The sequence below is a fragment of the Pseudomonas fluorescens genome, from assembly GCF_902497875.1.
Lineage (GTDB): Bacteria > Pseudomonadota > Gammaproteobacteria > Pseudomonadales > Pseudomonadaceae > Aquipseudomonas > Aquipseudomonas fluorescens_BR.
Genome location: NZ_CABVHY010000004.1, coordinates 173,015 through 229,277, shown reverse-complemented (window position 1 = coordinate 229,277; position 56,263 = coordinate 173,015). Strand labels below are relative to the sequence as shown.

The window sequence follows — 56,263 nt, the reverse complement described above, 5'->3', positions numbered from 1 at the left end:
CTGGTCACCCAGGGTCAGCGATGGCACCGGATTCCACTGCGCCCGGTTCAAACCTTCCAGATCCTCTGACCAGGCCGGCAATGCCGATTGCAGCTCGCCGACCTCGCGGGCCAACGGCTGCAGGAAGCGCACCCGCACCTCGAGACGCGCGTCGGGTTGGCCTTCGAGCAGGCACTGGGTCTGCATCTGCCAGGGTTCGCCACCCTCGGTGGCGTCGAACCAGACCTGCGGATAGATGCCGCCGAAGGTCCAGCGCTGGCGGTTCTTCGCCGTGGTGGAGCGGTAGGGGTAGAGGATATAGCCTTCGTAGAGGACGGCATCGACCACCGGTTGCACCTGTGTCAGGTTCATGAGGCGGCCCTCTTGACGTCGGTCAGCAGGCTGAGCAGGGCTTCATCGAAACCCGGGTGGCCATAGCGGCGCTTGTAGTCGTACAACGCTTCGAACACCTGGCGGTTGATGCACAGCCAGCTCTGGTTGGGGTAGTAAAGGTCCATCATCTGTTTCCAGACCTCGACCGGCAGGGCGTATCGGGCCTCTTCATTCCAGGAGATCAGGTCCATCGCCAGCGCGCCCTCGTCGTCGCGATAGAACACGCTCCCGGAATACAACAGCAGCAGCGGCACCAACCCTTGATCGAGGCCATGGAAGTACTTGGTCGCGGCGAGGTTGAAATCGAAGCTGCAGGGCACCGGCAGGTTGACCTGGCTGCGTTCGCCGGAAAACCCCGGGACTACCACGCTGGCATGGGTCCAGAGCATGTTGTGCAGGGTCTGGCCCCAGCGCGAGGGTTCGCCGAACAGATCGCTCAGGCGTGCCTGCTCCGCCGGATCGTAGTGGCGTTTGCTGGTCTCGATGCGGATCTGGCACTGCAAGGCAATGCTCTGGATCGGCACCGGTCGCCCGCGCTGACGGATAAGCAGTTCGAAGTTCAGGGTCGGGGCGGCCGAGTATTTGTCCGGCGTCGCACCCTGGACGCTGATAGTGAGCTCAGGCATCGTCTTGGCCTCCCGCGCTGGTCTCGGCCCGCAGTTGCTCGAAGTACCGCAGCTGCGCCGCCCGCACATCCTGACCGCCGGACAGGCCATGCCAGTGGCTGCGAATCAGCCCGACCAACTCATAACAACGGTCAATGGGCAGGCGGTAGTACTCGCGGGCGCCGTCCATCCGGTTGGCCAACAGGGCTTCGACATCCGGTTGCAGCGCCTTGAGCAGCGGGTTGGCGGCGGCCAGTTCGTCCCAGGTTTGCAGTGCCAGCGTCGACTCGGTGGCACCGGCCGGGCCGGGGTACAGGGCCAGTACCCGGTCCTGGGTTGAGCTGCGAACGAAAAAAGCCAGGTTGATCGGGATCAGCAAGGCGTCCCATTGCGCATCGCTGAGATTGAAATGCTCTAGCCGAGTCACTTCGCGCGGCACACGGCGGTAGCGTCGGGCTTCGGGGCTGTCGAACAACAGGGCGCAGGCCTGGCAGGCACAAAGCAGGCGTCGGGTGTCGGGTTCGATCAGGTGATCATGCCCGGGCTCGATCTCGGCGTAGCACAGCTCGCAGTGCTCGACCGGTTTGCGCTCGATGCCGAGAAAGCCTTTGAGAGAGGCCACCCAGGCATCCGGTTGCGCTACGGTGGTCTCGGTCATTTGCTCGGTCCTCACTCCAGTCAGTTACCGAACGCGGCCCCCTGTAGGAGCGAGCTTGCTCGCGATGAACGCAAGGGCGGCGCGTTCATTCAGAAAACACGCGTTATCGTTAACGTCTATCGCGAGCAAGCTCGCTCCCACATTAATAGAGCGGGCCGCTCGTTCACTTATCAGCCACAACCGGTTGATTCACCCACACCAGCGGGACAAACCCGGCACGGGCGGCCAGGGTGTCCAACCCCTCGATCAGCAACTCATCGGTATCGGGGATCATTTCCAGTAACACCTGCTCGATCTCCTGGCGCAGCAGTTCGGCCGTTGGCAGCACGCCATTCGGGTCGCTGGCACTGACGCTGAGCCGCACCCGATTGCCTTCCACTGCGACCAGCTCGGCGCGGACATTTTTCACTCCCAGGTGCGGGCGCAGGCGCTCGACCGCCTTGCGCGCGCGGGTCGGCAGGTCTTCCGGGTGCAGATCGTGCAGCAACAACAGGCCGCGCACCCGGGGGTTGGCGGTGAAGCGCGGCAACAAGGTGTCCGCCGGCTGGCTGCCCGCTTCCTGGACTATTTCCAGGAGATCCGCCAGACCCAGGCTGTGCAGCCGGATCACCACCCGCAGGAGTTCCCGGGCCGCGCTTCGGGCGGCGGGGTCCGCCAGCTCGTCCAGCGCGCCCAGCAGTTCTTGCAGACGTTCCACTTGTTCATCCAGTTCCTGCTGACGGTATCCGTTCATGATGTCGAGTCCTCATCATCGCTATCGACCGGCTGGCCAAGCCCGCAGTTGCCGGGCGCATGGATGGTTTTCAGGGTCTTGCCGTTACCCAGGTACATATGCACGCCGCAAGGCAGGCAAGGGTCGAAGCTGCGCACCGCGCGCATGATGTCGATGCCCTTGAAGGTATCCGGTCCGTTCTCCTCGAATATCGGCGTGTTCTGCACCGCGTCTTCGTATGGCCCGGGGGTCCCGTAGATATCCCGAGGGCTGGCATTCCAGGGGGTAGGCGGGTAGGGGTGGTAGTTGGCGATCTTGCCGTTCTTGATCACCAGGTGATGGGACAGCACCCCGCGAACCGCTTCGTGGAAGCCGCAGCCGATAGCCTCATCGGGGACCTTGAACTCGGTCCAGGTTTTGGTATGGCCGGCCTGCAATTCGCCGAGGGCCTTCTCGACAAAATGCAGGGCGCAGCACGCGGCGTAGACCTGGAAGTAGGTCCGGGCGCGATCGCGCTCGATGGCGTTGCTCCATTGGGGGATGTGCCACTCGAACTCCACCTCGGGTTTGAGCGCGGTTTGTGGCAGGTACATCCTGACGCTGTGGCCGGTGGCCTTGATGTAGCCGATGTCGACCAGCCCGGCCAGTGCCGTGGCCCACAGCCGGGCCAGCGCGCCACCGCCGGTATCCAGCGCCAGGTGATCGCCGGTGCGTTTATCCAGCCAGCGGGGTGACATGACCCAGGAATACTTGTCGTCAAAATTGCGTTTCTGCGGACGCGGGACGGTGGTCTGGTTCCAGGGGTGGTTGATGTCCACCACGTTGCCCAAGGGGTCTCGCTCAACCAGTCGCGGACGTTTTTCCCAACTGTCGTAGTAGGAACTGCCGAGCAGGATGCGCATCTGCAGGTTGATCTCCACCAGGTCGGTGGTCACCAGTTCGCCGTCGACCACCACCCCGGGGGTGACGAACATCGATCGTCCCCAACTGGTCATATGCTTGTACTGATAGTCGCAATGGTCGGGGTCGTTGAACGCGCCCCAGCACCCGAGCAGGATGCGCCGCCGGCCGACTTCCTCGTAACCGGGCAGGGCTTCGTAGAAGAAGTCGAAGATGTCGTCATGCAGCGGCAGACAACGCTTCATGAATTCGCAGTACTTCATCAGCCGGGTCAGGTAGTCGGTGAACAGCTGCACCGTTGGCACGGTGCCGACGCCACCGGGGTAAATGGTCGAAGGGTGAACGTGGCGCCCCTCCATCAGGCAGATCATTTCCCGGGTGTAGCGCGAGACCATCAGGGTCTCGCGATAGAACTCGCCTTCGAACGGGTTGAGCGCGGTCATGATGTCGGCGATGGTCTTGTAGCCGTGCTTGTCGGCATTCGGTGCCGGGGTGTGTTGCGCCTGTTCCCAGACGCCCGGGTTGGTCTCCTGGACCATCCTCGCGCAAAAGTCGACCATCAGCAGATTGTCCTGGAAGATGTTGTGGTCGAACATGTATTCGGCCGCTTCACCCAGGTTGATGATCCATTCGGCGATGGCCGGAGGGCGGATGCCATAGGCCATGTTCTGCGCATAGACCGAGCACACGCAGTGGTTGTCGCCACAGATGCCGCAAATACGGCTGGTAATGAAGTGCGCGTCACGCGGGTCCTTGCCCTTCATGAACACCGAATAGCCGCGGAAGATCGAAGAGGTACTGTGGCATTCGGCGACTTCGCGGTTTTCGAAGTCGATCTTGGTGTAGATGCCCAGGCTGCCGACGATCCGGGTGATCGGGTCCCAGTTCATCGCAATCAGTTTTCCGGGCTGCTTCTCGGTCGCGTCCCTGGGCTGGGTGGTGACGTCTTTCTCGGTGATCGCCATGGGGTATTCCTCCTGGCTCGATACGGTTGGCCACTAACGACGAATTTCTGGAGGTGGGTCGGTGGTCAGTTCCGGCCGGTTATGCCGCCATTTAGGTTCTTTGTTGAGGGTGTCGTTGGTGAAGCCGCGCAGCCACCTGACCAACTTGCCGTAAGGCCTGACCAGATTGGAGGAGAACACCGCTCCCGGCGGCTCATCCATGAACGGCATGAACTTGTCGGGGAAACCGGGCATGGTGCAACCGATGCAGATACCACCGACATTCGGGCAACCGCCGATGCCATCCATCCAGCCGCGTTTGGGCACATTGCACTGCACCACCGGCCCCCAGCAGCCGAGCTTGACGATGCACTGCGGCTGGCCATATTCCTTGGCGAAGTTACCCTGCTCGTAGTAACCGGCGCGGTCGCAGCCTTCGTGCACCGTCTTGCCGAACAGCCAGGTCGGACGACCGGCATCGTCCAGCGGGATCATCGGCGCGACGCCGGCAAGCTGGCGCAGCAGGTACAGCAGCGTCTCCATGAAGTTGTCCGGCTGCACCGGGCAGCCCGGCACATTCACCACCGGCAATCCGGCCTTGGACTTCCAGTTCCAGCCCAGGTAGTCGTTGACGCCCATGCACCCAGTGACGTTGCCCTGCATTGCGTGGATGCCGCCGTAGGTCGCGCAGGTGCCGCAGGCCACCACCGCCAGGGCCTTGGGAGACAGGCGGTCAAGCCATTCGGGAATGGTGATCGGTTCGCCGGTCTGCGGGTCGTTACCCATGTAGGCCCAGTAACCTTCACCGCTGAGGTTTTCGTTGGGGATCGAGCCTTCCATCACCAGCACGAAATCGATCTCGCCACGCGCTGCCTGGTGCCAGTACTGCATCAACTCTTCACCGACCTCATAACACAGGTCAGGGTTGTGCAAATGGACCTTGGGCAGGCCCGGAATCGCGCCCAGCACCACGTCTTCGATGCTGGGCAGGGTGGCGGCGGTGATCGAGATCGAATCGCCGTCACAGCTCATGCCATCGTTGATCCAGATGATGTGGACTTCTTTGAGGTCGGGTTTGCGTTGTGTCTTGCGTCCGTAGGGGACGCTGGGCATATCGGCCATGGTCTGCCTCCTGATCGCATGAATTCATGCCTTGCAGGGTTCGGTCGATGCGTAAAGCAGGGCCGTCATCAGACCGGGCTACTCAGCTTGCTTTGTATCCCAAGCCAGGAAGCCTGACCAAGCGTGCGACTACCTAGGTGTGGCTACCTATCAGGCGTTGAGAACGGGGGGCGGTGTTTACAAACGCAGTTGGTGGATACCGCACAGGACCGCCATGGTGATGAGTTCGGCGGTGGAGTGCGCCTGCATCTTGAGCATGAGGTGCTCGCGGTGGTGTTCGACGGTCCGCGGGCTGATCATCAGTTCCCGGGCGATTTTCTTGTTGGGCAGGTCCGACACCACCAGCACGAAGACTTGCTGCTCCCGGGGCGACAGGTTGCTGTAGCGCTGCTGCACCAGCGCCTGTTCGCGGGCCAGCCGGCGGTCGTCGAGGTCTTTGTCCAGGGCTTGATGGACGCTGGCCAGCAAGTCCTTTTCGCTGAAGGGTTTTTCCAGGAAATCCACCGCGCCGGACTTGAGTGCGGCCACCGCGGTACTGGCGTTGGCATGGCCGCTGATGAAAATGATGGGTATTCGGACCTGCAGTTCTTTCAGGCGTTTTTGCAACTCCAGGCCTCCGGTGTCCGGCATGCGCAGATCGGTGATCAGGCATCCGGGCTGCTGGGGGTCGAAGCGCTCGAGAAAGATCTTCGCGCAGGTATAGGTGCGGACCTCCAGGCCGGTGGATCCGAGGGTGCGCTCAAGGGCGGCGAGAAACAGCCGGTCATCATCCACCACGTGTATGACCTGCTCAGTCGTCATGGCCGTTACCTTGAAGTGTCGGCAGGGTGAAATGCACCGTGGCCCCGGCTGTGGATCCGGGATCGGCCCACAGCTCTCCGCCATGGGCCTCGATAATCGTGCGACTGATGGACAACCCCAGGCCCATGCCGTTGCTCTTGGTGGTGTAAAAGGGGCTGAAGATGCGCTCGATCTCCTTGTGGTCCAGGCCCGGACCGGTGTCGGTGACACTGACCTGAATCTTTCCCGAGGCCTGCCCCCGGGCCATGATCGTCAATCGATTGCCGATACCGCCCTGTTCGCGCATGGCTTCGATACTGTTATGGGCCAGGTTCACCAGCACCTGGCCAATCTGCACCACATCGACTCGCACGTAAGGCATGCCTCGCTGGATATCGAGTCGCAGGTCGATATCGCTGTCCCTGGCATCGACCTCGATCAGCATCGTCACCTCCTGGATCAGCGAAGAAAACTCGCAATCGGTAGACATTTCGTCGTTGTTTTGCAAAAAACCGCGCAAGTGGCGAACCACGTCGCTGGCAAACGCCGCAGCCTCTCTGGCCTGAGTCAGCGCTTCGATGAATTCGTCAGTCTGGGCAGAACCCGGGGTCAACAGCCGCAATGCTGCTTCACAGCTGAGCACAACAGTCCCCAGCGGTTGATTCAGTTCGTGCGCCAGACTGGAGGCCAGCTCACCCGCGGTATTCAGGCGAGCCAGCCGGGTGAGCTGCGATTGCAGGCTGCGCAATTTCCGTGCGGACTCCTGTTCGCCCGACACGTCGATCATCGCGGTGCGAAAGTGTTCAGTGTGTGCGCAGGCGTTGGGCTCTCGGTCGCTTTTGAGCCACAGCGTGGCTATCCGTCCCTGGCGGTTCTTGACCCGCAACTTCTGGCTGACGCAGCCGCCAGGACTGCTCAGTTTGCTCAGGTGTGCGTGAAACTGCGCTCGGTCGGCGCTCACCACCCAGCGCGCGAACGACTCACCGGTCAGCCATGCGGCGTCCCAACCCAACAGCGCGGCGCCGGTCTGGTTGATCTTGCAGATACGCCCCGAGGCTTCCAGCAGCACATAGCCGATCGGCGCGCGCTCGAACAGATCGTGGTAGTCAAAAGTCGGTGCTGGCGGCGTGTTCTGCATAGGCTGGGCCGGTCAGTGCTTCAGATGGATGCGGAGTCCGCCGCAGTTCGACTGCTTCCACCAGTGTAGACGCGTGGCCGGCGGCGGCAGTTCCAGTGTGTCGAGGTCGTCGGCGCAAATGCCTTTGGCTCGACTAGCCTTCTAATAGCTGTGTACCGAGCGAGGGTCGCACCATGCGCTGGCCCCGATACTTTTTGGGTCTTCCCCTGCATCCGATGCTGGTGCATTTCCCGCTGGTGTTCTGGCTCTGTGTGCCGTTCCTTGATGGGGTTGCGCTGTGGTCTGCGGCACCCCTGTGGTGGGGCCTTGCGCTGGGCGCCAGCGCCGCCGGGGTGGTGGCTGGCGTATTCGCCCTGATGACCGGCCTGATGGACTATATCCACCTCTCCGAAACCGGCAGCAACGATGTCCGGCTGGCCGCCCGGCACGGGGTGCGCACGACCCTGGTCTGGTGCGCGATGAGTGTAAAACTGCTGATCGCCGGCCTGGCGGATAGCGGTCCGGGTTTGATCCTGATCTGCTTGCTGATCGATGTGGCGGCCTGCGGGTTGTTACTCCAGGGGGCGCTTTTCGGCACCCGAATCACCTATGGTGGTTACAAGCGCTAAAGCGCCTGTAACCATTAGTCTGATTGCATTCGTAACTAGATGCTTTAGGCTGGCTTTTATCTCTAAAACAATAAAAAAGGCTTTCCATGAGCCCGAACCTCAGTCAGCTGCGTAAATTCGTTTCTCCTGAAATCATTTTTGGCGCCGGCTGCCGGCATAACGTCGGCAACTGCGCAAAGACCTTCGGTGCCCGCAAGGTCCTGGTGGTCACCGATCCCGGGGTGATTGCCGCCGGTTGGGTCGCCGATGTCGAAGCCAGCCTGCAGGCCCAGGGCATCGAGTACTGCCTTTATAGCGCCGTCTCGCCCAATCCGCGGGTCGAGGAGGTGATGCTCGGTGCCGAGATGTACCGGGAAAATCACTGCGATGTGATAGTCGCCGTCGGCGGCGGCAGCCCGATGGACTGCGGCAAAGGCATCGGCATCGTGGTCGCCCACGGGCGCAATATCCTCGAGTTCGAAGGCGTGGACACCATTCGGGTGCCGAGCCCGCCGCTGATTCTGATTCCGACCACCGCCGGCACCTCGGCCGACGTCTCGCAATTCGTGATCATTTCCAATCAGCAGGAACGGATGAAGTTCTCCATCGTCAGCAAGGCGGTGGTGCCGGACGTGTCGTTGATCGACCCGGAAACCACCCTGAGCATGGACCCGTTCCTGTCCGCCTGTACCGGTATCGACGCACTGGTGCATGCCATCGAGGCTTTCGTCTCCACCGGCCACGGCCCCTTGACCGACCCCCATGCACTGGAGGCGATGCGCCTGATCAATGGCAACCTGGTGCAGATGATCGCCAACCCCAATGACATCGTCCTGCGGGAAAAAATCATGCTCGGCAGCATGCAGGCCGGGCTGGCGTTCTCCAACGCGATTCTCGGTGCGGTGCACGCCATGTCCCACAGCCTGGGCGGTTTTCTCGATCTGCCCCATGGGTTGTGCAACGCGGTGTTGGTCGAGCACGTGGTGGCGTTCAATTACAACTCGGCGCCCGATCGGTTCAAGGTGATTGCCGAGACGTTCGGCATCGATTGTCGCGGCCTCAATCACCGGCAGATCTGCGGACGGCTGGTGGAGCACCTGATCGCCCTCAAGCATTCCATCGGTTTCCATGAAACCCTTGGCTTGCACGGCGTCAGCATGGCCGATATTCCGTTCCTTTCGCAGCACGCGATGCACGATCCGTGCATCCTCACCAACCCGCGCGAGTCCAGTCAGCGTGACGTCGAGGTCGTCTATGGCGAAGCCCTCTGAAGAGCAACAGCGGGCCCTGGCCGGTCTGCTGGGGCTGGGCAGCCATTCGGCGCGCAAGAGCCACTATCCAGAGCTGGCAGCGCGTCTCGAGGACCTGGAAACCGAGCGCAACCGCTACAAATGGCTGTTCGAGCATGCGGTGCACGGGATTTTCCAGGCCAGCCTGCAAGAGGGCATGCGTGCCGCCAACCCGGCACTGGCGCGGATGCTCGGTTATGAAACACCCCAGGAGGTGCTGTTTTCCCTGACCGGCCTGGCCGGCAACCTGTTCGTCGGTGGCGCTGACGAGTTGCAGGCGATCGGCGAGCAGCTGCAGAGCCAGCGCAGCCTGCTCGGTTATGAAACACGGCTGCGGCGCAAGGACGGCAGTTGTCTCGATGTGTTGATGAACCTGCTGCTCAAGCCTGATCAGGATGGACTGGTGGAAGGCTTCGTCACTGATATCACCGAACGCAAACTGGCCCAGCAACGTTTGCAGCAACTCAATGATGAACTGGAACAACGGGTCGCGGCCCGCACCGACGAGTTGCTGGAAGCCAATCACAACCTGCAGCAGCAAATCGCCCAGCGCCAACAGGTGGAGCAGGACTTGCGCGATGCCCGGGATGCGGCCCAGGCGGCCAATCGCAGCAAGGACAAATACCTGGCCGCCGCCAGTCATGACTTGCTGCAGCCGTTGAACGCCGCACGCCTGCTGATTTCCACCTTGCGCGAGCGGGCCTTGCCCGACGTCGAGCAGGTGTTGGTCGAGCGCACCCATCAGGCCCTGGAAGGCGCCGAAGATTTGCTCACCGACTTGCTGGACATCTCCAAACTCGATCAGGCCGCGGTCAAACCGGACATTGCCTTGTATCGACTGGATGAATTGCTCGCGCCGCTGGTCTCGGAGTTCCAGTCGGTCGCCCAGGCGGCGGGACTGAATCTGCGGGCGCGCATCGGCGATTATGCGGTGCACACCGACTTGCGGCTGATGACCCGGATCCTGCGCAATTTCCTCAGCAATGCCTGTCGCTACACCGTCGAGGGCAGCATTTTGCTGGGCGCCAGACGCCGCGGCGAATTCTTGCGGCTTGAGGTCTGGGACACCGGTCGCGGTATCGCCGCCGACCGGCTGGACTCGATTTTCCTCGAATTCAACCAACTCGATGTCGGCCGCGCCGCCGATCGCAAGGGCGTGGGGCTTGGCCTGGCTATCGTCGAGCGGATCGCGAAAATCCTTGGCTATCGAGTGCAGGTGCTCTCGCGGCCGGGCCGCGGTTCGATGTTCAGTATCGAGGTACCGATTTCCCTTGAAATACCGCTGCCCATCAGTCAGGCGGCGCCGCAACTGGTTACCGGCAACCCCTTGCCGGGCCGCCGCCTGCTGGTGCTGGACAACGAACTGAGCATCCTCGAAAGCATGAGCGCATTGCTCGGGCAATGGGGCTGTGAAGTGGTCACCGCCACCGATGAAGTCGGCGCTCTGCAAGCCTTGCAAGGACGGGCGCCGGAACTGATTCTGGCGGACTTTCACCTGGATCACGGCGTGATCGGTTGCGAGGTGGTCCGGCACCTGCGCGAACATTTCGCGCAACCCATTCCGGCGATCATGATCACCGCTGACCGCAGCGATCAATGTCGACGCTCGTTGCAAAAACTCGGCGCGCCACTGTTGAACAAACCGGTCAAGCCCGGAAAGCTTCGCGCAGCCTTGAGTCAGATGCTCGGTTAGTGTTGTTCAAGCCGAGCCTTCGGGCTCGGTGTTCTTTTTGAACCCGCGCAAGTTCATCGCGCACAAGCAGAACTGCAGCAGGATCAAGGCATAGGCATCGGTGTGATAGCCCCAGATCACCCACAAGATATTGCTCGCGATAAAACAGCTGAAGCCGCTGACCCTACGCTGCGGTTGGCGGGAGCCGATCAGCCATGCGGCGAGTACGGTGACGACCATGGCTGGCCATTGCACCCAATCCAGATAGTCCATTCGCAGGTTTCCTGAGCATTCTTTACTCAAGACCTCCTCGGTGCGTGGCCGTTCCCCCGGCTGTTCCCTCAATAGAGACCTCATTTCCTTAACCGACCGGCATTAGGACATTGTCCGATGACTGGTGGTCTTTTGAACCGAACGGCACTCAGGTTCTACTCTCAAAACAGCATGACCTGACTTCAGGGTCTTAAGCGAGGTGCTCCATGACTAGCCGATCAAAACGTCCTGATACGGACACAACGCCGGAATATCCACTCTCGGCACCGATCGATCCACGAGACCCGGAACGCAAGAAAACCCGGGTCGAACTCGAAGAGGAGGATATGCCGGAGAGTGGCGTGCGAGTCGACGAGGTCGAGGCTGACCCGGATGATCCGGACATTGCCGGCAAGGATGGCTCAGGTCGGCCTAGCTGAGCGCCGTCGCTCGTAGTGGGCCAGCATCGGTTGAGTGCTGATGCCATGCACCAGGATGCTCAGGGCGATGACCGACAAGGTCAGGTCCGTGCAGGCTACTGCCTGGGATTGCCCAATGTCGTGATTCAAGGCGTAAAACAGATAAAAGAGGCTACCAATCCCGCGAATGCCGAACCAGCCAATCAACAGGCGCTGATGGCGGTCCAGCAGCTTGCCCCAGGGCATGGCCAGCACGCACAGCGGACGGATCACGCAAAATAACGCAAAGCCTATGGCCAGTGCCCGCCAGTCCCAGTGGGTCGCCAGCACGACACCGAGCAAGGTCACCAGGAATACTTCCATGGAGCGCTCCACCAGGCTTCCGAACGCGAGCATGTCGCCCATCATGATTGCGGCGGCAACCTGGCTGTCCTCAAGATTCTCGATATCGCCATGAACCGCTTGCTCCGGTTCGACATTCAAATGCCCGACCACTGGTTGCGCCAGATGTTCGGCCGGGGTTTGCGAGCCGCCGCTGGATTTGACTTCAGCCTGGCGCAAGCCCAGCCCGGCGGCGAACACCGATAGAAAGCCGTACCCGTGAATCGATTCGGCCGCGACATAGGCCAGGGCGATCAGAGCCAGGGTCAGGTAGTCATTGGGGGAGAGGGTGCTATCAGCATTCTTGATGCGCATCAGCAGGGTCATGTGGCCAAGGCCTTTGCCCATCCAGTAGCCGATGAGCAGCCCGGCAGGCACCGCCCACAGCAGACTGTACAAAGCCCAGTCGGCAAGCCAGGCGCTGCTGCGGCCTTCCTGTTGCAGGACCAGCAAACCGAGGATCACGAAAGGAAAGGCGATACCGTCATTGAGCCCGGCTTCGCCCGACAGGCCGAAGCGCACCCGGTCGTAATCCTGTGCATCGTTGACTTGAACCAGCCCCGCCAGCACCGGGTCGGTGGGTGCCAGGATGGCACCAATCAACAGCGCCATCCCCCAAGACAGCCCGAACAGCAGATGCAGAACCAGGCATAGCCCGCAGATACTCAAGACCATTACCGGACCGGCCAGACCGAACGCCACGCGCCAGGTTCGATGGGTCAGCGGCAGGCGTAGTTTCAGACCGCTGACGAACAGCGAGAACAGCACCGCGACTTCCGTCAGATGCTCCATCCACACGGAAGCGTCGTCGATATTCAACTGCAGCAGACCCAGCGCCGACGGACCAATGGCCACGCCCAGCGCCAGACACACCGCCGAGGTAGTGACGGGCATCCAGCGCAGGTAGGAGGAGGTCAGCGCCAGTGTCAGCAACACGGCACCTAAAACAGCCACCCATAGGATGAAACTCATGTTCGATTCCCGCCGTGTTGCTGCGCAGCCGAACGACCCTGCGGCGCAAGGCTGCTGCTCCCATGACTATTCGAGGGGCCGGTACCTCGCTTGGTTCAAACCGGCGCGGCGCCAACCGGGCCATGGCGCTGCTGCCGTTGGTCTGGTGTTTTGAAAAGCCGAATGAATTTTCCCTGCAATGTTTTGCTCTTTTGCAATAGGGACGTACTGAGCTAAAGGACAATCGGAACCAGAGAGGTAGGCCATGACCGCGCTGACGACACTAACGCTGAATGCGGCCAACGTTCAGTCAACTCTGCCCTCGGGAGCCTTGCGTCAGCGCTACGATGAGCTGCTCAATGGAACAGACGAACTCGACAAGCGCGCGATTGCCAGGGTATTTCTTCAAGAGCAGTTACGGGTCGCTGAAACCTTGCCGGATGATTTGCCGAAGGATCCACTGGCACTGCAGGCCTGGGTCGAACAACACAGTGCCGGCGTCGCTCGTCAGTACGCCGAATACCTGCAGGAGCGCAAGGCGGGTGGTTCGCGGTGTTTCTTCAACAGCAAGTCCCACGCTTTGTACTTCCTGCAGGCTGTCGCGCCGACCAAACTGGTGGATGGCGCGTGGCTCCATGGGCTGTTGCGGCAGTGGCGCGATCAGCGTTTCAATAACCTGCTGTGCACCTATCTGGAAGAGCTGGGGGAGGGCAAGCCGGCGCAGAATCATGTACTGATCTACCGCAAGCTGCTTGCCGACCATGGGCTGGACGCCACTGCTTGCGCCCAGGACCGGCACTATCTGCAAGGCACGGTGCAGTTGGCCCTGGGCGAATGCGCCGACGAGTTTCTAGCCGAAGTCATCGGCTATAACCTGGGTTATGAACAATTGCCGCTGCATTTGCTGATCAGCGCTTATGAACTCCGGGAACTGGGTATCGACCCCTATTACTTCAGCCTGCACGTGACCATCGACAATGCCAGCAGCGGCCATGCCCACAAGGCCGTGCAGTCGGTATTGCAGCTGCTGCCGGTTACAGCCGGGCGCGAAGATTTCTACCGGCGAGTGGCCTTGGGCTACCGGCTCAACGACCTCGGCCTGGGTTCAAACGCGGTGATCCAGTCCTTCGATCTAGAGCGCGAAGTGCTGGAGATGCTCGAACGCAAACGGCCATTCGGCCAGCACATGCACTCGGATTTCTGCCGATTTGCCGGCAAGACCGTCAACCAATGGCTGGCGGTCCCGGGGCAACTGCAAGCATTCCTGGCAATGCTGGAGAGCCAGGGCTGGATCAAACGTCATCAGGACCCCCAGGCCAGTCGATTCTGGAAGTTGATTGACGGTTCCGGGGCAGCAATGTTCGGGGTATTCGGCCCTTATGAGAAACAGCTGTTGCACGACTGGATCGCTGGCGACTGGCAACCCGCAAACCGCCCTGCGCCGACCTGGCGTGAGCGTGATGGGTCAATGGCCCAGGTAGAAGACGACCCGGACATCCAGCAGCTGCAAGCGGCGTTGGCCGGATGCAGTGTCGACCAGCAAATGGAGCTGTTGATTCCCTGGCTGTCGCCGCAACGTCATTCCCATCCCGCCGGGCTGTTGGCCACTCGGCTATTTGGCGAACTCAAGGCCAGCCTTCGCTAGGAGCTCTGCATGGATCAGCCAGCACCATTGTGCAGCGCCGACCTGGCGCTGTTGCATCTGGGCCGCCGCTTGCAAGCGGACGGCTATCATTTCATCACCAGCACTCCACTGACTCACCAGCGGGTCAATGCGCGAGCCGCCAATCAACGGGCGAAATCCCTGTGCGATGTCTTTGGCTGGTCGCGGCCGTTTGCCCCCGGACTGTTGTCGGCCGCCGAACTGCAGCAGATGCAACAGGCCGGTATTGTCGAGCAGCGCGATGGACTGATGTCCAGCAGTGTGCGCTGGTCGAGCCTGGAGGGTCTGCTGTTCGTGCACTCGGGTTTTCCGACCAGCGCCAGCGATGCGGTGTTTTTTGGTCCGGACAGTTACCGCTTCGCACAGCTGATCAGGTCGCACCTGCAACATGACTACGCAGGCATCCGCCGGGCCGTCGATATCGGCTGCGGCGCGGGCGTTGGCGCTATCCTGATTGGCCGGGCGCGTCGTGACGCCCAGGTGCTGGCGGTAGATATCAATCCATTGGCGCTGCGCATGACCGCCGTCAACGCGGCATTGGCCGATGTGGCGAATGTCAGTATCAGCGTCAGTGATGTACTGGACGGCGTGGACGGTGAATTCGACCTGATCGTTGCCAATCCTCCGTATATGCAGGACCCGGCGCAACGGGCCTATCGTCACGGCGGCGGTGCCTTCGGCGCGGAGCTGTCGCTACGAATTGTCGAAGAGGCATTGCCACGCCTGGCGCCGGGCGGGTCCCTGGTGCTGTACACCGGGGTGGCCATGGTCGCGGGCCACGACCCATTTCTTGAAGCCTTGCGGCCCCGGCTGGCGTCGGCGGTGCATGCCTGGACCTACCGCGAGCTGGATCCGGACGTGTTTGGCGAGGAACTGTTGACGCCCGGCTACCAGCGGGTGGAACGGATTGCCGTGGTCGCGTTGATCGTGACGCGCAGCCTTTGAATCTGCGCAGGCGCCTATGAACAAGACCTTGAACTTCGGAATTGAAGAGGAATACCTCATCACCGACCTGGCGACGCGCACCATGCTCAGCCAGCCAACGAAGCAGCTGATTGCCGAGTGCCAGACGGCGCTGGGCAGTCATTTTGCCTTCGAGATGTTCCAGGGTCAGATCGAGGTCGCGTCACCGGTCTTCGCCGATCTGTCCCAGGCCAACGAGTATCTGACGAACGCTCGCGGCAGGCTGGTGCGAATTCTTGAAAACCACGACTTGGGCCTGCTCTGCGCCGGCAGCCATCCGCTGGCGGACTGGCGCTTGCAGCAAGCCACCGACCAGGAGCATTTCCACAAGCTGTTCAGGGATTTCCAGCGGGTGGCGCAACGTAGCGTGCTGTGCGGCCTGCATGTGCATGTCGAGGTACCGGACCAGCTCGACCGTATCTGCGTCATGAACCAGGTGCTGCCCTGGTTGCCACTGTTGTTGGCGTTGAGCAGCTCTTCGCCGTTCTGGGACGGTGGCCCGAGCGGATTCATGAGTTATCGTCAGGTGGCGTGTGATGAGTGGCCGCGAATGGGGGTGCCGGAATACTTCGAGAATGAACGGGCCTACCGTGACTACCTGCAGTTGTTGCTGCAAACCGGCTCGATCAGCACCCCAAGTGAATGCTGGTGGGGCCTGCGGCCGGCGGCACGTTATCCGACCCTTGAGCTGCGCATGACCGATGCCTGCCCGCGGCTGAGTGATGCGTTATGCATCGCCTCGCTGTTCCGGATCATGGTCGGCCACGCCATTGCCACTCCGCAGCCGGGTGCGGGCTATAGCCATACTTCGCAATGGATCCTCAAGGAAAACCGCTGGCGCGCCAAACGGTTTGGCATTCATGGCCACTTCATTCGCGAGGGAAGTTTGATGATGCTATCGGCCGGGCATTGGCTGGATTGGGCGCAGGAAACCTTTCTTGCCACCGCCGAGCAACTGGGTGAGACCCGGGTATTCGATCAGGCCCGGCAGATTATAGAGAAGGGCAGCAGCGCCGACCGGCAATTGCACTGCTTCGACCAGGCACAGGCGGCCGGGTTGTCGACCCCGGCCGCTCTGGCGCGGGTGGTCGATCAATTGTTATTGCGCGGCTAACCCGCTGGCGCACGCAGATACTCGGGTGTCAACACGTTGAACCAGAACAGGATCATCGACACCAGTATCGTCACCAGCACCAGCAATCCGACGCCCCAGGCGCTCGTCGAGTACAGCATGCCTTTCTCCTTGCCCACGCGCATGAAGTTTGGCAAACCGGTGAAGAGCAGAAAGGTCGAATAGATCGACGCGAGACCCACCACGCCCCGGATACAGACCGGCAATCCCGGCGATGAAGAAGGGCGTCGCGGTGAAGTTTAACGAAATGCGGTGCCATGACGACCTCCTGGGCCTTTCACGGCCCGAATCAGACGCTATAGCGTTTTGAGCCGCGGGATGAGCAAGGGTCTCATCTTTTTACCCGTGGCAGGTGCAAAGATCTGCGACTGAATGAATACCTCAGGCAGCGGTCAACCCTTCAGGACATCAATCTTGTGACAAGGGCCGATGCTTATGACCTGTGCAGAAGAAGCCGTTGAATACCTGCGTCAGCATTCCCTGCTGTTGACGACTGCGGAGTCCTGCACCGCCGGAAAAATCGTCACCTTGCTGGCCGAGGTACCGGGCAGCGGCGACCTGATCGAAAGTGGTTATGTAGTCTATTCGCCAGCAGCCAAACAGCGCTTGCTGGGCGTCAATCCCGCGACCATCGCTACCTTCAATCTAACCAGTTGCGAGGTCGCCCGGGAAATGGCGCTGGGCGCCCTGCGTGACAGCACGGCCACCGTAGCGGTGGCTACCACCGGCATTCTCGGCCCGGACGACGTTGATGGCATTGCGGCCGGAACCGTCTGTTTCGCCTGGGCCTTCGCCCTGAGTGGTGAGAGTGCGGTATTTACCCGCAAGCGGCGTTTTTGCGGTTCGAGGGAAGAGGTTCAGTTGTGGGCCTCTGAGCATGCCCTGGAGCAACTGCCGGTTTTTCACCGCCTGGCGCGAAAGGGCGAAAGCGGATAACGGACGGGCTGATGATGGAAAAGCCAAAGAGTCACGACTTTCACAGCCGCCAGTATCCGGTCCGGGAGGACATGGAGTTCCAGCTCAAGGTCTGGCGTTTCGAACGTTGGGGCTGGTACGTGATGCTGTTGGTGGTGATGCTGGCTTTGCTCGGGTTGTTTTCCAGCGGCCCGCTCAGTTCAAGGCAGGTCCAGAGTGCCGATGGGCGGATCGGCGTGCAATACGAGCGGTTCCATCGCAATGGCGCGATCAATCCGATGATCATCCAGGTCAAGGCCCTACCCAACACACCGGTTCAGCTTGAGCTGCTGGGTAATGCCCTGCAGGGCTTCAGTATTGAGACACTGCAACCGCAACCCTTGCGATCAACCAGCGCAGGGCAGGGAATCAAGTTCTTGCTGCAGGCAGACGCAGAAGGATACGCCAGGATTTACCTGACACTGCGTGGTGAGGGTCTGGGCTTCTATCACACTCGCGTCGTGACGGCGGGTGCCGAGCCGCTGGACCTCGATCAGTTCATTTATCCCTAGGTGACCTATGGATTCGGTATGGCGGGCTGTCGCGATCTATCTTGCGTTGATGGTGCTGTTCAAGATTGCCGGACGTCGCTCACTGGCCGATCTGACCACCTTCGATTTCCTGCTGCTGCTGATCATCGGCGAGGCAACGCAGCAAGCGCTGTTGGGCGATGACTTTTCGTTGACCAATGCGTTGTTGGTGATCATCACGCTGATCGCTGTTGATGTCGGTTTGTCGTTGCTCAAGCTACGTTCGCCGCGGACCGCCCGACTGATTGATGGAGGACCGACGATTATTGTCGAGAACGGACAGTTGCTGCGCGAGCGTATGCGTAAAGCGCGATTGGTCGAAGCAGATATTCTCGAAGCGGCTCGCTTCAGTCAGGGCCTGGAAACCATCGAGCAGATCAAATTTGCGATTATCGAGCGTAACGGCAAGATCTCGATCATCGCCTATGAGGCAGATCGTGCTTGATGGCTGACACCTTTGGTCCGTGATACTGAACGTCTGATGGCAAAGTAACTCTCAATTGATAGAGACTTTCGTCAGGAGCACCAACATGGTTCAACGACGTAGGCACCATCTTTCACAATTATCCCTTCGGCTCATGGCCTTGCGTGCCCATGTGTGTGAGTTCAAGCACGATGAACTGGTCATTCGACGCACCCTGAGCGGAGGGCCGGCACTGGACGGCGGACAGGCACTGGATCACGCGTTCGACGAAATACGCGATTCGATAAACCATACCCAAGCGCTTCTCGAAGCCCTGGCCGAAGCAACCGGAAATGAAGAAGTGGTGAGGATCAGCGATGAGCAACGAGAAGACGTTGCAAGCCTGGTATGAGTTGCTCGACGACACCGCCTATCGCACCGACTCACCGGATGCGTATCACACTGCACTGTTGAGCCTGGCCGAACAACTACTTAAGGCTGACGTGATCGACGCACCAGGCTGGGTAGAGCTCAAGGCGCTGGCGGACACCGCCTATTCGCAGGCGCTTGAAGAGGCGGTCAGCACTCGGCTGGACGATCCCGAAGCCTGACCTCGAAACAACTCTGATTATTCTTTCGCGGCTCATTTTGGCTGCGGCCTCAGTTACCCGCCAACTCAGCCCCCAGCCCCCAGCCCCGCTGGTTCCGCCACCTGAACCGTCTGTGCCTGCGCCAGTGTGGGGCGAATGGACCAACGGTCTGTCTGTAGGAGCGAGCTTGCTCCGGGCGGCGTTCCGACGATGGCGGACTGGCAGCCGACCTGTCTCCTGCGGATGGCTTGCCTGTGAAGGCGGCCTTATAGCCGGCCTGGCTCTTGCTGGGCTGGTGTACATATCCATTTCTGCGGTAACGGCCACTTATGGTTTCGCCCTTACGGCGCCTCCCTTTGGCAAACGCCGGAGTGCCGGCCCAGCCCAAAGGAAGCAAAGGTCTCGCCCCGAGCGTACGGCACCTCGCTCCGGTGTCCATCATGGGGCGCCGCAATGCGGCGGAGTCAGCTACGCTGACGGCGCTACGCGCCACCCCCTGATGAACACCTCCACTCGGCCTGCCGAAGGGGCGGGTAGATCAAAAGCCAGATCAAAAGCCAAGCGAGGCGGCCGACCGGCCGGCCTGTTTGTTGTGGATACACGTTTCCCTCGTAGGAGCTGCCGCAGGCTGCGATCTTTTGATCTTGATTCTGAGCAATCTGCAGAACCGCTAAAAGATCGCAGGCTGCGCCAGCTCCTACGCCGACCGTGGGTGGCAAAAAGATCTGCACGATGCCCGTAATCACCGTGTTCGGCATAGATCTGCCGAATACACACAATCTCCCGTAGGAGCTGCCGCAGGCTGCGATCTTTTGATCCTGATTCTCGGCAATCTGCAGAACCGCCAAAAGATCGCAGGCTGCGCCAGCTCGCCGATCATGGGTGGCAAAAGGATCTGCGGCATACACGCTGATCGTGTCTGGTTCAAAGGTCCGCGACTGCCTCAAGCCACCCGGATACCCCGGCTCTGTGTCAACCAATCGATAAACAACGCAAACAACTCCGCCTGGGAGCTGATTTCCAGTTTGGTGTAGAGGTTTTTACGGTGCATGCGCACGGTTTCCGGGGAGATGTTCAGCACCCGTGCGGTGGATTTTACCGAGTGGCCACGCAGGATCAGGTGGGCGATTTCGCGTTCGCGCACGGTCAGCAGCGGGCTGCCGAAATTCATGAAGGCGGCTTCGATTTGCTGATTGAGGCTGGACTGGGGACTGGCCGGTTGAGTGGCGCGGTCAACCTCGGTAAACAGGTGCCGCAGGCCGCCCTGGGTGCCGAAACGGCGCAGTAGTTCGCGGACCATGGGTTCTACAGCGCGCATCAGTGCCAGTTGTTCGGCGCTGAAGGGCGTGGTGCTCAGACCCTGGAACATCGACAGTGAAATTTTGCTCTGCGGGTCGAGGTCGACGATGTAGTAGCAGTCTTCCACGGCGCCGCTCTTGAGGTAGTAAGTCTTGTAGTACTCGCTGCAGAAGAAGTCATCCGGGGCGATTTCCGAGAGGTGGTAGAAGCCTTCGGCGAGGCCGTTTTCCACCGCCAGGCAGAACGGGTCAAGCAGGTAACCACGGGAGAAGTAGCGGTTGATGATGTCGTCGCGGTGATCGCCCGGGATACCCCGTTGGTGCAGCAGCTGCGGCGGCAGGCCTTTGCGTTCGAGGCTGATCATCATCGACTCGATGGGTGTCAGGCCGTTGAGGGCGGCTGCCAACGCTTCGAGAAAGACGCTGTCGTCCAGTGCCATGAAGGCTTTGGCCAGCCCCACGTTCCAGGTCAGCAGGGCCTGGAACGAGAGCGCGCCGGGAGTAGTGTTCAGGGCTTCGGTCATGCCCGGCAGTCTACTCGCCGGGCACGTTGCAGGCAAAATGCCGAGAAGCCATGGGGCCGGTTCTCCACCCCCGTATTGCCGGGTATTCATTGGCCCTGGTACTGGCCGCTGCGCTGGAGTTCATCGGCGGTGTCCAGGATGCATTCGCGCAGGGTGCGGACCACCTCGTCAATCTGTGCGTGGGTGATGATCAATGGCGGCGACATCACGTTCAGATGCCCGATCGGCCGCACCAGTAAACCCTTGGCTTGTGCCCGCAGGTGGATTTTCTCGCCGACGTTCAGCGCCTCCGGGAACAGTGCCTTGGTCTGTTTGTCGGCGACGAACTCGATACAGGCCATTAATCGTTTGCAGCGCACGTTGCCCACCAGCGGCAGATGGGCGAGGGTCTGCAGGCGCTGCTCCAGGTAGCTGCCGACGTCCTCGACGTGAGCCAGAAGGTTTTCCCGCTCGATGATTTCAATGTTCTTCAGCGCCGCGACACAGCTCACCGGATGCCCGCTGTAAGTGAATCCATGGGTGAAGCAGCGGCCTTTGCCCGGTTCGCCGATCACCTGCCAGATACCCTCGGAGAAGATGCACGCGCCCAGCGGCAGGTAGCCCGAGGTCAGGCCCTTGGCGGTGGTGATGATGTCCGGTTGCATGCCGAACACCTCTTCGGAGGCGAAGAAACTGCCCAGACGCCCGAATGAGGTCACGACTTCATCGGCGACGTAGAGCATGTCGTAGCGCTGGCAGATTTCCCACATCCGCCGGTGATAACCCTCTGGCGGGATGATCACGCCGCCCGAGCCCATCACTGGCTCGGCAAAGAACGCCGCGACATTCTCGGCGCCGATGGTGAGGATCTTGTCTTCAAACTCGTTGACCAGGAAGTCGAGGAAGTCCGCTTCGCTCATGCCGCTCGGCGCGCGGTAGTAGTTGGGGCAGGAGACGTGATGGAACAGCTCGCTCATGAAGTCGAATTCCGGCGCGCGGTCGGCGGCCTTGTTGCCGATCGACATGGTCAGGAAGGTCGAGCCGTGATAGGCGTTGAGCCGCGAGATGATGTGTTTCTTGGCATGCTTGCCGCGGCAGTTCTGGTAGAACTGGACCAGCCGATAGGCGGTGTCCACCGCCGTCGAACCACCGGTGGTGAGGAATACATGGTCGAGGTCGCCGGGAGCGAGGCTGGCGAGCTTCTCGCAGAGCTGGATAGCGCTGACGTTGGCCATGTCGCAGAACGGGTTGGAGTAGGCCAGCTGGCGCACCTGGTTGGCGATGGCCTCGGCCATTTCCTCGCGACCCAGGCCGATATTGGTGCACCACATGCCACCGACAGCGTCGAGATAGCGAGTGCCGGCGGTGTCGTAGATATAGGCGCCATCGCCTGCGGCAATGTTCAACGAGCCTTGCTCACGATGTTCGTCGAACATGTGGAAGCCGTGCATGTAATGCGCCTTGTCGGCGGCGACCAGCTTGTCTTGATCGAACTGTGCGAAGAACGCTGGGGATTGAGTTGGCATTAGCTTCACCTTCGGCATCACTGTGGGGTGGATATCTGGCGGGGCAGGGCGCGGCATCATTTACCGGTCTTCACCGTGTTCCAGGTACGGGTGATCAAGCGCACGCTGGCCTGCGGTTGAGTCTTTTGAGTGAACAGCCGCTGCAGGGTTTGCGGATCGGGGTAGATCGCCGGGTTGTCGCGAACCTCGGCGCTGACCAGTGCCGTCGCCGCCTGGTTGCTGTTGGCATAACGGATGTAGTCGCTGACCTCGGCGATCACTTGCGGCTGCAGCAGGTACTCGATGAAGCGGTGGGCATTGGCAACGTTGGGTGCATCGACCGGAATGTAGAGGTCATCGAACCAGATCAGCGAACCTTCCTTGGGAATGAAGTAGGCGAGCTTGATCTTCGCCCCGGCTTCCTCGGCGCGCGCCTGGGCGGTGGCGTAGTCGCCGGACCAGGTGGTGGACAGGCACAGGTCACCGTTGGCCAGGCCGTTGAGGTAACTGGTCGAATCGAATTTGCGAATGTACGGACGCACCGCCATCAGCACTTCTTGAGCCGCCTTGAGGTCCTGCGGATCAGCGCTGTTGGGATCGCGGCCGAGGTAGGTCAGCGCCAAGGGGATAATGTCGGTGGGCGAATCGAGCAGGGTCACCCCGCAGTCGGCAAAGCGCGCGACGACTTTCGGGTCGAAGATCATCGCCAGCGAACCGAGGGGCGCATCCGGCATGCGTTCCTTGATCTTGTCGACGTTGTAGGTGACACCGTTGCTGCCCCAGGTGTAGGGCGCCGAATACGTCACACCGGGGTCGTAGTTTTCCAGACTCTTGAGGACCTGCGGGTCGAGATTGCGCCAGCTGGGGAGCAGCGTCTTGTCCAGTGGCTGGAACACCTTGGCCTTGATCAGCAGCGGCACCAACGAGGCGTTGAGTACCACCAGGTCGTAGCCGGAGCGCCCCGGCAGCAGCTTGCCCTGGACGGTTTCGTAAGAGTCGAAGGTGTCGTAAGTCACCTTGATGCCGGTGGCCTTTTCGAAGTTGGCGATGGTGTGCTCGCCAATGTAGTCCGACCAGTTGTACAGCCGCAGGGAATTGCCGGCGGCCTCCGAGCCATGGCTGAGCGTTGGTAGTGCGGCCAGTGCCGTGCTGAGTACTGCTGCGAGGATTTTGCGCATATCAGTCCCACCTTGTAGTTATTGTCGGGCCCGGGTCGAGCTGCTGGACTCACTCTCAAGCAACGCCGGCCATCGCGCCATAACCCGATCGGGTAGGTGGGGGTTGAAGTAGTTAACGAAAATCCAGAGTCTTGTGAACACTTGTGGCGAGGGGCTTGTCGGAACGCCGCACCGCCCCGATGGGGCGCGTAGCGGCCCTAAAAACTGCAAAGGCGTTGTATCAGGCACACCGCATTCATCGATTTTACGACCGCTTCGCAGTCGAGCGGGGGCAAGCCCCCTCGCCACAGTTGATCGTCCGACGATAGATTTCTGTTAACTGACTGGCATTAGGAAAAGGGGCCGTGCGGAGTCAACGTGCTTCGCTGGTGGAGGAAGATTCCAGAGGGCGTACCGCTGCGGGGCGAATGAGCGCTGGCCGGCGTGGCGAGTGCCACAGGAACACCAGCATGGCCAGAAAGCCGATCACTCCGGGAGCGGCAAATGTCAGGAAACTGAACTGCAGCGGCAATTGCGCCGCATGCAACGCGCCGCCGAGCAATGGGCCGATGATCGCGCCTATGCGTCCGATACCCATCGCCCAACCAAGGCCGGTCGAGCGGATATGGGCGGGATAGAATTGCACGGCGCAGGCGTTGGCCAGGATCTGCGTGCCGATGGTACTGGCACCGGCAATGGCGATCAGCAGGTACAGCACCCATACCGGCGACTTGAGTGCCAGCAGGCTGAGTGACAGTGCGCCCAGGGCAAAGAACCCCAGCAGCACCCGTTCGATGCCGACACGGTCGCCGAGCCAGCCGCCACCAATGGCACCGAAAATGGCGCCGAAGTTCAGCACCAGCAGAAAGGCCAGGCTCGAGTTCAAGCCGTAGCCGGCCGTATGCATCAGTTTCGGTAGCCAGGAGCTGAGGGCGTAGACCATCAACAGGCAACAGAAGAAGGCCAGCCACAACATCAGGGTGTTCAGCTTCCGGCCATCCTGCAACAACTGGAGGATGGAGACGTGACTCGCCTGGCCTTTGGCAAGGCCGAGCTGATCATCGGGCCGTGGCTGGTAGTCTGGCGCCGCCTTCTGCAACAGCCCCCGGGCTTTGTCGACCTGGCCGGCGCGCAGCAGGAAGTTCAGGGATTCCGGCAGTTGGCGAACCAGCAGCGGCAAGACCAGCAGCGGAATCACCGCCACGATGAACACCGCCTGCCAGCCCCAGCGCGGCATCAGCAGCATGCCCAGGCCTGCCGACAGCATCCCGCCTATCGAATAGCCGCTGAACATCACCGCCACCAGCGTGCTGCGCATTTTCTTCGGCGCGTATTCGTTCATCAGGGCGACCACGTTGGGCATGACCCCGCCGATGCCGAGCCCGGCGATGAAGCGACAGAGCGCAAACTCCGTGGGAGTACGCGCAAAGGCATTGATCACGGTGAACCCGCTGAACAGGATCACGCAGGTCATGATGGTCTTGCGCCGTCCTATCCGGTCCGACAGCGGGCCGAAGAACAGTGCCCCGAGCATCATGCCGAACAGTGCGCAACTGCCCAGGAGACCGGCCTCCACGGCGGTGAGGCCCCAGTCCTGCATCAAGGCGGGCAATACCACGCCATAGATAACCAGGTCATAGCCGTCGAAGACGATGATCAGCGCGCACCAGAACAACAGGCGCCCATGAAATGAATTGAAGCGAGCCCCGTCGATCAGGGCGTTTACGTCGATAGTACGCATGGCTTGGCTCTTCTTGTCATTGTTATAAGGCCTGGGACTAAGGCGACGGAGTCCCCGGTGACGGCCGCTGGGCTGTAGGACCTGCCGCAGGCTGCGATCTTTTGATTTTGCTTGCGGGCAATATGCAGAACCGCCAAAAGATCGCAGGCTTCGCCAGCTCCTACGCCGATCGTGTACATCCACGAGCTGCCGGATGAACACACCCCCTTCAGTGACTGCTGCACAGGGCTTCCCAGCCCAGTAGTTCGCGAGCCCGGATTACGTCTGCATCCAGATCGTGATTCCACAGCCAGTCGAAGCGGCTTTCCAGCGTCGAGGACAAGGCTGGTTCGTCCGCCCCCACAGCCGGATCGCGCAGCTCGTACAGCTCGCCGGCTTCTCGCGAGGTTCGCTGCACGCGGCAGGCACGTGGACGGCGCAGCGCATCGTAGGCCGCAAGCAGGGCGTGCAGCTTGTCGTTGCTCAGCCGTGGGTCGCCGAGCAGGCGTGCCAGAAAAAAGGCGTCTTCCAGACCCTGTCCAGCACCGGCACCCTGGTGGGGCAGCGTGGCGTGAGCGGCATCGCCAATGAGCGCGACCCGGCCATGAACGTAACCCGGTAGTTCGGCCAGATCGTGCAGGGCCCAACAGCTTGGCGCCGGAATGCTTTCCAGGAGGATTCGCGCGGCGTCGCCCCAGCCCGCGAAGGCGTCGAGCATCTCGCGCTGACTGGTTTCGCGGACCCAGGGAGCGTCCTTGGGCCAGACCGGGTCCGGCGCGCTACGGTCGGACACGAAGGCGACCACGTTGATCAGTCGACCCTGTTTGACCGGGAAGGTGAGGATATGAGCGTCCAGCCCCAGGTACATCTGCGGCACATCGATCAGGTGCTCATCGATGCCCCGGGCGCGGTAGGCTTCGCGCAGTTGCTGGCTGTCGATCAGCCCGCGATAGGCGATGGTGCCGCTGAAACGCGGCGCGGCAGGTGGCGCACCCAGCCCCTCCAGGACATGGCCTCTTAACGCCGACTTGATCCCATCCGCGCCGATCAGCAGGTCGCAGCGATAGTCGCTGCCGTCGGTGAACACCACTCGGGCTTCGTCGGCGTGCTGCTCGACGGCGGCCGCGCGTTTGTTGAAGCGGGCGATGCCGGCGGGAAGGCGACTCGCCAGCACCTCGAGAAAGTCCGCACGGTGAACCGAGGACTGACCGACCCCCGGCGCCACGCTGGCACCGAGGTAGTGGGCATCGTTGCTTCGACGCCACTCGAACCACACGTCCTGCCAGGGCTCGGGCGTACGGTCGGCGATCTGTCGATAGGGCTCGGCCAGCCCCAGGCCGGCCAGCGCGCGAACCGCGTTGGCGCCGAAGGAAACACCTGCGCCGACCTCACCGAAGGCAGGAGCGGATTCGAACAGTTGGACGTCGAGATGGCGATGGCGGCAAAGATCCAGGGCAAGCGCGACACCGGAAATACCGCCGCCAACAATCCCGATACGCAAGGCTGAGCTGCTGTTGTTATTCATTGTGGTACCTATGGTCGCTTTGTTTTTGTGCGACCGATCATCACGGCTCGAGTAGTATTAATAAATAGGCCTAAACCCATACACGATATTTCCACTATGAATATTGCTTTGCGTTCATCTCCTCCCATCCATTGGAGTAGGCGCAAGCGTTGGAGTCCCATGGAGCTGCGCGATCTGGATCTGAATCTGCTGGTGGTGTTCAACCAGCTCCTGCGGGACCGAAGAGTCTCCACCGCCGCCGACAATCTGGGCCTGACCCAGCCCGCGGTGAGCAATGCCCTCAAACGCTTGCGCCTGGCCTTGCAGGACGAACTGTTCGTGCGCACCTACCAGGGCATGCAGCCGACGCCCTATGCCGAGCAACTGGCCGAGCCCGTCGGCCTTGCCCTGCATACGTTGCGCGATGCCTTGAACCGGCAGGACAGCTTTGATCCCGCGACCAGCGAGCGGGTGTTCACGCTGGCGATGACCGATATCGGCGAGATCTATTTCACTCCCCGGCTGATGGATGCATTGGCCAGGCAGGCACCCAAATGCAGGATCAGTACCGTGCGGGAAAATCCCATGAGCCTGCGCGAGGACCTGCAGAGCGGCACGGTAGATCTGGCTGTCGGCTTGCTGCCGCACCTGCAGGCGGGGTTTTTCCAGCGTCGACTGTTCCACCATCGCTATGTGTGCATGTGCCGCAAGGACCACCCGGCCACGCGAGAGCCTTTGACCCTGGAGCGATTCTGCTCGTACGGGCATGTCAGGGTGATCTCGGCCAACACCGGCCATGGCGAAGTTGATGCCTTCATGGCCCGGGAAGGTATCGAGCGTTCGGTACGTCTGGAGGTGCCGCATTTCGTTGCGGTAGGGCACATTCTTCAGCGCACTGACCTGCTGGCGACCGTGCCTGAGCGCTTCGCCGCCTGCTGCGAAGAACCTTTCGGTCTGACCTCGCTACCGCATCCGGTGGCGTTGCCAGAGATTGCCATCAATCTGTTCTGGCACGCCAAATATCACAAGGATCCGGGCAACCGCTGGCTTCGCCAGTTGATGTTCGACTTGTTTTCGGACTGAGGGGTGAGTGATCGGCGAGCAGTCAGCTCGTACCAGGGTTCGCGTTTTTCTCGCGCTGTTTTAACGGCCGGACGGCAAGCTGATGTAGGAATCGCGTAGCGCGTGGGAAAGATTGAGTGCAGCACTTTGCGCTGGCGTGAGCTGAACCAGCGATGGATCTACCTGCTGGGCGAACGCAACCATTTTCTGCTCCACGCCCGGAGCCTCCACCATACTCAGCTCCGCCACGTACAGCTCGCGGAAGCGACGCTTGGCCCTGGCGACTTCTCTTGGCGTACGGTCGTCAGGGTTGGCGATTATGGCAGCTGTTTTCACCGTCTCGATGTAAATCGCCCGACGAAGTTCGTAGAGCGGTTTCGTCGCTTCGACAATGCGCGCCTCGGCCTCTTTCTGCCGGGTTGAATTGAAACTCAGAACACTGATGACGACACCCGCGACCACGCTTATGACTTGGACCAGGGTCACCACCGATTCCAACCTTGTCTTGGTATCTGCCATGAACGTGCTCCGCAAGCGTGGCGCGGGATCCGACATGAGAATAATGTTAGCCGCTACCGGGCTGCCATCAAGGGAAGAGAGAGCAGAACAGCGAGAGAAATTTTATCCGACGTCTCCAGGGAACGTAGCGCGCGTAGCCAGGGCCCGGCTTCCAAAGGCAATGACCAGCGCGCTGACGATCAGCGCCAGGGCGACGGCGAACGTAGTTCGCATGCCGCAGGCAACGGCCTCGGGACGCGCCGTGGTGATGTCGATCGTCGCCGAGGCGAACACGAACACCGCACCCAAAGCGGAGGCACCCGTGATCAGCCCCAGGTTTCGCGACAGGTTGAGCATGCCGGCGATGACGCCCCGTTGGTCCGGGCGAATATCTGTCATGACCGCGGTGTTGTTGGCGGTCTGGAACAGTGCATAGCTGATGGTGATGAGCACAATGGGCGCGATGTAGCCGAAGATCCCGAGCGTCTCTGGCATCACCGATAAAATGAGGCAACCGGCCGCCATTCCGCCAAGCCCGAAGAGGGTCATGCGCTGCGCGCCAAAACGGTCGGCAATGCGCCCGGCGGGCACTCCCGTCAGCGCCGCGAAAAACGGTCCGACCGATAACACCAGACCCACCAGAGCGGCTTCCAGCCCGAGCGCATGGGCGAGATAGAAGGGCCCGACCACCAGCGTCGCCATCATCACCGTCGAGACCAGGGCGCTCATGGCGAGGCTGCCACTGAGCACCGGATCGCGGAACAGCGACAAGCGCATCAAGGGTGAGGCGACTCGCGTCTCGGCGAGCACGAACAGGCCGGCGCCGACCAACGCAGCCAACAGCAGGGCGATGTTCAGCGGGCCAAAATTGCCGCGGCCAAGCGTCATGGCCAGCGCATAAGCCGCGAGCGTCAGAGCCAGCAGCAGCGTGCCCAGAGGGTCGAAACCGACACGATCGGTTTTCGGCCGCTGGCGATCGGCGGGCAGGTAGCGATGGGCGAGCAGAAAAGTCAGGAGGCCCAGGGGTACGGTGATCAGGAAGATGGCCTGCCAGCCGAGTCCGGCGATCAGCACTCCGCCGAGCGACGGCCCCAGAGCAGTGCCCGTCGCGGACATTGTCCCGAGTAAACCCATGGCGCTACCGGTCTTTGCCTTCGCAACCGTGTCGCCGACAAAGGCCATGGTCAGCGCCATCATGATCGCCGCACCGAGGCCCTGCAGCGCCCGGCCGGCAATCAGCAGCCAGAGCGAGGGCGCGAAGCCGCACAGGGCCGAGGCCAGCGTGAACAAGGCGATTCCCGCCAGGAGCAGCCGCCGACGGCCGATGATGTCACCGAGCCGTCCAACGCTGACGATCAGGGTGGTGATGGCCAGTAGATAGGCGATGACGACCCACTGGACTTCCTGGAAGGAGGCGTTGAACACCTGGGCCAGGGTCGGCAAGCCCACATTGGCAATGCTGGTGCCGAGCGAGGACAGCAACATGGATAGCGAAAGGCTGGCGAGCGCCCAGCGCACTGTAGGTGTCCGCGGTATATCTCCCGCTGCCACCTCATTTCGTACTGCGATTGCTGGCTTCATCATGTCCCCTGTTTTTGGCGACTCCCGATACGGAGCTGTCAGAAATCTACGCCTGCGCATAACATGGCGGAAGGCGCAGCATTTGCACTTTATTCGTGCGTTTAACGCCATGCCACAATCACGCCATGCCAGGAGCAATGCATGTCGATACCCGATCTCAACTTGCTGGTCACCCTGGATGTGTTGCTCGCAGAAGGCAGCGTTGCGCGCGCTGCGAAGCGGCTGCGGCTTAGCCCGTCGGCGATGAGTCGGGCACTGGCGCGCTTGCGGGAAACCACCGGCGATCCGCTGTTGGTCAGAGCCGGACGCGGTCTGGTTCCCACCCCCCGAGCGCTGGAACTGCGCGAGCGGGTCAGTCAGTTGGTGCAAAACGCCGAAGCAGTTCTACGTCCTGCCGAGCAGATCGACCTCAAACAGCTGGTTCGAACCTTCACGCTGCGCACCAGTGACGGTTTCGTGGAGAACTTCGGCGCGCAGCTCATTGCCCGCATCGACGCACAAGCGCCTGGTGTGCGGCTGCGCTTCGTGCCCAAGCCAGATAAAGACAGCACGCCACTTCGCGACGGGACGGTCGATCTGGAAACAGGCGTGGTGGGCAAGACCGCTGGCCCGGAGCTGCGCACCCAGGCCTTGTTCCGGGACCGTTTGATTGGCGTCGTGCGAATCGGGCACCCGCTGAGTCAGGGCGAGATCACTCCCTCCCGTTATGCGGCTGGCAGGCACATCAGCGTCTCCCGGCGGGGGCAAGACAAGGGGCCTATTGATGAAGCGCTGAAGCCGCTCGAGCTTGAGCGGGAGATAGTAACCATCGTCGCCGGCTTTTCGACCGCGCTGGCGCTCGCCCGGGCCACCGACCTGATCGCCAGCGTTCCCGAACGGCACACCGCCAACCTGCGCGCTGGAATGCACAGCTTTTTGCTTCCGATCTCAATGCCAACGTTCACCGTCGCAATGCTCTGGCATCCACGGCTGGATGCCGATCTGGCGCATCGCTGGTTGCGGGGTTGCCTTCGGGAGGTTTGTGCGCAGCAGGGCATTGATTCGTTTACAGATGCACGGGTTGTCGATGATTGAAGTTGTTGAGTCAACAGAGAAACCGAGCCGCTGATCACGCAATTGGGTAGGCCGCACGAGCTCCAGTCCCCTGATGAACACCTCCATTCGGCCTGGGCGTACGCATTCCCCTGTAGGAGCTGCCGCAGGCTGCGATCTTTTGATCTTGATCTTGTTGGAACTGGCTTGCCTCAATGCCCGTCAGTTAAGGAAATGAGGTCTCTGTAGGAGCAGCCGGTCGACACTCGATTGCTAGCGATGGACTCAAGGGCGGCGCGTTTATTCAGAAAACACGCGTTATCGTTAACGTCCATCGCGAGCAAGCTCGCTCCCACAGGGAAAGCGGCCTGACAGATAGGGCTAGGCGACGACAGCGAGGTCCACTTGGCGAGGCATCACGTCCTCGCCAACCGCGGCGCTTTATTGCGCGCGAGACCTGTCGAGCCACTCCAGCGAAGTGCGCCAAATACAAATGCCCAGAAAATAAGCCGACATCGCCAGCCACAGCCCCATCACCATCGGGTCTTTGCCTGGATGGTTGAGCACCAGCGACAGGCTGCACAGCAGCCAGACGGCGGTCACGGCGATGTTGATCGGCATGAACCGGCGGACGCGGAAGGGGTGGAGGAATTTCATCCGGGACACGGTCAATAGCGCCAGCCCGATGATGCTGAGCAGGGTGATCCAGGGTGGCGGGGAGATGATGTAGAGGCACAGGGCGACCACATTCCAGGCGGCGGGGAAGCCCTGGAAGTAGTTGTCCTTGCTCTTCATGTTGACGTTGCAGAAGCAGAACAGCGAAGAGACCAGGATCACCGATACGGTCAGCAGCGGTGTGTAGCCCGGCAGCTCGACATACCAATAGATGAACAGGGCCGGGATGAACACATAGGTCAGGTAGTCGATGACCAGATCCAGCACCGACCCATCGAATCCCGGCAGAACCGTCTGGACATTGACCTTGCGCGCCAGCGAGCCGTCGACGCCATCGACGATCAGCGCCACCCCCAGCCACAGCAGGCAGGCCTTGGGATGGTCCTCGAACAAGGCGATGGTCGCCAGGAATGCGGTGACCACGCCGGTGGCGGTAAACCCATGGGCGCCCCATGCTTTGAGCCTGGCTATGTGTAGAGTCGATATCATCGGGCATTCTCCAGAAAATGAAGCTGACCAGTGACCACCGTCGATGCGGGTACCGGCAAACATAGCTTAGGTTGCAAGTATCGACCGGGTATCGGGGGATAAGGTTCACCCGCAAAAAATCTTTGCTCTGTCACTCCATGCAAAGAATAGAGCAGGGCAATCCGCATCACCTGCGCTTCAAATAGCCGGACCGAAACAAAAAAAGCGCCCGAAGGCGCCAGGAATCACCTTAACCGAGGGAGGCCAGGTGAAGCCGTTCAGGTTGTTGCCGCGTTGGTAAGTCGCGGCGTGAACGGAATAGGGTGTCGCGCCGGTAGGGGCGCGGGGATCTAATGGCCGAGTTTTACCCGGGTCCAGCCACGGGTCATCAGGCGCTGGGTGCCGATGGGCAGGTCGGGGACGGCATAGAGGGTGGCCATCACCTCGTGCGGCGGGTACGAGCCAGGATCGTTACGAATCGCGTCGTCGACCAAGGGTGTCGCCGCGGCGTTGGCGTTGCTGTAGCCGACGTTGTTGGTGATTTCGGCCATGATCTCCGGGCGCATCAGGAAGTTCATGAACAGGTAGGCATTCTCGACGTTTGCCGCGTCCCGGGGGATGGCGACCATGTCATAGAAGCTGCCTGCCCCTTCTTTCGGGATGCTGTAGCTGATTTTCACGCTGTCGCCGGCTTCTTTGGCGCGGGCCTTGGCCTGCAGCACGTCGCCGGAGTAACCAACGGCAACGCAGATGTTGCCGTTGGCCAGGTCCGAGATGTACTTGGACGAATGGAAGTAGGCCACCGAAGGGCGGATTTTCATGAACAGCGCTTCGGCCTCGGCGATCTGCTTCTGGTCTTGGGAGTTCACTGGGTAGCCCAGGTAGTGCAGGGCGGCCGGGAGCATTTCGGTCGGTGAGTCGAGAAAGCTGATGCCGCAGGCTTTCAGTTTTGCAGCGTTCTCGGGTTTGAACAGCAGGTCCCAGGAATTTACCGGTGCGTCGGTGCCCAGGGCTTGCTTGACCTTGTCCGGGTTGAAGCCGATACCGATCGAGCCCCACAGGTAGGGGAAGGCATGGCCGTTATCGGGGTCGCTGGCGGAGGCGTTTTTCAACAAGGTCGGGTTGAGGTTTTTCCAGTTGGACAGTTTTGCTTTGTCCAGCGGCTGGTAGACCCCAGCCTTGATCTGCTTGGCCAGAAAACTGTTGGAGGGTACGACAATGTCGTAACCCGACTTGCCGGCGAGCAGCCTGGCCTCGAGGGTTTCATTGCTGTCGAATACATCGTAGACAACGCGGATCCCGGTTTCCTCTTCGAATTTCTTCAGCGTGTCCGGGGCAATGTAGTCCGACCAGTTATAGACGCGCAGCACCTGGTCATTGGCCAGGGCGCAGGTGCTGATCGTGCTGAATAAGGACCCACCCAGTAAGGACAGCGTGAGTAGAGTCCTGCCAAACATTTTCATCCGTACAACTCCGTTTTTTTTGTGATGTGTGGCGGTTTGTTTGAAACGCGGCCGCCTAGGCAGCCGCACCTGCCAATTGACGCTCAGGTTGCTTCCAGGATTCGCTCGCGGTCTGGTCCATGGCTTCCTGGATCGCGCGTTTGCGGTTGGCTTCGGCCTTGCGGCTGAAATACCAGACCAGGAAGGTGACAAACGAGACCACCAGCAGAATCAGACTGGCCACCGCGTTGATCTCCGGTTTCACCCCCAGGCGCACCGCCGAGAACACTTCCATCGGCAAGGTGGTCGAACCCGGCCCCGAGACGAAGCTCGCCAGTACCAGGTCATCCAGCGACAGGGCGAAGGACATCATCCCGCCCGCGCCCAGCGAGGGTGCGATCATCGGGATGGTGATCAGGAAGAACACCTTCAGCGGCCGCGCCCCCAGATCCATGGCCGCTTCTTCGATGGACAGATCCAGTTCACGCAAGCGCGCCGAGACCACCACCGCCACGTAGGCCGCGCAGAAGGTGGTGTGGGCGATCCAGATGGTGATGATGCCGCGCTCCTGGGGCCAGCCGATCATCTGCGCCATGGCGACGAACAGCAGCAACAGCGACAGACCGGTGATCACCTCAGGCATCACCAACGGCGCGGTGACCAGGCCGCCGAACAGCGTGCGGCCCTTGAAGCGGGTCACCCGGGTCAACACGAACGCCGCCAGGGTGCCCAGGGCCACAGCGGCTATCGCGGTGTAGCAGGCGATTTCCAGCGAGCGCACCACCGAGCCCATCAGTTGCGAGTTGTCCAGCAGGCCGACATACCATTTCACCGACCAGCCACCCCAGACCGTCACCAGTTTCGAGGCGTTGAACGAGTAGATCACCAGGATCAGCATCGGCAGGTAGATGAACAACAGCCCCAGTACCAACATCAATTTTGCAAAGCCGAAACGTTTCATGCCCGTCCCTCCATCTCTTTGGCCTGGCTGCGGTTGAACAGGATGATCGGCACAATCAGGATCGCCAGCATCACCACCGCCAGGGCGGACGCCACCGGCCAGTCACGGTTGTTGAAGAACTCTTGCCATAGCACGCGGCCGATCATCAGGGTTTCCGGGCCGCCGAGCAGTTCCGGAATGACGAACTCACCGACCACTGGAATGAACACCAGCATGCAGCCTGCGACGATGCCGTTTTTCGCCAGCGGCACGGTGATTTTCCAGAAGTTGTTGAAGGTGCTTGAGCCCAGGTCCGATGCGGCTTCGAGCAGGCTCTGGTCATGCTTGACCAGGTTGGCATAGAGCGGCAGGACCATGAATGGCAGGTAGGCATACACCACCCCGATATACACCGCGATGTTGGTGTTCAATATTTCTATCGGGTGCTGGATAAGGCCGGTCCAGAGCAGGAACGCATTGAGCAGACCGTTGTTGCTGAGGATCCCCATCCAGGCGTAAACCCTGATCAGGATCGCGGTCCAGGTCGGCATCATGATCAATAGCAGTAACACGGTCTGCGCGTCCTGACGGGCTTTGGAGATGGCATAGGCCATCGGGAAGCCGATCAGCAGGCAGATCAAGGTGCTGAAAAAGGCCACTTTCAACGAGCCGAGGTAGGCCGAGATGTAAAGGTCATCAGCGGCCAGCAGCGCATAGTTGCCAACGTTGAGGAACAGCTGGAATTTCTGCTCGGCGAAGCTGTAGATCTCCGAGTAGGGTGGAATGGCCAGGGCAGCTTCCGAGAAGCTGATCTTCATCACCAGGAAGAACGGCAGCATGAAGAACAGACACAGCCAGAGGAAAGGAATCCCGATGACCACTTTGCGGCCACTGGGGATCAGTCGCAGAATCCGCTTATTGATGGTAATCATGCACGCAGTACCACGCCGCTGTCGTCTTCCCACCACACGTAGACCTGGTCATCCCAGGTCGGGCGTGCCCCGCGGCGTTCAGCGTTGGCCATGAACGACTGAACGATCTTGCCGCCCGGCAGCTCCACGTAAAACACCGAGTGCCCGCCGAGGTAGGCGATGTCATGCACCTTGCCTTGGGACCAGTTGTAGCGGGCGTCGGGCTTGAGGGTGGTGACCAGCAACTTCTCCGGGCGAATGGCGTAGGTGACGGACTTGTCTTCGACCGAAGTGCTGACGCCGTGGCCGACGTAAATCTTCTGCTCCAGGTCCGGGCTATGAATGATTGCATGGCCTTCCTGGTCTTCGGTGACGGTGCCGTCGAAGGCATTCACGTTGCCGATGAATTCGCAGACCATGCGGCTGACCGGCGCTTCGTAGATATCGACCGGGCTACCAATCTGGGCAATCCAGCCCAAGTGCATGATGGCGATGCGTTGGGCCATGGTCATGGCCTCTTCCTGGTCGTGGGTCACCATCACGCAGGTCACACCGACCCGCTCGATGATCTCCACCAGCTCCAGTTGCATCTGTGAGCGCAGCTTCTTGTCCAGCGCGCCCATGGGCTCGTCGAGCAGTAATAGCTTTGGCCGCTTGGCCAGGGAACGTGCCAATGCCACCCGCTGGCGCTGGCCACCGGACAACTGATGGGGCTTGCGCTTGGCATACTGGGTCATATGCACCAGCCTGAGCATCTCTTCGACGCGGGCTTCGATCTCGCTGGCCGGCAGCCGGTCCTGCTTGAGACCGAAGGCAATGTTCTGCGCCACGGTCATGTGCGGGAACAGGGCATAGGACTGGAACATCATGTTGATCGGCCGCTCGTAGGGCGGCATGTCGGTGATGTCTACGCCATCGAGGTAGATCCGCCCTTCGGTAGGACGCTCGAAGCCTGCCAGCATGCGCAGGAGTGTCGACTTGCCTGAGCCGGAGCCACCGAGCATGGCGAAAATTTCGCCTTGGTGGATTTCCAGGGACACATCGTCCACGGCGATGGTCTCGTCGAATTTCTTGGTGACCCGGTCGACTTTAACCAACACCTTTTTCGGGTGCGGGTTGCCTTCAAGAGCCTTCCTGTAAGTGCTGGAGGCGTTTGCCATGTGAAACTCCCAACAGGTGTGAGGAGTCGGGCCAATACGGCCTGACTTAATAGAGTGATTACCAACCCGCACCGCGCGGGTTTATTCGGCGCCGCCGTCCTGGCTGCCTGGTGGTGCTTGTTGTTGTCGAAAGTGCTGTCGAAAAGTGTGGTTTTCCTGAGGGGTGGGCGCGCAAAGGCGCACCCGCCTGACTCACGGGGGCAGTTAAATCGTTGAATGGTGTTTGAGGTCGTCAGTCAGCGCGCATAACGAAGCGCTGCCCGTTGCCGGCATGCGTCGCCAAACGCCTGGAAAATACTCAAGTAAGGAGGGTTCGACAGGACCTGCCATTCCGGGTGCCATTGCACGCCAACGGCGAAAGCCTTGCTGTGCTCGACAGAGATCGCCTCGATCAGGCCATCCGGTGCAATGGCTTCGGCGCGCAGGCCCGGAGCGAGTCGGTCGATGCCTTGGCTGTGAATCGAGTTGACCTGGAACACCTGAGGCAGATCCAGCGCTTGGAACACGCCGCCCGGTTGCACGCTGACCGCGTGAGCCGGTGCGTACTGCACGGCCAGGTCCGGATGATCCGCTTCGCGGTGATCGAGGAAGCCTTGGAGTTCGTGGACCTTCTGATGCAGGCTGCCACCGAACGCCACGTTCATTTCCTGGAAGCCGCGACAGATGCCGAGCACCGGAACGCCGGCAGCCACGGCTGCACGTAACAGGGGGAGGGTGGTGCCGTCCCGTTGCTGATCGTGTTCCGTGCCTGGGGCACTGTCGGGCCCTTGATAGTGGAACGGCTCCACATTGGACGGTGAGCCGGTCAGCAGCAGGCCGTCCAGATGCTCAAGCAGCTCATCTATTTCAGTCAGTTCAGCCAGGGAAGGAATGACTACCGGCAGTCCCAAAGCCGCGACGCTGACAGCACGCAAGTACTTGTCGCCGCTGACGTGGTAGGGGTGCAGGCCAATCTGTTTGATGCACGCAGTAACGCCGATCAATGGCTTGAATGCCATTTTTATCACCTCGAAGTTTCACACTTGAACGAGCTTTTCCGGAGCTTAGCCTTGTTGATTTTAATTAACAACTCTCATGTAAAAAATTCTAAACACCGCACGTCCGATGTTGAGGGCTCACGCTCGTTTCAAGGCTTATTTGGCACTGTCGTACCCTGATGAGGCCAGAAAACTAGCGATTAAACGCTGAGTGTTCGCTATTGACTTCACTTTGCCTTTCGGATTGACTGGGCTCGTGAAAGGGTAGTGAACATAATAATTAACAGCTAATAGGTGCATCATGTCGGTCCCTCTGCGTGCCGTTCAACTCAACGAAGCAAACGCATTCCTTAAGAAATATCCTGAGGTTTTGTACGTCGACCTTCTGATTGCGGATATGAACGGTGTGGTGCGCGGCAAGCGCATCGAGCGCACCAGTCTTCATAAGGTTTACGAAAAAGGCATCAACCTCCCGGCGTCACTGTTTGCTCTGGACATCAATGGTTCTACGGTGGAAAGCACCGGCCTGGGTCTGGACATCGGCGACTCGGATCGAATCTGCTTCCCCATCCCCAATACGTTGAGCATCGAACCCTGGCAGAAGCGCCCAACCGCGCAACTGTTGATGACCATGCATGAACTCGAAGGCCAGCCGTTCTTCGCGGACCCTCGCGAAGTGCTGCGTCAGGTGGTAAGCAAGTTCGATGCAATGGGCCTGACCATTTGCGCGGCGTTTGAACTCGAGTTCTATCTGATCGACCAGGACAACGTGAACGGTCGTCCGCAATCGCCACGCTCGCCGGTCTCCGGCAAACGTCCGATGTCGACCCAGGTGTATTTGATCGATGACCTGGACGAATACGTCGATTGCCTGCAAGACATCCTCGAAGGCGCGAAAGAGCAGGGCATCCCTGCGGACGCCATCGTCAAGGAAAGCGCCCCGGCGCAGTTCGAAGTCAACCTGCATCACGTCTCCGACCCGATAAAGGCCTGCGACTACGCGGTATTGCTCAAGCGTTTGGTGAAGAACATCGCCTATGACCATGAAATGGATACCACTTTCATGGCCAAGCCGTATCCGGGACAGGCGGGCAATGGTCTGCACGTGCACATCTCGATCCTCGATAAAGAAGGCAACAACATCTTTGCCAGTGAGGATCCCGAGCAGAACGCCGCACTGCGTCATGCCATCGGCGGTGTGCTTGAGACCCTGCCGGCGCAGATGGCTTTCCTCTGCCCGAACGTCAACTCGTACCGGCGTTTCGGCGCACAGTTCTACGTGCCGAACTCGCCGAGCTGGGGCATCGACAACCGTACCGTCGCGGTCCGGGTGCCAACCGGTTCGCCGGACTCCGTGCGCATCGAACACCGCGTTGCCGGCGCCGATGCCAACCCGTACCTGTTGATGGCGTCGGTACTGGCCGGTATTCACCACGGCCTGACCAACGAAATCGAGCCCGGCGCGCCGGTGGAAGGCAACAGCTACGAACAGAACGAGCAGAGCCTGCCGAACAACCTGCGCGATGCCTTGCGCGAGCTGGACGACAGCGAAGTCATGGCGCGCTACATCGACCCGCTGTACATCGATGTGTTTGTGGCGTGCAAGGAAAGCGAACTCGCCGAGTTTGAAAACTCCATCTCGGACCTTGAGTACAACTGGTACTTGCATACCGTCTGACGACCAATACCCGTCATTGGGGATGCGGAACCTGTGTAGGTATCGACACATCTTTGATGGCGGGTGAATAACCCTGTAGGAGCTGCCGCAGGCTGCGATCTTTTGATCTTGATCTTCGGGGGCTTCATGGACGTCAAAAACCAAGGTCAAAAGATCGCAGCCTTCGGCAGCTCCTACACGTCCGATGACTACTTATTCCTCTGCGTTGAGTCACAACCATGGCAAACACTCGCAGCGACTGGGAGCAACGCTTTCAGTCCTTATCAATAGAAGGTCGGGCATTCATTGACGGCCAATACTGCTCGGCACTCAGCGGCGACACCTTTGAATGCATGAGTCCGGTCGACGGTCGTTTCCTGGCCAACGTCGCCAGCACCGACGAAGCCGACGCCAATGCGGCGGTCGCCGTCGCGCGCCGCACATTCGAATCCGGTATCTGGGCGCGGTTGGCACCCGCAGAACGCAAGCGCATCCTGATTCGCTTCGCCGACCTGATTCTGCAGCACCAGGATGAACTGGCGCTGCTGGAAACCCTCGACATGGGCAAGCCGATCAGCGACTCCATGGGCATCGACATCCCGGCAACCGCCAACGCGATTCGCTGGAGCGCCGAGGCGATCGACAAGATTTACGACGAGGTCGCGGCGACGCCCCATGATCAGTTGGGGCTCATCACTCGCGAGCCGTCTGGCGTGGTGGCGGCCATCGTGCCGTGGAATTTCCCGTTGATCATGGCCAGCTGGAAGTTCGCCCCGGCCCTGGCGGCGGGTAATTCATTCATCCTCAAGCCTTCGGAAAAGTCGCCGCTGACAGCGATCCGCATCGCTCAGTTGGCGCTGGACGCGGGTATCCCGAAAGGGGTGTTCAACGTTCTGCCGGGCTTTGGTCACACCGTCGGCAAGGCGCTGGCGTTGCATATGGATGTCGACGTCCTGGCCTTTACCGGCTCGACCGCGGTGGCCAAGCAACTGCTGATCTATGCCGGGCAGAGCAACATGAAACGAGTCTGGCTGGAGGCGGGCGGCAAAAGTCCCAACGTGGTGTTTGCCGATGCGCCTGACCTGCGCGCTGCGGCACAGGCGGCGGCCAGTGCCATTGCCTTCAATCAGGGCGAAGTCTGCACCGCCGGCTCGCGCCTGCTGGTGGAGCGTTCGATCCGCGAGCAGTTCATTCCGATGCTGGTGGAAGCGCTGCAGGCCTGGAAACCCGGGCATGCCCTTGACCCGGCCACCACCGTTGGCGCGGTCGTCGATCAGCGGCAACTGGAGTCAGTGCTGCGCTACATCGAAATCGGCAAGGAGCAGGGTGCTGAACTGATCGCCGGTGGCAAGCGCACCCTTGAGGACACCGGTGGCCTGTACGTCGAACCGGCGATTTTCGACGGCGTGACCAATGCCATGACGATTGCCCGGGAGGAGATCTTCGGTCCGGTGCTGTCGCTGATCACCTTCGATACCGCCGAAGAAGCCTTGCAGATCGCCAACGACAGCATCTTCGGCCTGGCAGCCGGGGTCTGGACCAGCAACCTGAGCAAGGCCCACACCTTTGCCCGTGGCCTGCGCGCCGGCAGTGTCTGGGTCAATCAGTACGACGGTGGTGACATGACCGCGCCGTTCGGCGGGTTCAAGCAGTCGGGTAACGGCCGGGACAAGTCACTGCACGCGTTCGATAAATACACCGAACTCAAAGCGACCTGGATCAAGCTCTAATACTTTTACAACGGTGGTCGCGGGCGTCTGCCTGCGGTCACCGGGGAATTTTATGATGCAAACTCATGTAAACAGCTACTACGCCGCGACCCGCAACCAGACGGGCGACTTCCCGGTTCTTGAAGAACTGGTGGAATGCGATGTCTGTGTGATCGGCGCGGGCTACACCGGCTTGTCATCGGCGCTGTTCCTCGCTGAAGCGGGCTACAGCGTGACCGTACTGGAATCCGCCAAAGTCGGCTTCGGCGCCAGCGGACGCAACGGCGGGCAACTGGTCAATTCCTATAGCCGCGACGTCGATGTCATCGAACAGCGCTATGGCGACAAGACCGCGCAAATCCTCGGGAGCATGATCTTCGAGGGCGCGGACATTATTCGCCAGCGCATCAAGCACTACGACATCAAGTGCGACTACCGTCCCGGCGGCATTTTCGCGGCGCTCAACAAGAAGCAACTCAAGGGTCTCGAAGAACAGAAAGGCGCCTGGGAGCGTTACGGCAACCAGCAACTGCGAATGCTCGATAGCGCCGACATTGCCCGGGAAGTCGGTTCGGACAACTACGTCGGCGGCCTGCTGGACATGCAGGGCGGGCACGTGCATCCGTTGAACCTGGCACTGGGCGAGGCGGCCGCGATCATTGCCCTGGGCGGGAAAATCTTCGAGCAGTCGGCGGCGGTCAACATCAGCTACGGTGAGCCGATTGTTGTCAGGACCGCCAAAGGCGTGGTGAAGGCCAAGTACTTGCTGATTGCCGGCAACGCCTACCTGAACCAGGATCTGGACCCCCGGGTGACCCGCAAGAGCATGCCCTGCGGCTCGCAAATCGTCGTGACCGAGCCGTTGTCAGCGAAAGTGGCCAAGAGCCTGATCGCCAACAACTACTGCGTCGAAGACTGTAACTACCTGCTCGATTACTTCCGGCTCACCGCCGACAATCGCCTGCTGTATGGCGGCGGTGTGGTCTATGGTGCCCGCGAGCCGGATGACATCGAACAGCTGATCCTGCCGAAGATCCTCAAGACGTTCCCGCAGCTCAAAGGCGTGAAGGTCGATTACCGCTGGACCGGCAACTTCCTGCTGACCATGTCGCGCATGCCGCAATTCGGGCGCATTGAAAAGAATGCTTACTACATGCAGGGCTACAGCGGGCATGGCGTGACCTGTTCGCACCTGGCGGGCAAGCTGATCTCGGAAATGATCCGCGGTGATGCCGAGCGCTTTGATGCCTTTGCCTCGCTACCGCATATGCCGATGATCGGCGGCAGGACCTTCCAGGCTCCGTTGACTGCCATGGGCGCCGCTTATTACTCGCTGCGCGACCGTTTCGGCGTCTAGCCGGGGGTTACCGGCGGCGGCCGGCCGGGCACTGGCGCCGGCCTTTTTGTCGGTCAGTTATCTAACCTGCTGAGCTGCGCGAACAAACGTGATTTAATACTTGGCTTCCCACGTATCCGGGGCAGGGCCGCGGCGATCGTTCCAGGCAATCGTCCACTCTCCCCAATACCCTTGAGTATTTTTCGCATAAGGCTGTCATGGACACGGGCACACGACTCAAATTAGTGCGCGAAAGCTATAAGCTTTCTCAGCGCGAGCTGGCCAGGCGTAGCGGCGTTACCAATGCCACAATCTCGCTGATCGAGCAGAATCGCGTAAGTCCATCAGTCAGTTCGCTGAAGAAATTGCTCGAGAGCATTCCCATGTCGTTGGCGGATTTCTTCACCTTCGACCAGCCCCCTCGAGAGGGCCGTTACGTCTTCCGTGCCAATGAACAGCCTGACCTGGGCCGTCATGGCGTGCGCCTGCTGCTGGTAGGCGCGGTCGTGCCAAGCCGGCAGATGCGCTTTCTGCGTGAGCAGTACGCACCCGGGGCGAGCTCCGGCGAGGACCCCATTGTCCATGCCGAAGGCGAGGAGTGCGGGCTGGTGACCCGTGGCACTGTCGAACTGACGATTGATGGGCAGGTCAGCATTCTCAATGCCGGTGATGGCTACTACTTCCCGACGACCTTGCCTCACCGCTTTCGTAATATCGGGCAGGATGAGGCCGAGATTATCAGCGCGAATACGCCGGCGAACTTCTGATATTGGGCGATTGCAGACACACACGAAATGGCACGTGCACGCGGTCGGCGTAGGAGCTGGCGGAGCCTGCGATCTTTTCCAGGGACAGGGCAACCCCAGAGATGTCAGCGAAGATCAAAAGATCGCAGCCTGCGGCAGCTCCTACAGGGGAATGCGTAACCCACACAAACAGGCCGGCTGTCAGGCCTGTATCGCGGGCAAGTCGGATCGCCGCAGCGCCGTTCCCACATTTTTCGCGATCGTCGCCTAGACTCATCCCATTGCGTTTAACGAGGTGGCCCCTGATTCGCCTCGTCACCACTCGAGGCTTGTTGTCTATTCGTTAGACCGGTTCATCCAGTGGCCCAGGGACAAGGCGAGTAAAACAAAGGGCTGGCCCTCCTATGTGCAGTTCATTGAAACCAATAGTTCGCGCCGTCTTCATCCTGCTGCTTTGCCTGACATCGGCGCCACTCCCTGCGGCTGACACGCCGCCGGTCCCAGTACCCGATGAGCAAACCACTACAACTACCGAGCTGCAAAAACTCCAGGTACGACTGGACACACTCAAACAGCAAGTCGCCGTCACCACCAATTACAACCAGTTGGTCGGGCTTCAGGACCTGGTGCAGCAACTGATCAGCGATGCCAACAAGCTGACAGTCTCGCTGCTTCCTGAACAGGCACAGCTGCAAGCCCAACTGGGCGTATTAGGCCCGCCACCCACCGACAGCGCGACGATCGAAAAGCCTGATATCGTGCAACAGCGGGCCTACCTCAGTAGTCAAAAAACCCGGTTGGACAACGACTTGAAGCTGCTGGAAGGCATCAAGCAGAACGCGGCCAATCTTACTCTGCAGATCGCCGGAATCCGCCGCAGCCAGCTGGAAACCGAACTGGTGTTGCGCACCGGTAGCATTCTCGGCATCCAGTTCTGGTCGCCTATATTTGATCCAAATGCCGAGGATAAACAGCGCTTCAAGATTTTCATCGAACAGACAGCCCCGGCGGTTAAAGCCATGTGGCAACCGGGACAACGAACCTGGTCCGCGCTGCTGCTACTCTCGGCCCTGGCGGTATGGAGCCTGGGACGCAGGTTGGTCGAGCGCGGGCTGACCTGGTTCTGCATTCACCGCTTGCCCGAAGGACGGCTACGGCGCAGTTCACTGGCAATCACCACGACCCTGGCCACGGTACTGACCACAGGCTGTGCGTATCAACTGGTCTACTTTGCCCTTACCCGCGAATCTCAGCCGACGCCGACCCTGCAGAACTACGCTGACGAGCTGGAGAAGCTGGTCTACACCTGCGCCATGATTACTGGCCTGGGTCGCGCCTTGTTATCGACGAAACATCCCTCCTGGCGCTTGCCAGACATTTCCGACCCGGTAGCCTTGGCCATGAAGCCGTTTCCACGGATATTGGCCGGTGTGATGCTGGTGATGGTTGCTCTGACGCAGATGGCCAACGTGGCGGGCATGAGTACACAGGTCATTAGTTTCGGACGTGGCGTGGTAGCACTGGTCGTCGCGTTGGTGATCGCAGTGTTGCTGGTGCGTACCGGTCACGTTCGCAAAGCGATGGCCGCGGCAGGTGAAGCGCCTGAAGCACGTAGCACCTTTGCTGGCCTGCTCTTTGCCGGCGCCTATATCGTCGTTGCTCTGTCACTGTTCTCCTTGTTGATTGGCTATACCTCTCTGGCCAGGTTCCTGACGTATGAGCTGGTATGGATCTATATCGTTGTAGCCAGTTTCTATCTGCTGACCCAATTGCACAAAGACACCTGTGAAAATACTTTTTCTCCCCGCAGCTCAAGTGGTAAAGCAATCAAGCAGCTATTGGGCATTGGCGACGTACGCCTGGAGCAGACAGAGATCGTTTTGTCGGGGGCGGGCAGGGCACTGCTGTTGTTGCTCGCGGTCATTGTGCTGATCGTCGGCGGAGTCGGCAGCACCCTTGGACAACTGGCTAACAATACCGTCGCGGTGCTCGGTGGCGGCGGGCTGCGCCAACTGAACATTATTCCGGCGCACCTGTTGAACGCCGCCCTGGCCCTGGCATTAGGGGTGTATCTGATTCGAACCTTGAGCCGGTGGCTGGACCGGGAGTTCTTGCCTAAAACCGATATGGACCCGGGCATGTCAGCCTCCCTGAGTACCTTGTTCAGCAACGTCGGTTATGCGGTGGTCATCCTGCTGAGCTTGTCGACACTCGGCATCAAGTGGAACAGTCTCGCCTGGATCGTCAGCGCCTTGTCGGTGGGGATCGGTTTTGGCCTGCAGGAGATCGTCAAGAATTTCGTCTCCGGGATCATCCTGCTTACCGAGCGCCCGGTGAAAGTGGGCGACCTGGTGAGTATCAGCGGGGTCGAAGGCGATATCCGGCGGATCAACGTCAGGGCCACGGAAATACAACTCAGTGATCGCTCGATCGTGATCGTCCCCAACTCCCAACTGATTTCACAGAACCTGCGCAACGTGACCATGGGCGGCAGTGCGCAAGGGGTGGCGACACTGGAACTGACCTTTCCCTTCGATATCGATCCGGAACACGTCCGGGACCTGCTGCTGGCTGTCTATACCGAACACGAAAGCATTCTCGAAAAGCCCGCGCCTACTGTCAGATTCAGCCAGCTGACGCCGGCTGGCATCATCCTGAGCATCACCGGTTATGTCAGCAGCCCCAGAATCGTCAGCAATACCAAGAGCGAGCTGCTGTTTGAGATTCTCAAGCAGTTGAGCGCTGCCGGGATTCCATTGGCCAGTCCCAAACCCTGATCGCCAGGAGCGTTCGAAGGCAGCCCGGACCTTCCGGACATTCATTAAACAGCACTTGTGCTGCGCACCTAAGCTTGACGGACTCGACCTGCTGGAAGGAGATCAAGCATGTATACACGTCGCCACTTCCTGGCAACCACCGCCACCGCGGGCCTCGGTTTACTCGCCGTTCATACCGGCGCCTTCGCACAAAGCACCTCGAACGGGCAGTCACCGGCTTCAACGCCTTTGCTGACTCGCAAGATTCCCTCCACCGGTGAAGCGCTGCCGGTGATCGGCGCGGGCACCTCTGGAAGTTTCGAGGTCGAGGCGGGGTCGGTGCAGTACCAGCAGCTCAAACAGGTGCTGCAGGTGTTCTTCCAGCACGGCGCCCGGGTCATCGATACCTCGCCCAACTACGGTGGCGCCGACGCGGTGCTCGGTCAATTGCTGGAGGAGGGGGGCTGGCGCCAGAAGACCTTCCTGGCGACCAAGATCGCCGCCAACAGCCGCGCCGCCGCCGAAGAGCAGTGGGCAGGTTCGTTGCAAAAATTGCGGACCGAGAAAGTCGATCTGCTGCAGATCCACAACCTGCGCGACTGGCAAGAGCAATTGACCTATGCCCGCGAACTCAAGGCCCAGGGCAAGACCCGCTACATCGGCGTGACTCACTACACCGACAGCGGCCTGGCAGAGTTGGAGCGGATACTACGCACTGAAAAGCTCGACTTCATCCAGATCCACTATTCGGTCAACTCGCCCAATGCCGCCAAAACCGTGTTGCCGCTGGCCCGGGACAAGGGCGTGGCGGTGCTGATCAACCGGGCTTTCGACGACGGCCGATTGTTCGCCAGGGTCAAGGACCTGGCATTGCCGGGCTGGGCAGCGGAGATGGGGATCGGCAGTTGGGCGCAGCTGTTCCTCAAGTTTGCCATCAGCCATCCGGCCGTGACCACGGTGATCCCCGCCACCAGCCGGCCCGAACGTCAGCTCGATCAGCTCAAGGCTGGAACCGGCCCGTTGCTCAGCGCCGGGCAACAGCAAAGCCTGATCCAGCAATTCGCCTGAGCGCCGGGGACTCATGGCTGAGCCGGCAATGCGCAACCGCCTGAGCGGCCTGCTGGGCAGGGGCACCAACGTCCGCGAGGAGGAGGGTGTCGCGGTGTGCGGCGGGCTGGCCTTGTTCTTCCTGCTGTTCGCCGGTTACTTCATGCTGCGTCCTGTGCGCGAGACCATGGGGGTGGCCGGTGGCGTGGAGAACCTGCAGTGGCTGTTCACCGGCACGTTCATTGTCACCCTGGTGGCGCTGCCGTTGTTCGGATGGCTGGCCTCAAGGGTCGAGCGTCGGCGCATCCTGCCCTGGACCTATGGTTTTCTGGCAAGCAACCTGTTGCTGTTCGCGGCGATCTTTGCCGTGCAGCCGGACAATCTCTGGGCCGCGCGGGCGTTTTATATCTGGCTGTCAGTGTTCAACCTGCTGGCCATTTCCTTGGCCTGGAGCGTACTGGCTGACCTGTTCTCCAACGAGCAAGCCAAACGCCTGTTCGGCCTGATGGCCGGTGGCGCCAGCCTGGGCGGGCTGATCGGGCCGATTCTGGGCGCAGTGCTGGTCGGGATCATTGGCCACTCAGGCCTGGTGCTGCTGGCGGTACTGTTTCTGCTTGGCAGCATCGGCGCGGCGTTGTACCTGCAGCGCTGGCGTGATCGCCATCCACTGCCGGCGGAAGTCGAACACCCTCGGTCCAGGCCACTGGGCGGCAATCCGTTCGCCGGTGCCACCGCGGTGCTGCGCTCACCTTACCTGCTGGGCATCGCTGTGTTCGTGGTACTGCTGGCCAGTGTCAGCACCTTCCTGTATTTCGAGCAGGCGCGGCTGGTGGCGCAGACCTTCACTGATCGCACCCGTCAGACCCAGGTGTTCGGCCTGATCGATGCGGTGGTACAAACCCTGGCGATCCTGACGCAAATCTTCCTCACCGGACGCATCGCGCAGAAGCTCGGTGTAGGAGTGTTGCTGGTAGTCGTGCCGCTGGTCATCGCCGCTGGTTTCCTATGGCTGGCACTGGCGCCGGTGTTTGCGGTGTTCGTGGTGGTCATGGTCATCCGCCGGGCCGGTGAGTACGCGCTGGTACGCCCAGGCAGAGAGATGCTCTACACCGTGCTGATGCCAGAGCAAAAATACAAAGCCAAGAACTTCATCGACACCGTGGTCTATCGCGGCGGCGATGCCGTCGCCGGCTGGGTCAAGCGCGGGCTGGATGTACTGGCCGAGCATCCGCAACTGGCGATGTTCATCGGCGCGGCCATCGCCTTGCTGTGGGCCGCGTCGGGCGGCTGGCTTGGGCGCAGGCGGCGTGAATTGGAGCGAAGCGATCCGGCACCGTAGGCCGGACTAAACAAGGTGTACACACCGACCTCAGTAGCCATCGCTGCGTTTGATAGTGCCAATCATCGGTTCACCACGCTGATGCCGCCGGATATTGGCCAGCAAGACCTCGAAGGCGGTTTCGGGCTGGGTCATTGCAACAATGTGTGGCGTCAGCCAGATACGCGTGTGTTGCCGGAATGGATGCTCGGCCGCGGCCGCATCTGAGGTTCAAGTTACTGCCGAGGCACAAGCGGGTAACCCGTGCGGCTATTGTCGCCAGCTTCCAATGCTGTCACTTTTCCCATAGTCATGGCAGGACGATCCGCTGACCGCCATGACAATGGCAGCCATGACAAAGGGGATTGGGTGCTTGCTCATCGACGTTCTCCAAAACGGTGACGCCACATGATTTCAATGCCTGCTCCGAGGAAGGGCATTTGCTTTTTTGTCGTTCATGAACAGCCATCAGCATCCGATTGACCGCATACGGCCAGTGATAGGGTCGCGGCGGATGGGATAGCTCACGGTTCGTCGGAATAGCTCATTTTTTTCTTGCATGTGAGAGCCCGCCTGCTTAAATCTGAGCCTCAGGTCGATTAGTGACTTAGCAGTCACGGCGAACATCTGAGAGTCCTCGCGCTGCTGTGCTGCCGTGTTCAATGGGGAATTCTCTGCTTTGGCGCACGAAAATCACCAGATCGCTATTTGTAACTATTTGAAATAAAACAACTTATTGATTTATTTGTCTGTGCTCAAATTGGGGGCCGGGCGTTCTGCAATTTACGAAATGGTTCTGCGAACAGCCGCTCACGCTGTTCTGCGAACCAGACTTGTGCCGGAAGGATAACGACATGAAGCCAGAGACTGCTATCGTCGAGATTTTCAACAAGTACAGGGTTTACACCGAACGCTATCCAAACAACGCCGCTGACAAGACCATCATTCTGGTCAATGGCTCACTGGCAACCACCGCATCCTTCGCCCAAACGGTGCGTTACCTGCAGCCGCGGTTCAATGTGGTGCTCTACGACCAGCCCTACGCCGGCCAGTCGCGACCGCACAACCGTTACGACCAGCCGATCCGCAAGGAGGACGAAGCGCAGATACTGCTGGAGTTGATCGAACACTTTCGTGTCGACCATGTACTGTCATTTTCATGGGGCGGGGCGGCTACCTTGCTGGCCCTTGCTCAGCGGCCGCGACGCATCGAGAAGGCGGTGATCAGTTCATTCGCCGCGCGGATCAATAATCCGATGCGCGACTACCTGGAGAGCGGCCTGAGTCTGCTCCACGCCTGCGACCGCTTCAACGTGGGGCGCCTGGTCAATAACACCATTGGCAAACACCTGCCGTCGCTGTTCAAGCGCTTCAACCATCGCCACATCAGCAGCCTGGCCGAGCACGAATACAGGCAGATGCATTTCCACATCAACGAGGTGCTGACCCAGGACACCGGGTGCTACGTCGACTGCGCCGATGCCATCGAGATCCCGCTACTGTTCGTCAACGGCGAATGGGACGAGTACACCTCGGCGCAAGACGCCCGTCTTTTCGCCGGCCATGTCCGTCAGTGCCAGTTCAGCACCATCAAGAACACCGGGCACTTCCTTGATATGGAGCACAAGGCGGCCTGGCAGGAAACCCGGCAGGCCTTACTCGGCTTTCTGCAGCCGGCCTCCAGTCCGGTCACGCCGAGATGCACGCCGCCGCTGGGCAGCCGGCACCATTACGCAACCAGTGACCGTATCTTTAGTCACATGCACCGCTAGAGACGCTTGGCTCTGGATTGATTCGTTGGTACAGGTCTTTTCTGTTTGGCTTTATGACAATACGACGATGGAGTTTGGTCCATGCGAAAGAAACCAGAGGCGGGCGTCTTGCCCGTACCTGCGTCCTTTGTGAAGACAAAACCAGGCGCAACACTCAGCCTGCGTGGCCGCAATCTGTTTCCCACGCTGCGTACCCTGGCGCTGCAGGGTGTGAAACAGCCGATCAACAGCGCCCGCCATGCGCTAGCCCTCGGCAGTCAACTAGGCCGCGTGCTGCTCGGCAATACATCGCACCAACCCCTCGCTGAGGATGCGCGCTTCCAGGACCCGTCCTGGCGTCTCAACCCCTTCTACCGCCGCAGGTTGCAGGCCTGGCTGGCCTGCCAGAAGCAACTGAGTGCCTGGATCGACGAGAGCCATTTGGCGGCCGACGATCAAGCCCGCGCGCGCTTCATTTTGGCCCAGCTCGGCGATGCGCTGTCGCCGTCCAACAGCCCGCTCAACCCGCTGGCGGTCAAGGAACTGTTCAACACCGGCGGCGCCAGCCTGCTCAAGGGGCTTGGTCATCTGCTCGACGACCTGCGGCACAATGGCGGCCTGCCCAGCCAGGTCAGCAAACGCGCTTTCGAGGTCGGCCGCAATATCGCCACCACCCCTGGCGCCGTGGTATTTCGCAACGAGCTGCTGGAGCTGATCCAGTACCAGCCAATGAGCGAAAAACAGTATGCCCGCCCGCTGCTGATCGTGCCGCCGCAGATCAACAAGTACTACATCTTCGACCTCAGCGCGCAGAAGAGCTTCGTTCAGTACGCCCTGAAGAACGGCTTACAGGTGTTCATCGTCAGCTGGCGCAACCCGAACGCCAGCCATCGCGACTGGGGTCTTTCGCATTATGTCCAGGCCATCGCAAAAGCCCTCGATGTGACCCGTGCCGTCAGCGGCAGCAAAGACGCCCACCTGATGGGCGCCTGCGCCGGCGGCCTGAGCATCGCCGCGCTACAAGGCTACCTGCAAGCCAAACGACAACTGGGTAAAGTCGCCAGCGCGACCTACCTGGTCAGCCTGCTGGACAGCCAGATCGACAGCTCAGCCATGTTGTTTGTCAATGAGCAAACCCTGGAAGCCGCCAAGCGCCGCTCCTATCAGCAAGGCGTACTGGATGGGCGCGACATGGCCAAGATCTTCGCCTGGATGCGCCCCAATGACCTGGTCTGGAACTACTGGATCAATAACTACCTGCTCGGCAAGCAACCCCCGGCCTTCGACATCCTCTACTGGAACAACGACAACACCCGCCTGCCGGCCGCCCTGCATGGAGATCTGCTGGACTTCTTCCAACACAACCCACTCACGCACCCTGGTGGCCTGGAGGTCTGCGGCCTGCCGGTCAACCTGCAGAAAGTCACGGTCGACAGCTTCAGCATTGCCGGGATCAATGACCACATTACGCCCTGGGACGCGGTCTATCGCTCCACCCGACTGCTCGGTGGCGAGCGGCGGTTCGTGCTTTCCAACAGCGGGCATATCCAGAGCATCCTCAACCCGCCCGGTAATCCCAAGGCCAGCTATCTGGAGAGTGAAACGCTGCCGTCCGACCCGCGTGCCTGGTATTTCGACGCGCAGAAGCACGATGGCAGTTGGTGGCCAGAATGGCTGGACTGGATTCAGGCGCGCTCTGGTGAGCAAACCGAAACTCGGCTGGCGCTGGGCAACCAGAACCACCCGCCAATGGAGGCTGCACCCGGCACCTACGTGCATGTGAGTTAAAGCCTGACTTGAACATTGAAAGGCCTGGTCGAGAATTTTCCGGCCAGTTGCCGTCGCCTTCCGCTGGCCAGAAGAAAGCGGGATAAAAACCCGCGGCTGCATCCTCGAATGTGCCCTGACCGCTGACTAATCGAATGCATCCAGATAGAAGCAAGAGCGTTCAAAGCGCGTCTGCGATTCTACTCTGTCTGTACCGATTGCTGTCTGTCGCTCGGGCGGTAATCGACCCTGAGCGGGCATTGGCAGCCACGCGTTTTTCGTCCGCATGTCTGGGCGTTATCACGGCTTACCAAAATCAACCTTTTCTGTCAGCGGAGTTGGGCGCATCGCCTGGTTACTTTAAGTTAACAGGGGCGCTCATCCGGCATAGTTTCAAAAATGTAAATCTTCCATCAGCATGATCTCAATTCGCTCCTTCCCCCGCCCCGTATTTTTGCGTTTGAGTTTCACTTTACCAATCTCGCGAGTTGATTTTGGATGTGTGCCTCCACAGGCCATCTTGGCGAAACCATCAACTTCCCAATACCTGCGCTGGGTCTGGATATCGCTGAAATCGGTGAGGATAGGAACAGCGCGCGTTGTCAGATCAGCTGCCGCTGATTCAATCTCAGGGAACAAATGCGCGAGGCTGACATCACTCGCGAAATCTATACGTGCCTTATCTTGTGCTATGTGAGCACCGATCCGCTCTATGCCTGGGCGTAGCTGATACACCATTTGTAAAACCATTTCTGCGGCAAAGTGCAGACGCATTAGTCGATACCGTCTCTCCCAGTCAATGCGCCAGGTGACGCAGTCGCCAACGCTCAGTGAATGGTTGGAAGGCAAGGTGTAAACGATTTCCAAGCCACGCTTCTGCGCCTTAATAACCGGGTATTGCGCAAGTGAACCGCAGTCGCTTTCCTGGCCGCCAGAGAAGGCAAAAAATATTGTAGCTTCGACCTGCACCTGCTCGCCGCTTACTTGACTGACGATTGTGTCCAGCGTTGTTAGATAGGGGTCGTCCCAAAATATTTTTCGCGTCATGGCCTCAATTTTCCTTTTTTGAATGGGAAGTGATGGTAATCAGTCCAGGCTTGGATGGCTTGTACGATCTTGCTATGTAACCGTCCGGCAGAGTCATCTACCCGATCCCAGCGATAAGGGCACTTTACAGAGTGATCGCCCAGGTGGCCGAGCTGCAGGTTGGAGAAGCTTGAACTTCAGTTTTTCGAAGTCTTCGCTGTTCACCCTATCCATACGCCATCGCATGTACAGCATGCCCTGAGCCTTGTGCAACGCTTCCAGGCGCTCGGCATGAGGCTTGGCTAGCGGTTAGGGATCTTATCCTTGGTACGCAACCACTCCTGCCTGGCTTGCCGATGTATTTCATCAGCCTGTTTTTTCATCTCGGAAAACCTTTGCAAGATCTGAGTCGTAACAGGTTGCTCGCTCAAGAGCGCATAGGCTTGAGCGCTGAGTTGATCTGCTTCAAAGAAGAGCTGATTGCTCAGGTTGATGGCGCTGTTCATGGTCATGGCAGCATTCCTTCTGACAGAACTGGAAGGTTGAATACTTTTCCATGTGTTCCTTCAAGTCAGGATATTGCGGGAGAGACTTGCTCCCGTATGGGCACAAAGAGCTGCGGTCGTACCCGGCAGCCATGACGCATCGGGTGATTGGCTGCTACCCAATCGTGTTGCAATGCGGGTTCATTGGCTTGATCTGTATCAATTTCGCAGGAGACTGCTGATGGTGTCCGACATGTGGTTGTTCATGGGCGCCCAGACAAGGCGAACGTCGAGCCTGGGCTCAGAGGGGCAGCGGCAGGTCGTCTGAAACCCAGGCTCCATTTTCAGCCAATAACGTGGCAACCATGGCCGTACTGTCGAGCACGTGCAAGCGCTGCGTCACCTGTTCGGGTGGCAGGCGAAACGGCGGCACGCTGTCACAGATGGTGATCCGTTCAAACAGCGGGCTGTCCAGCAGATCGCTGCCACCGGTGAACAAACCATGGGTGGCTGCAGCGAGCAAGCGAATGGCCCCTGCCTTCTGGCAGGCACGGCCAGCGTGCATCAGCGTATTACCGGTGCTGATCAGGTCGTCGACAATGATAGCCGTCTTGCCCAGGACTTCGCCGACCAGCAGTGTACCGGTGAGCGTGGCTTGATCCCGGTGCTTCTCCATCAGCGCACCGCCCACCGGGCGGCCCAGTCGCCGCTCCAGGGCCTGACGAAAGTGTTCGGCGCGCTTGGCACCACCGGTGTCGGGAGAAACCGCAACCACCTCGGTGTCCCCGACCAGCCCGGCGAAATACTCGGCGAACAATTCTGCGCACTGCAAATTCCATGTGGGAATGCGAAAGGCGTTGTCGAACGCCGCCGAGTTGTGCACCTCCAGTGCGACCAGACGGTCCACGCCACACGCTTCGAGTATGGCCGCCAGGTAACGAGTAATGGTTGGATCCTGATGGTGGGTGCGGCGATCCTTGCGCCCGTAGCAGAGGTAGGGAGTCACCACTTGGACCTGGCGAGCACCGGCATCCTTGAGTGCGCCGCAGAAGAAGAGCAGGCGACACAGTTTATCGTTCGCGCTCTGCCGATCATCTCCATACAGCGCATGAAACACTACGACCTCGCGGCCGTTGACCGGCTCCAGCGGTCGGCATTTCTGTTCGCCATCCTCATAGTTACGTTCCTCGTGGAGGGCCAGTTGACAGCCAAGCCGTTGTGCCACGCGGTTCGCGTAGTGCTCACTGCCTTGCAGAGCGAACAGAAGAGGGCGTTGGGTGAGCATGCTCTGGCTCCTCAGAGGCAGTCATGGAGAGCGCCTCGGTTTTCAGTTTTACGGCATGAACGTCATTGAGTTCATCGGTATCACACCAGGCACAACCGCGGCCATGCAGGGGTGGACTGTGCAAATCTGTCGAGCCCCGGCGGCAAGCATATTCCACGCACGCTGCAACTTGTGCCTTCAGGTTTCAACCCTCGTGGCACGATCGTCATGCCCGCACTATTGATTATGCTCCACCCCTCTGGATCGCTAGAGCATAGCCCGATGACGGGCTGACGTGATTTCGGTGATGCCAGGGTTTAGGGCTGGGTGCTTACGCGCTCTGCAGGGCCCTGTGTTTGTCACGAAATGAAAAGCCATTGTCGTCTGATGAAAAGCGTTCATCCAGCCTGCGGCCTACAGTCCAATCAACACAAATCGATGCAGCACGCATGATTAGCAGATTGGAGTAAAACAGGCATGCCTAAAGCCGTACGCTTCTACGAAACCGGTGGTCCCGAAGTCCTGCGCTATGAAAGCGTCGAAGTGGGCGACCCCGGTCCCGGTCAGGTTCGTCTTCGTCATGTGGCGGTCGGCCTGAACTATGCCGACACCTATTTCCGTAACGGTACCTACCCGATCCCGCTGGCCAATGGCATGGGCGTCGAGGCATCCGGTGTGGTGCAGGCGGTGGGCGAGGGCGTGACCAATGTCGTCGTTGGCGATCGCGTCACCTACACCGGCTTTCTCAACACCCTGGGTGCGTACAGCACCGAGCGTCTGATCGCGGCCGAGCCGTTGATCAAGCTGCCTGAAACCATCAGTTTCGAGACTGCCGCCGCCATGACCATGCGCGGCCTGACGTCATCCTACCTGATGCGCCGTATCTACAACTTCAAGGCCGGCGACAGCATTCTGCTGCACGCGGCTGCCGGCGGCGTCGGTCTGATCGTTTCCCAGTGGGCCAAGCTGCTCGGCCTGACGGTCATAGGCACCGTATCCACTGAGGCCAAGGGTGAAATCGCCAAGGCTCACGGTTGCGACCACGTCATCAACTACAGCCATGAAGACGTCGCCGCGCGCGTTCGCGAAATGACCGACGGCGTCGGCGTCAACGTCGTGTTCGACAGTGTCGGCAAGAACACCTTCATGGGCTCCCTGGATTCGCTCAAGCGCCGCGGCCTGATGGTCTGCGTGGGCACCGCGTCCGGCCCGATCCCGGCTTTCGACCCGGTGCAACTGGCAATGAAGGGCTCGCTGTACCTGACCCGTCCGGCCCTGGCCGACTACATTGCCGACCCGGCGGAGAAAGCCGACCTGGCCGGCGAGTTGTTCGATCATGTCGGCAGCGGCCGAATCAAAATCGAGATCAACCAGCACTATGCATTGCAGGATGCCGTGCAGGCCCACCGTGACCTGGAGTCGCGCAAGACCACGGGCTCGTCGATTTTCGTCATTTAAGGAAACTATCTGCCATGAACGTCGAACAATTGACCTGCAACATCGGCGCGGAACTGATCGGCGTCCAACTCGCCGACGCTATCCATGACGACGGTCTTTTCGCCGAGATTCGTGCCCAGTTGCTCAAGCATCGGGTGGTGTTCCTGCGTGACCAGGACATCAGCCGCGCCGAGCACGTTGCCTTCGCTCGCCGCTTCGGCGAGCTGGAGGATCATCCGGTGGCCGGCAGTGATCCGGAGCATCCGGGGCTGGTGCAGATCTACAAGCGCCCGGACCAGCCCGTGGACCGTTACGAGAACGCCTGGCACACCGATGGCACCTGGCGTGAGACACCGTCGATGGGCTGCGTGCTGCGCTGCGTGGAGTGCCCGCCGGTGGGCGGCGACACCCTGTGGGCAAACATGGTGGTGGCCTACGAGCGCCTGCCCGATGACGTGAAGGCGAAGATTGCCGACCTGCGTGCCCGCCACAGCATCGAGGCGAGCTTCGGTGC

General features: G+C 60.3%; 53 protein-coding genes and 2 pseudogenes (2 of these 55 cut by a window edge). 26 read left to right on the top strand and 29 right to left on the bottom strand.

The genetic code is table 11. The features are described 5' to 3' along the window. The 8 genes from F8N85_RS05550 to F8N85_RS05515 all read right to left on the bottom strand — a co-directional run. Positions 1-351, bottom strand: the beginning of a protein-coding gene (locus F8N85_RS05550; RefSeq protein ID WP_150802654.1) for a hypothetical protein. 1,035 nt of this gene lie to the left of the window's left edge; the window shows 351 of its 1,386 coding nt (coding positions 1-351); its start codon is at positions 349-351; its stop codon lies off the left edge, out of view. Next, positions 348-998, bottom strand: coding sequence for a DUF6084 family protein (locus F8N85_RS05545; RefSeq protein ID WP_150802653.1), 651 nt, complete (start codon positions 996-998; stop codon positions 348-350). The genes F8N85_RS05550 and F8N85_RS05545 overlap by 4 nt, the downstream gene beginning before the upstream one ends. Next, positions 991-1,635, bottom strand: coding sequence for a DUF5947 family protein (locus tag F8N85_RS05540; protein WP_150802652.1), 645 nt, complete (start codon positions 1,633-1,635; stop codon positions 991-993). The genes F8N85_RS05545 and F8N85_RS05540 overlap by 8 nt, the downstream gene beginning before the upstream one ends. Before the next feature lie 163 nt (positions 1,636-1,798). Next, entirely contained in the window at positions 1,799-2,368 is a 570-nt protein-coding gene (locus F8N85_RS34510) for a hypothetical protein (protein ID WP_191636119.1), read from the bottom strand. Then, positions 2,365-4,212 carry a nickel-dependent hydrogenase large subunit gene (locus F8N85_RS05530; RefSeq protein WP_150802650.1) on the bottom strand — a complete coding sequence of 616 codons (1,848 nt, stop codon included), beginning with the start codon at positions 4,210-4,212 and terminating at the stop codon, positions 2,365-2,367. Before F8N85_RS05530 ends, F8N85_RS34510 begins: the two co-directional genes overlap by 4 nt. 33 nt (positions 4,213-4,245) lie before the next feature. Continuing rightward, on the bottom strand, positions 4,246-5,313 hold the full coding sequence (locus tag F8N85_RS05525; RefSeq protein WP_224795642.1) for a hypothetical protein: 1,068 nt from the start codon (positions 5,311-5,313) through the stop codon (positions 4,246-4,248). A gap of 177 nt (positions 5,314-5,490) precedes the next feature. Continuing rightward, positions 5,491-6,114, bottom strand: a complete 624-nt coding sequence (locus tag F8N85_RS05520; RefSeq protein WP_191636118.1) for a response regulator transcription factor — start codon at positions 6,112-6,114, stop codon at positions 5,491-5,493. Continuing rightward, positions 6,104-7,231, bottom strand: coding sequence for an ATP-binding protein (locus F8N85_RS05515; RefSeq protein ID WP_150802648.1), 1,128 nt, complete (start codon positions 7,229-7,231; stop codon positions 6,104-6,106). Before F8N85_RS05515 ends, F8N85_RS05520 begins: the two co-directional genes overlap by 11 nt. Before the next feature lie 173 nt (positions 7,232-7,404). Between F8N85_RS05515 and F8N85_RS05510 the strand changes: the two genes are divergently transcribed. The 3 genes from F8N85_RS05510 to F8N85_RS05500 all read left to right on the top strand — a co-directional run bounded on the left by F8N85_RS05510 (position 7,405) and on the right by F8N85_RS05500 (position 10,800). Then, the gene (locus tag F8N85_RS05510; protein ID WP_150802647.1) at positions 7,405-7,839 is read left to right on the top strand and encodes a DUF2231 domain-containing protein; all 435 of its coding nucleotides are present in this window, start codon (positions 7,405-7,407) and stop codon (positions 7,837-7,839) included. 86 nt (positions 7,840-7,925) lie between these two features. After that, positions 7,926-9,089, top strand: a complete 1,164-nt coding sequence (gene ercA / locus F8N85_RS05505; protein ID WP_150802646.1) for an alcohol dehydrogenase-like regulatory protein ErcA — start codon at positions 7,926-7,928, stop codon at positions 9,087-9,089. Then, positions 9,073-10,800 (top strand): NahK/ErcS family hybrid sensor histidine kinase/response regulator, encoded by a 1,728-nt coding sequence (locus F8N85_RS05500; RefSeq protein WP_150802645.1) that lies wholly within the window; start codon positions 9,073-9,075, stop codon positions 10,798-10,800. The genes ercA and F8N85_RS05500 overlap by 17 nt, the downstream gene beginning before the upstream one ends. Before the next feature lie 6 nt (positions 10,801-10,806). Here the strand turns inward: F8N85_RS05500 and F8N85_RS05495 are convergent, their stop codons facing one another. After that, a complete protein-coding gene (locus F8N85_RS05495) occupies positions 10,807-11,052 on the bottom strand; it encodes a hypothetical protein (protein ID WP_150644411.1) in 246 nt (81 codons plus the stop codon). 206 nt (positions 11,053-11,258) lie between these two features. Here F8N85_RS05495 and F8N85_RS05490 point away from each other — a divergent pair, with 206 nt between their 5' ends. After that, complete coding sequence (locus F8N85_RS05490) at positions 11,259-11,471, top strand: hypothetical protein (protein ID WP_150802644.1); 213 nt, start codon at positions 11,259-11,261, stop codon at positions 11,469-11,471. On the opposite strand, the gene F8N85_RS05485 is transcribed toward F8N85_RS05490, so the two are convergent. Further along, positions 11,454-12,803, bottom strand: coding sequence for a cation:proton antiporter (locus F8N85_RS05485; protein WP_150802643.1), 1,350 nt, complete (start codon positions 12,801-12,803; stop codon positions 11,454-11,456). The two genes, F8N85_RS05490 and F8N85_RS05485, sit on opposite strands and share 18 nt — an antisense overlap. Between F8N85_RS05485 and F8N85_RS34505 the strand changes: the two genes are divergently transcribed. The 4 genes from F8N85_RS34505 (at position 12,802) to F8N85_RS05470 (ending at position 16,522) form a co-directional block, all read left to right on the top strand. Further along, positions 12,802-12,957 carry a hypothetical protein gene (locus F8N85_RS34505; protein WP_191636117.1) on the top strand — a complete coding sequence of 52 codons (156 nt, stop codon included), beginning with the start codon at positions 12,802-12,804 and terminating at the stop codon, positions 12,955-12,957. The genes F8N85_RS05485 and F8N85_RS34505 overlap by 2 nt on opposite strands. Before the next feature lie 90 nt (positions 12,958-13,047). Further along, positions 13,048-14,427: an iron-containing redox enzyme family protein gene (locus F8N85_RS05480; protein WP_150802642.1), complete on the top strand. Its 1,380-nt coding sequence runs from the start codon at positions 13,048-13,050 to the stop codon at positions 14,425-14,427. A gap of 9 nt (positions 14,428-14,436) precedes the next feature. After that, positions 14,437-15,390 (top strand): N5-glutamine methyltransferase family protein, encoded by a 954-nt coding sequence (locus F8N85_RS05475; RefSeq protein WP_150802641.1) that lies wholly within the window; start codon positions 14,437-14,439, stop codon positions 15,388-15,390. A 16-nt stretch (positions 15,391-15,406) separates the two neighbouring features. Further along, a complete protein-coding gene (locus F8N85_RS05470) occupies positions 15,407-16,522 on the top strand; it encodes a carboxylate-amine ligase (protein ID WP_150802640.1) in 1,116 nt (371 codons plus the stop codon). On the opposite strand, the pseudogene F8N85_RS05465 reads toward F8N85_RS05470, so the two are convergent. Beyond that, positions 16,519-16,777: pseudogene (locus F8N85_RS05465) on the bottom strand (YIP1 family protein); the annotation flags it as partial. The gene F8N85_RS05470 and the pseudogene F8N85_RS05465 sit on opposite strands and share 4 nt — an antisense overlap. A 198-nt stretch (positions 16,778-16,975) precedes the next feature. On the opposite strand from F8N85_RS05465, the gene F8N85_RS05460 reads away from it, so the two are divergent. From F8N85_RS05460 to F8N85_RS05440, 5 genes are all read left to right on the top strand, one after another. Next, a complete protein-coding gene (locus F8N85_RS05460; RefSeq protein ID WP_150802639.1) occupies positions 16,976-17,476 on the top strand; it encodes a CinA family protein in 501 nt (166 codons plus the stop codon). Between the two features lie 11 nt (positions 17,477-17,487). After that, positions 17,488-18,006: a hypothetical protein gene (locus F8N85_RS05455; protein ID WP_224795641.1), complete on the top strand. Its 519-nt coding sequence runs from the start codon at positions 17,488-17,490 to the stop codon at positions 18,004-18,006. Positions 18,007-18,013: 7 nt separating this feature from the next. Continuing rightward, on the top strand, positions 18,014-18,469 hold the full coding sequence (locus F8N85_RS05450) for a DUF421 domain-containing protein (RefSeq protein WP_150802638.1): 456 nt from the start codon (positions 18,014-18,016) through the stop codon (positions 18,467-18,469). A gap of 85 nt (positions 18,470-18,554) precedes the next feature. Then, positions 18,555-18,839: a hypothetical protein gene (locus tag F8N85_RS05445; RefSeq protein ID WP_191636116.1), complete on the top strand. Its 285-nt coding sequence runs from the start codon at positions 18,555-18,557 to the stop codon at positions 18,837-18,839. Continuing rightward, on the top strand, positions 18,805-19,038 hold the full coding sequence (locus F8N85_RS05440; protein WP_150802637.1) for a hypothetical protein: 234 nt from the start codon (positions 18,805-18,807) through the stop codon (positions 19,036-19,038). Before F8N85_RS05445 ends, F8N85_RS05440 begins: the two co-directional genes overlap by 35 nt. A gap of 461 nt (positions 19,039-19,499) precedes the next feature. Here the strand turns inward: F8N85_RS05440 and F8N85_RS34500 are convergent, their stop codons facing one another. The 6 genes from F8N85_RS34500 to salA form a co-directional block, all read right to left on the bottom strand. Further along, a complete protein-coding gene (locus F8N85_RS34500; protein ID WP_191636115.1) occupies positions 19,500-19,925 on the bottom strand; it encodes a hypothetical protein in 426 nt (141 codons plus the stop codon). Positions 19,926-19,960: 35 nt separating this feature from the next. Continuing rightward, positions 19,961-20,839, bottom strand: a complete 879-nt coding sequence (locus F8N85_RS05430) for a LuxR C-terminal-related transcriptional regulator (RefSeq protein WP_150802635.1) — start codon at positions 20,837-20,839, stop codon at positions 19,961-19,963. An 86-nt stretch (positions 20,840-20,925) separates the two neighbouring features. Further along, a complete protein-coding gene (locus F8N85_RS05425; protein WP_150802634.1) occupies positions 20,926-22,344 on the bottom strand; it encodes an aminotransferase in 1,419 nt (472 codons plus the stop codon). Between the two features lie 56 nt (positions 22,345-22,400). Then, positions 22,401-23,501 (bottom strand): polyamine ABC transporter substrate-binding protein, encoded by a 1,101-nt coding sequence (locus tag F8N85_RS05420; protein WP_150802633.1) that lies wholly within the window; start codon positions 23,499-23,501, stop codon positions 22,401-22,403. 352 nt (positions 23,502-23,853) lie between these two features. After that, positions 23,854-25,221, bottom strand: coding sequence for an MFS transporter (locus F8N85_RS05415; RefSeq protein ID WP_150802632.1), 1,368 nt, complete (start codon positions 25,219-25,221; stop codon positions 23,854-23,856). Positions 25,222-25,429: 208 nt separating this feature from the next. Continuing rightward, a complete protein-coding gene (salA, locus tag F8N85_RS05410; protein WP_150802631.1) occupies positions 25,430-26,725 on the bottom strand; it encodes a salicylate 1-monooxygenase in 1,296 nt (431 codons plus the stop codon). 159 nt (positions 26,726-26,884) lie between these two features. On the opposite strand from salA, the gene F8N85_RS05405 reads away from it, so the two are divergent. Beyond that, positions 26,885-27,787, top strand: a complete 903-nt coding sequence (locus F8N85_RS05405; protein WP_150802630.1) for a LysR family transcriptional regulator — start codon at positions 26,885-26,887, stop codon at positions 27,785-27,787. A gap of 60 nt (positions 27,788-27,847) precedes the next feature. Here F8N85_RS05405 and F8N85_RS05400 read toward each other — a convergent pair whose 3' ends face one another. Beyond that, positions 27,848-28,285 (bottom strand): hypothetical protein, encoded by a 438-nt coding sequence (locus tag F8N85_RS05400; protein WP_150802629.1) that lies wholly within the window; start codon positions 28,283-28,285, stop codon positions 27,848-27,850. A 102-nt stretch (positions 28,286-28,387) separates the two neighbouring features. Further along, complete coding sequence (locus tag F8N85_RS05395; protein WP_150802716.1) at positions 28,388-29,845, bottom strand: MFS transporter; 1,458 nt, start codon at positions 29,843-29,845, stop codon at positions 28,388-28,390. A gap of 141 nt (positions 29,846-29,986) precedes the next feature. On the opposite strand from F8N85_RS05395, the gene F8N85_RS05390 reads away from it, so the two are divergent. After that, positions 29,987-30,919 (top strand): LysR family transcriptional regulator, encoded by a 933-nt coding sequence (locus F8N85_RS05390; RefSeq protein WP_150802628.1) that lies wholly within the window; start codon positions 29,987-29,989, stop codon positions 30,917-30,919. A 399-nt stretch (positions 30,920-31,318) separates the two neighbouring features. Here F8N85_RS05390 and pcsA read toward each other — a convergent pair whose 3' ends face one another. The 6 genes from pcsA to F8N85_RS05360 form a co-directional block, all read right to left on the bottom strand. After that, positions 31,319-32,041: a phosphatidylcholine synthase gene (gene pcsA, locus F8N85_RS05385; RefSeq protein ID WP_150802627.1), complete on the bottom strand. Its 723-nt coding sequence runs from the start codon at positions 32,039-32,041 to the stop codon at positions 31,319-31,321. A 329-nt stretch (positions 32,042-32,370) separates the two neighbouring features. Further along, a complete protein-coding gene (locus tag F8N85_RS05380; protein ID WP_150802626.1) occupies positions 32,371-33,483 on the bottom strand; it encodes a polyamine ABC transporter substrate-binding protein in 1,113 nt (370 codons plus the stop codon). 55 nt (positions 33,484-33,538) lie between these two features. Continuing rightward, on the bottom strand, positions 33,539-34,423 hold the full coding sequence (locus F8N85_RS05375) for an ABC transporter permease subunit (RefSeq protein WP_150645110.1): 885 nt from the start codon (positions 34,421-34,423) through the stop codon (positions 33,539-33,541). Further along, positions 34,420-35,301: an ABC transporter permease subunit gene (locus tag F8N85_RS05370; protein ID WP_191636121.1), complete on the bottom strand. Its 882-nt coding sequence runs from the start codon at positions 35,299-35,301 to the stop codon at positions 34,420-34,422. Before F8N85_RS05370 ends, F8N85_RS05375 begins: the two co-directional genes overlap by 4 nt. Positions 35,302-35,330: 29 nt before the next feature. Then, entirely contained in the window at positions 35,331-36,473 is a 1,143-nt protein-coding gene (gene potA, locus F8N85_RS05365; protein WP_150802624.1) for a polyamine ABC transporter ATP-binding protein, read from the bottom strand. A 236-nt stretch (positions 36,474-36,709) separates the two neighbouring features. Beyond that, positions 36,710-37,471 carry a gamma-glutamyl-gamma-aminobutyrate hydrolase family protein gene (locus F8N85_RS05360; RefSeq protein ID WP_150802623.1) on the bottom strand — a complete coding sequence of 254 codons (762 nt, stop codon included), beginning with the start codon at positions 37,469-37,471 and terminating at the stop codon, positions 36,710-36,712. A 280-nt stretch (positions 37,472-37,751) separates the two neighbouring features. Between F8N85_RS05360 and F8N85_RS05355 the strand changes: the two genes are divergently transcribed. From F8N85_RS05355 to F8N85_RS05320, 7 genes are all read left to right on the top strand, one after another. Beyond that, a complete protein-coding gene (locus tag F8N85_RS05355; RefSeq protein ID WP_150802622.1) occupies positions 37,752-39,128 on the top strand; it encodes a glutamine synthetase family protein in 1,377 nt (458 codons plus the stop codon). A gap of 218 nt (positions 39,129-39,346) precedes the next feature. Further along, the gene (locus F8N85_RS05345; protein WP_150802620.1) at positions 39,347-40,837 is read left to right on the top strand and encodes an aldehyde dehydrogenase; all 1,491 of its coding nucleotides are present in this window, start codon (positions 39,347-39,349) and stop codon (positions 40,835-40,837) included. A gap of 52 nt (positions 40,838-40,889) precedes the next feature. Next, positions 40,890-42,173, top strand: coding sequence for an NAD(P)/FAD-dependent oxidoreductase (locus F8N85_RS05340; protein WP_150802619.1), 1,284 nt, complete (start codon positions 40,890-40,892; stop codon positions 42,171-42,173). A 197-nt stretch (positions 42,174-42,370) separates the two neighbouring features. Further along, positions 42,371-42,919: a cupin domain-containing protein gene (locus tag F8N85_RS05335; RefSeq protein ID WP_150802618.1), complete on the top strand. Its 549-nt coding sequence runs from the start codon at positions 42,371-42,373 to the stop codon at positions 42,917-42,919. Positions 42,920-43,302: 383 nt separating this feature from the next. Continuing rightward, a complete protein-coding gene (locus F8N85_RS05330; protein ID WP_150802617.1) occupies positions 43,303-45,675 on the top strand; it encodes a DUF3772 domain-containing protein in 2,373 nt (790 codons plus the stop codon). A gap of 108 nt (positions 45,676-45,783) precedes the next feature. Continuing rightward, complete coding sequence (locus tag F8N85_RS05325; RefSeq protein WP_150802616.1) at positions 45,784-46,722, top strand: aldo/keto reductase; 939 nt, start codon at positions 45,784-45,786, stop codon at positions 46,720-46,722. Positions 46,723-46,750: 28 nt separating this feature from the next. Then, entirely contained in the window at positions 46,751-48,040 is a 1,290-nt protein-coding gene (locus F8N85_RS05320) for an NTP/NDP exchange transporter (protein ID WP_150802615.1), read from the top strand. 30 nt (positions 48,041-48,070) lie between these two features. Here the strand turns inward: F8N85_RS05320 and F8N85_RS34855 are convergent. Next, positions 48,071-48,244 (bottom strand): annotated as a pseudogene (locus F8N85_RS34855) (glyoxylate/hydroxypyruvate reductase A); the annotation flags it as partial. Between the two features lie 629 nt (positions 48,245-48,873). Here F8N85_RS34855 and F8N85_RS05310 point away from each other — a divergent pair. Further along, a complete protein-coding gene (locus tag F8N85_RS05310; RefSeq protein ID WP_150802614.1) occupies positions 48,874-49,791 on the top strand; it encodes an alpha/beta fold hydrolase in 918 nt (305 codons plus the stop codon). 81 nt (positions 49,792-49,872) lie between these two features. Next, positions 49,873-51,558 (top strand): class II poly(R)-hydroxyalkanoic acid synthase, encoded by a 1,686-nt coding sequence (gene phaC / locus F8N85_RS05305; protein WP_150802613.1) that lies wholly within the window; start codon positions 49,873-49,875, stop codon positions 51,556-51,558. 372 nt (positions 51,559-51,930) lie between these two features. On the opposite strand, the gene F8N85_RS05300 is transcribed toward phaC, so the two are convergent. From F8N85_RS05300 to F8N85_RS05290, 3 genes are all read right to left on the bottom strand, one after another. Further along, entirely contained in the window at positions 51,931-52,584 is a 654-nt protein-coding gene (locus tag F8N85_RS05300) for an alanyl-tRNA editing protein (RefSeq protein WP_150802612.1), read from the bottom strand. Between the two features lie 281 nt (positions 52,585-52,865). Further along, complete coding sequence (locus F8N85_RS05295; protein ID WP_150802611.1) at positions 52,866-53,075, bottom strand: hypothetical protein; 210 nt, start codon at positions 53,073-53,075, stop codon at positions 52,866-52,868. Between the two features lie 274 nt (positions 53,076-53,349). Next, positions 53,350-54,333, bottom strand: coding sequence for a ribose-phosphate diphosphokinase (locus F8N85_RS05290; protein WP_150802610.1), 984 nt, complete (start codon positions 54,331-54,333; stop codon positions 53,350-53,352). A 456-nt stretch (positions 54,334-54,789) separates the two neighbouring features. Here F8N85_RS05290 and F8N85_RS05285 point away from each other — a divergent pair, with 456 nt between their 5' ends. Together F8N85_RS05285 and F8N85_RS05280 are read left to right on the top strand one after the other, a co-directional pair. Next, positions 54,790-55,770 carry a quinone oxidoreductase family protein gene (locus tag F8N85_RS05285; protein WP_150802609.1) on the top strand — a complete coding sequence of 327 codons (981 nt, stop codon included), beginning with the start codon at positions 54,790-54,792 and terminating at the stop codon, positions 55,768-55,770. Positions 55,771-55,784: 14 nt separating this feature from the next. Beyond that, on the top strand, positions 55,785-56,263 hold the 5' portion of the coding sequence (locus tag F8N85_RS05280; protein ID WP_150802608.1) for a TauD/TfdA dioxygenase family protein. It continues 370 nt past the right edge of the window; 479 of the gene's 849 nt are visible here — the first part of the coding sequence; it begins with the start codon at positions 55,785-55,787; the stop codon falls past the right edge of the window.

Excerpts from the sequence above, each read along its gene's own strand:
- F8N85_RS05545 (WP_150802653.1), bottom strand. The coding sequence starts at position 998 with ATGCCTGAGCTCACTATCAGCGTCCAGGGTGCGACGCCGGACAAATAC.
- F8N85_RS05540 (WP_150802652.1), bottom strand. The coding sequence starts at position 1,635 with ATGACCGAGACCACCGTAGCGCAACCGGATGCCTGGGTGGCCTCTCTC.
- F8N85_RS34510 (WP_191636119.1), bottom strand. The coding sequence starts at position 2,368 with ATGAACGGATACCGTCAGCAGGAACTGGATGAACAAGTGGAACGTCTG.
- F8N85_RS05530 (WP_150802650.1), bottom strand. The coding sequence starts at position 4,212 with ATGGCGATCACCGAGAAAGACGTCACCACCCAGCCCAGGGACGCGACC.
- F8N85_RS05525 (WP_224795642.1), bottom strand. The coding sequence starts at position 5,313 with ATGGCCGATATGCCCAGCGTCCCCTACGGACGCAAGACACAACGCAAA.
- F8N85_RS05520 (WP_191636118.1), bottom strand. The coding sequence starts at position 6,114 with ATGACGACTGAGCAGGTCATACACGTGGTGGATGATGACCGGCTGTTT.
- F8N85_RS05515 (WP_150802648.1), bottom strand. The coding sequence starts at position 7,231 with ATGCAGAACACGCCGCCAGCACCGACTTTTGACTACCACGATCTGTTC.
- F8N85_RS05510 (WP_150802647.1), top strand. The coding sequence starts at position 7,405 with ATGCGCTGGCCCCGATACTTTTTGGGTCTTCCCCTGCATCCGATGCTG.
- ercA (WP_150802646.1), top strand. The coding sequence starts at position 7,926 with ATGAGCCCGAACCTCAGTCAGCTGCGTAAATTCGTTTCTCCTGAAATC.
- F8N85_RS05500 (WP_150802645.1), top strand. The coding sequence starts at position 9,073 with ATGGCGAAGCCCTCTGAAGAGCAACAGCGGGCCCTGGCCGGTCTGCTG.
- F8N85_RS05495 (WP_150644411.1), bottom strand. The coding sequence starts at position 11,052 with ATGGACTATCTGGATTGGGTGCAATGGCCAGCCATGGTCGTCACCGTA.
- F8N85_RS05490 (WP_150802644.1), top strand. The coding sequence starts at position 11,259 with ATGACTAGCCGATCAAAACGTCCTGATACGGACACAACGCCGGAATAT.
- F8N85_RS34505 (WP_191636117.1), top strand. The coding sequence starts at position 12,802 with ATGTTCGATTCCCGCCGTGTTGCTGCGCAGCCGAACGACCCTGCGGCG.
- F8N85_RS05485 (WP_150802643.1), bottom strand. The coding sequence starts at position 12,803 with ATGAGTTTCATCCTATGGGTGGCTGTTTTAGGTGCCGTGTTGCTGACA.
- F8N85_RS05480 (WP_150802642.1), top strand. The coding sequence starts at position 13,048 with ATGACCGCGCTGACGACACTAACGCTGAATGCGGCCAACGTTCAGTCA.
- F8N85_RS05475 (WP_150802641.1), top strand. The coding sequence starts at position 14,437 with ATGGATCAGCCAGCACCATTGTGCAGCGCCGACCTGGCGCTGTTGCAT.
- F8N85_RS05470 (WP_150802640.1), top strand. The coding sequence starts at position 15,407 with ATGAACAAGACCTTGAACTTCGGAATTGAAGAGGAATACCTCATCACC.
- F8N85_RS05460 (WP_150802639.1), top strand. The coding sequence starts at position 16,976 with ATGACCTGTGCAGAAGAAGCCGTTGAATACCTGCGTCAGCATTCCCTG.
- F8N85_RS05455 (WP_224795641.1), top strand. The coding sequence starts at position 17,488 with ATGATGGAAAAGCCAAAGAGTCACGACTTTCACAGCCGCCAGTATCCG.
- F8N85_RS05450 (WP_150802638.1), top strand. The coding sequence starts at position 18,014 with ATGGATTCGGTATGGCGGGCTGTCGCGATCTATCTTGCGTTGATGGTG.
- F8N85_RS05445 (WP_191636116.1), top strand. The coding sequence starts at position 18,555 with ATGGTTCAACGACGTAGGCACCATCTTTCACAATTATCCCTTCGGCTC.
- F8N85_RS05440 (WP_150802637.1), top strand. The coding sequence starts at position 18,805 with ATGAGCAACGAGAAGACGTTGCAAGCCTGGTATGAGTTGCTCGACGAC.
- F8N85_RS05430 (WP_150802635.1), bottom strand. The coding sequence starts at position 20,839 with ATGACCGAAGCCCTGAACACTACTCCCGGCGCGCTCTCGTTCCAGGCC.
- F8N85_RS05425 (WP_150802634.1), bottom strand. The coding sequence starts at position 22,344 with ATGCCAACTCAATCCCCAGCGTTCTTCGCACAGTTCGATCAAGACAAG.
- F8N85_RS05420 (WP_150802633.1), bottom strand. The coding sequence starts at position 23,501 with ATGCGCAAAATCCTCGCAGCAGTACTCAGCACGGCACTGGCCGCACTA.
- F8N85_RS05415 (WP_150802632.1), bottom strand. The coding sequence starts at position 25,221 with ATGCGTACTATCGACGTAAACGCCCTGATCGACGGGGCTCGCTTCAAT.
- salA (WP_150802631.1), bottom strand. The coding sequence starts at position 26,725 with ATGAATAACAACAGCAGCTCAGCCTTGCGTATCGGGATTGTTGGCGGC.
- F8N85_RS05405 (WP_150802630.1), top strand. The coding sequence starts at position 26,885 with ATGGAGCTGCGCGATCTGGATCTGAATCTGCTGGTGGTGTTCAACCAG.
- F8N85_RS05400 (WP_150802629.1), bottom strand. The coding sequence starts at position 28,285 with ATGGCAGATACCAAGACAAGGTTGGAATCGGTGGTGACCCTGGTCCAA.
- F8N85_RS05395 (WP_150802716.1), bottom strand. The coding sequence starts at position 29,845 with ATGAAGCCAGCAATCGCAGTACGAAATGAGGTGGCAGCGGGAGATATA.
- F8N85_RS05390 (WP_150802628.1), top strand. The coding sequence starts at position 29,987 with ATGTCGATACCCGATCTCAACTTGCTGGTCACCCTGGATGTGTTGCTC.
- pcsA (WP_150802627.1), bottom strand. The coding sequence starts at position 32,041 with ATGATATCGACTCTACACATAGCCAGGCTCAAAGCATGGGGCGCCCAT.
- F8N85_RS05380 (WP_150802626.1), bottom strand. The coding sequence starts at position 33,483 with ATGAAAATGTTTGGCAGGACTCTACTCACGCTGTCCTTACTGGGTGGG.
- F8N85_RS05375 (WP_150645110.1), bottom strand. The coding sequence starts at position 34,423 with ATGAAACGTTTCGGCTTTGCAAAATTGATGTTGGTACTGGGGCTGTTG.
- potA (WP_150802624.1), bottom strand. The coding sequence starts at position 36,473 with ATGGCAAACGCCTCCAGCACTTACAGGAAGGCTCTTGAAGGCAACCCG.
- F8N85_RS05360 (WP_150802623.1), bottom strand. The coding sequence starts at position 37,471 with ATGGCATTCAAGCCATTGATCGGCGTTACTGCGTGCATCAAACAGATT.
- F8N85_RS05355 (WP_150802622.1), top strand. The coding sequence starts at position 37,752 with ATGTCGGTCCCTCTGCGTGCCGTTCAACTCAACGAAGCAAACGCATTC.
- F8N85_RS05345 (WP_150802620.1), top strand. The coding sequence starts at position 39,347 with ATGGCAAACACTCGCAGCGACTGGGAGCAACGCTTTCAGTCCTTATCA.
- F8N85_RS05340 (WP_150802619.1), top strand. The coding sequence starts at position 40,890 with ATGATGCAAACTCATGTAAACAGCTACTACGCCGCGACCCGCAACCAG.
- F8N85_RS05335 (WP_150802618.1), top strand. The coding sequence starts at position 42,371 with ATGGACACGGGCACACGACTCAAATTAGTGCGCGAAAGCTATAAGCTT.
- F8N85_RS05330 (WP_150802617.1), top strand. The coding sequence starts at position 43,303 with ATGTGCAGTTCATTGAAACCAATAGTTCGCGCCGTCTTCATCCTGCTG.
- F8N85_RS05325 (WP_150802616.1), top strand. The coding sequence starts at position 45,784 with ATGTATACACGTCGCCACTTCCTGGCAACCACCGCCACCGCGGGCCTC.
- F8N85_RS05320 (WP_150802615.1), top strand. The coding sequence starts at position 46,751 with ATGCGCAACCGCCTGAGCGGCCTGCTGGGCAGGGGCACCAACGTCCGC.
- F8N85_RS05310 (WP_150802614.1), top strand. The coding sequence starts at position 48,874 with ATGAAGCCAGAGACTGCTATCGTCGAGATTTTCAACAAGTACAGGGTT.
- phaC (WP_150802613.1), top strand. The coding sequence starts at position 49,873 with ATGCGAAAGAAACCAGAGGCGGGCGTCTTGCCCGTACCTGCGTCCTTT.
- F8N85_RS05300 (WP_150802612.1), bottom strand. The coding sequence starts at position 52,584 with ATGACGCGAAAAATATTTTGGGACGACCCCTATCTAACAACGCTGGAC.
- F8N85_RS05295 (WP_150802611.1), bottom strand. The coding sequence starts at position 53,075 with ATGACCATGAACAGCGCCATCAACCTGAGCAATCAGCTCTTCTTTGAA.
- F8N85_RS05290 (WP_150802610.1), bottom strand. The coding sequence starts at position 54,333 with ATGCTCACCCAACGCCCTCTTCTGTTCGCTCTGCAAGGCAGTGAGCAC.
- F8N85_RS05285 (WP_150802609.1), top strand. The coding sequence starts at position 54,790 with ATGCCTAAAGCCGTACGCTTCTACGAAACCGGTGGTCCCGAAGTCCTG.